Source organism: Flavobacterium sp. (assembly GCF_031409475.1).
Taxonomy (GTDB): domain Bacteria; phylum Bacteroidota; class Bacteroidia; order Flavobacteriales; family Flavobacteriaceae; genus Flavobacterium.
In genome coordinates this window covers 1-57,671 of record NZ_JANNXH010000004.1, presented here as the reverse complement: position 1 = coordinate 57,671, position 57,671 = coordinate 1, and the positions used below count along the sequence as shown (strand labels likewise).

Annotated in this window: 39 protein-coding genes and 1 tRNA gene (1 of these 40 running past the window's edge); 16 read left to right on the top strand and 24 right to left on the bottom strand. The window is 34.2% G+C overall.

Annotated features, from left to right (window positions below):
• The 9 genes from RMO53_RS01000 to RMO53_RS00960 form a co-directional block, all read right to left on the bottom strand.
• Positions 1 to 704, bottom strand: the 5' portion of a protein-coding gene (locus RMO53_RS01000; protein WP_310377485.1) for a gliding motility-associated C-terminal domain-containing protein. Its footprint begins 2,026 nt before the window's first position; 704 of the gene's 2,730 nt are visible here — the first part of the coding sequence; it begins with the start codon at positions 702 to 704; its stop codon lies beyond the left edge, outside the window.
• A gap of 129 nt (positions 705 to 833) precedes the next feature.
• On the bottom strand, positions 834 to 2,054 hold the full coding sequence (locus tag RMO53_RS00995; protein ID WP_310377484.1) for an NAD(P)/FAD-dependent oxidoreductase: 1,221 nt from the start codon (positions 2,052 to 2,054) through the stop codon (positions 834 to 836).
• A 190-nt stretch (positions 2,055 to 2,244) separates the two neighbouring features.
• Positions 2,245 to 3,891, bottom strand: a complete 1,647-nt coding sequence (locus RMO53_RS00990) for an alpha-amylase family glycosyl hydrolase (protein WP_310377483.1) — start codon at positions 3,889 to 3,891, stop codon at positions 2,245 to 2,247.
• A gap of 75 nt (positions 3,892 to 3,966) precedes the next feature.
• The gene (locus RMO53_RS00985; RefSeq protein ID WP_310377482.1) at positions 3,967 to 6,333 is read right to left on the bottom strand and encodes a TIM-barrel domain-containing protein; all 2,367 of its coding nucleotides are present in this window, start codon (positions 6,331 to 6,333) and stop codon (positions 3,967 to 3,969) included.
• Positions 6,334 to 6,397: 64 nt separating this feature from the next.
• Positions 6,398 to 8,233: a glycoside hydrolase family 13 protein gene (locus tag RMO53_RS00980; protein ID WP_310377481.1), complete on the bottom strand. Its 1,836-nt coding sequence runs from the start codon at positions 8,231 to 8,233 to the stop codon at positions 6,398 to 6,400.
• Between the two features lie 112 nt (positions 8,234 to 8,345).
• Complete coding sequence (locus RMO53_RS00975; RefSeq protein WP_310377480.1) at positions 8,346 to 10,652, bottom strand: glycoside hydrolase family 65 protein; 2,307 nt, start codon at positions 10,650 to 10,652, stop codon at positions 8,346 to 8,348.
• 69 nt (positions 10,653 to 10,721) lie between these two features.
• Positions 10,722 to 11,378, bottom strand: coding sequence for a beta-phosphoglucomutase (gene pgmB / locus RMO53_RS00970; RefSeq protein WP_310377479.1), 657 nt, complete (start codon positions 11,376 to 11,378; stop codon positions 10,722 to 10,724).
• 17 nt (positions 11,379 to 11,395) lie between these two features.
• Entirely contained in the window at positions 11,396 to 12,757 is a 1,362-nt protein-coding gene (locus RMO53_RS00965) for an MFS transporter (protein ID WP_310377478.1), read from the bottom strand.
• A 194-nt stretch (positions 12,758 to 12,951) separates the two neighbouring features.
• Positions 12,952 to 13,977 (bottom strand): LacI family DNA-binding transcriptional regulator, encoded by a 1,026-nt coding sequence (locus tag RMO53_RS00960; RefSeq protein WP_310377477.1) that lies wholly within the window; start codon positions 13,975 to 13,977, stop codon positions 12,952 to 12,954.
• Between the two features lie 237 nt (positions 13,978 to 14,214).
• On the opposite strand from RMO53_RS00960, the gene RMO53_RS00955 reads away from it, so the two are divergent.
• The 4 genes from RMO53_RS00955 (at position 14,215) to RMO53_RS00940 (ending at position 22,828) form a co-directional block, all read left to right on the top strand.
• Positions 14,215 to 17,151 carry a SusC/RagA family TonB-linked outer membrane protein gene (locus tag RMO53_RS00955; RefSeq protein WP_310377476.1) on the top strand — a complete coding sequence of 979 codons (2,937 nt, stop codon included), beginning with the start codon at positions 14,215 to 14,217 and terminating at the stop codon, positions 17,149 to 17,151.
• An 11-nt stretch (positions 17,152 to 17,162) separates the two neighbouring features.
• Positions 17,163 to 18,764 carry a RagB/SusD family nutrient uptake outer membrane protein gene (locus RMO53_RS00950; RefSeq protein WP_310377475.1) on the top strand — a complete coding sequence of 534 codons (1,602 nt, stop codon included), beginning with the start codon at positions 17,163 to 17,165 and terminating at the stop codon, positions 18,762 to 18,764.
• A gap of 18 nt (positions 18,765 to 18,782) precedes the next feature.
• Complete coding sequence (locus RMO53_RS00945) at positions 18,783 to 19,904, top strand: SusE domain-containing protein (protein WP_310377474.1); 1,122 nt, start codon at positions 18,783 to 18,785, stop codon at positions 19,902 to 19,904.
• Positions 19,905 to 19,969: 65 nt separating this feature from the next.
• Positions 19,970 to 22,828, top strand: coding sequence for an alpha-amylase family glycosyl hydrolase (locus tag RMO53_RS00940; RefSeq protein ID WP_310377473.1), 2,859 nt, complete (start codon positions 19,970 to 19,972; stop codon positions 22,826 to 22,828).
• A 66-nt stretch (positions 22,829 to 22,894) separates the two neighbouring features.
• Here the strand turns inward: RMO53_RS00940 and acs are convergent, their stop codons facing one another.
• The 8 genes from acs to RMO53_RS00900 all read right to left on the bottom strand — a co-directional run bounded on the left by acs (position 22,895) and on the right by RMO53_RS00900 (position 28,332).
• Complete coding sequence (gene acs / locus RMO53_RS00935) at positions 22,895 to 24,802, bottom strand: acetate--CoA ligase (protein ID WP_310377472.1); 1,908 nt, start codon at positions 24,800 to 24,802, stop codon at positions 22,895 to 22,897.
• A 94-nt stretch (positions 24,803 to 24,896) separates the two neighbouring features.
• Entirely contained in the window at positions 24,897 to 25,124 is a 228-nt protein-coding gene (locus tag RMO53_RS00930; RefSeq protein ID WP_310377471.1) for a DUF6814 family protein, read from the bottom strand.
• Between the two features lie 11 nt (positions 25,125 to 25,135).
• On the bottom strand, positions 25,136 to 26,644 hold the full coding sequence (locus tag RMO53_RS00925; protein ID WP_310377470.1) for an MFS transporter: 1,509 nt from the start codon (positions 26,642 to 26,644) through the stop codon (positions 25,136 to 25,138).
• Positions 26,645 to 26,758: 114 nt separating this feature from the next.
• A complete protein-coding gene (locus RMO53_RS00920) occupies positions 26,759 to 27,031 on the bottom strand; it encodes a GIY-YIG nuclease family protein (RefSeq protein WP_310377469.1) in 273 nt (90 codons plus the stop codon).
• Positions 27,032 to 27,246: 215 nt separating this feature from the next.
• Positions 27,247 to 27,546, bottom strand: coding sequence for a type II toxin-antitoxin system RelE/ParE family toxin (locus RMO53_RS00915; RefSeq protein ID WP_310377468.1), 300 nt, complete (start codon positions 27,544 to 27,546; stop codon positions 27,247 to 27,249).
• On the bottom strand, positions 27,546 to 27,791 hold the full coding sequence (locus RMO53_RS00910; RefSeq protein ID WP_310377467.1) for a type II toxin-antitoxin system ParD family antitoxin: 246 nt from the start codon (positions 27,789 to 27,791) through the stop codon (positions 27,546 to 27,548). Before RMO53_RS00910 ends, RMO53_RS00915 begins: the two co-directional genes overlap by 1 nt.
• A gap of 272 nt (positions 27,792 to 28,063) precedes the next feature.
• Positions 28,064 to 28,213: a GIY-YIG nuclease family protein gene (locus tag RMO53_RS00905; RefSeq protein WP_310377466.1), complete on the bottom strand. Its 150-nt coding sequence runs from the start codon at positions 28,211 to 28,213 to the stop codon at positions 28,064 to 28,066.
• A 46-nt stretch (positions 28,214 to 28,259) separates the two neighbouring features.
• A tRNA-Phe gene (locus tag RMO53_RS00900) sits at positions 28,260 to 28,332 on the bottom strand.
• 98 nt (positions 28,333 to 28,430) lie between these two features.
• Between RMO53_RS00900 and RMO53_RS00895 the strand changes: the two genes are divergently transcribed.
• The 5 genes from RMO53_RS00895 (at position 28,431) to RMO53_RS00870 (ending at position 34,697) form a co-directional block, all read left to right on the top strand.
• Positions 28,431 to 29,165: a type III pantothenate kinase gene (locus RMO53_RS00895; RefSeq protein WP_310377465.1), complete on the top strand. Its 735-nt coding sequence runs from the start codon at positions 28,431 to 28,433 to the stop codon at positions 29,163 to 29,165.
• Positions 29,158 to 30,408: a hypothetical protein gene (locus RMO53_RS00890; RefSeq protein WP_310377464.1), complete on the top strand. Its 1,251-nt coding sequence runs from the start codon at positions 29,158 to 29,160 to the stop codon at positions 30,406 to 30,408. The genes RMO53_RS00895 and RMO53_RS00890 overlap by 8 nt, the downstream gene beginning before the upstream one ends.
• Positions 30,409 to 30,458: 50 nt before the next feature.
• Positions 30,459 to 31,013, top strand: coding sequence for an LPS export ABC transporter periplasmic protein LptC (gene lptC, locus RMO53_RS00885; RefSeq protein WP_310377463.1), 555 nt, complete (start codon positions 30,459 to 30,461; stop codon positions 31,011 to 31,013).
• Positions 31,014 to 31,228: 215 nt separating this feature from the next.
• A complete protein-coding gene (locus RMO53_RS00875) occupies positions 31,229 to 32,488 on the top strand; it encodes a hemolysin family protein (RefSeq protein WP_310377461.1) in 1,260 nt (419 codons plus the stop codon).
• Positions 32,489 to 32,597: 109 nt separating this feature from the next.
• Positions 32,598 to 34,697: a peptidylprolyl isomerase gene (locus tag RMO53_RS00870; RefSeq protein WP_310377460.1), complete on the top strand. Its 2,100-nt coding sequence runs from the start codon at positions 32,598 to 32,600 to the stop codon at positions 34,695 to 34,697.
• 157 nt (positions 34,698 to 34,854) lie between these two features.
• Here the strand turns inward: RMO53_RS00870 and RMO53_RS00865 are convergent, their stop codons facing one another.
• Positions 34,855 to 35,769, bottom strand: a complete 915-nt coding sequence (locus RMO53_RS00865; protein WP_310377459.1) for a GYDIA family GHMP kinase — start codon at positions 35,767 to 35,769, stop codon at positions 34,855 to 34,857.
• A gap of 53 nt (positions 35,770 to 35,822) precedes the next feature.
• Positions 35,823 to 37,145 carry a hydroxymethylglutaryl-CoA reductase, degradative gene (locus RMO53_RS00860; protein ID WP_310377458.1) on the bottom strand — a complete coding sequence of 441 codons (1,323 nt, stop codon included), beginning with the start codon at positions 37,143 to 37,145 and terminating at the stop codon, positions 35,823 to 35,825.
• Positions 37,146 to 37,354: 209 nt separating this feature from the next.
• Here RMO53_RS00860 and RMO53_RS00855 point away from each other — a divergent pair, with 209 nt between their 5' ends.
• From RMO53_RS00855 to RMO53_RS00835, 5 genes are all read left to right on the top strand, one after another.
• On the top strand, positions 37,355 to 39,073 hold the full coding sequence (locus RMO53_RS00855; RefSeq protein WP_310377457.1) for a peptide MFS transporter: 1,719 nt from the start codon (positions 37,355 to 37,357) through the stop codon (positions 39,071 to 39,073).
• A 70-nt stretch (positions 39,074 to 39,143) separates the two neighbouring features.
• Positions 39,144 to 40,655, top strand: coding sequence for a peptide MFS transporter (locus RMO53_RS00850; RefSeq protein WP_310377456.1), 1,512 nt, complete (start codon positions 39,144 to 39,146; stop codon positions 40,653 to 40,655).
• Positions 40,656 to 40,708: 53 nt separating this feature from the next.
• Positions 40,709 to 41,173 (top strand): thioredoxin family protein, encoded by a 465-nt coding sequence (locus RMO53_RS00845; protein ID WP_310377455.1) that lies wholly within the window; start codon positions 40,709 to 40,711, stop codon positions 41,171 to 41,173.
• A 170-nt stretch (positions 41,174 to 41,343) separates the two neighbouring features.
• Positions 41,344 to 41,532 (top strand): hypothetical protein, encoded by a 189-nt coding sequence (locus RMO53_RS00840; protein ID WP_310377454.1) that lies wholly within the window; start codon positions 41,344 to 41,346, stop codon positions 41,530 to 41,532.
• Positions 41,522 to 41,920: a putative toxin-antitoxin system toxin component, PIN family gene (locus RMO53_RS00835; RefSeq protein WP_310377453.1), complete on the top strand. Its 399-nt coding sequence runs from the start codon at positions 41,522 to 41,524 to the stop codon at positions 41,918 to 41,920. Before RMO53_RS00840 ends, RMO53_RS00835 begins: the two co-directional genes overlap by 11 nt.
• 18 nt (positions 41,921 to 41,938) lie before the next feature.
• Here the strand turns inward: RMO53_RS00835 and RMO53_RS00830 are convergent, their stop codons facing one another.
• Positions 41,939 to 43,975 carry a ComEC/Rec2 family competence protein gene (locus RMO53_RS00830; RefSeq protein WP_310377452.1) on the bottom strand — a complete coding sequence of 679 codons (2,037 nt, stop codon included), beginning with the start codon at positions 43,973 to 43,975 and terminating at the stop codon, positions 41,939 to 41,941.
• A gap of 418 nt (positions 43,976 to 44,393) precedes the next feature.
• Between RMO53_RS00830 and RMO53_RS00825 the strand changes: the two genes are divergently transcribed.
• Positions 44,394 to 52,247, top strand: a complete 7,854-nt coding sequence (locus RMO53_RS00825) for a T9SS sorting signal type C domain-containing protein (protein WP_310377451.1) — start codon at positions 44,394 to 44,396, stop codon at positions 52,245 to 52,247.
• A gap of 117 nt (positions 52,248 to 52,364) precedes the next feature.
• Here RMO53_RS00825 and RMO53_RS00820 read toward each other — a convergent pair whose 3' ends face one another.
• The 4 genes from RMO53_RS00820 to surE are packed head-to-tail and all read right to left on the bottom strand — an operon-like array spanning position 52,365 to position 55,220.
• The gene (locus RMO53_RS00820; protein ID WP_310377450.1) at positions 52,365 to 52,991 is read right to left on the bottom strand and encodes a C40 family peptidase; all 627 of its coding nucleotides are present in this window, start codon (positions 52,989 to 52,991) and stop codon (positions 52,365 to 52,367) included.
• Between the two features lie 46 nt (positions 52,992 to 53,037).
• A complete protein-coding gene (gene lpxB / locus RMO53_RS00815; protein ID WP_310377449.1) occupies positions 53,038 to 54,150 on the bottom strand; it encodes a lipid-A-disaccharide synthase in 1,113 nt (370 codons plus the stop codon).
• 22 nt (positions 54,151 to 54,172) lie between these two features.
• Positions 54,173 to 54,448: a hypothetical protein gene (locus RMO53_RS00810; protein WP_310377448.1), complete on the bottom strand. Its 276-nt coding sequence runs from the start codon at positions 54,446 to 54,448 to the stop codon at positions 54,173 to 54,175.
• The gene (gene surE / locus RMO53_RS00805) at positions 54,441 to 55,220 is read right to left on the bottom strand and encodes a 5'/3'-nucleotidase SurE (protein WP_310377500.1); all 780 of its coding nucleotides are present in this window, start codon (positions 55,218 to 55,220) and stop codon (positions 54,441 to 54,443) included. The genes RMO53_RS00810 and surE overlap by 8 nt, the downstream gene beginning before the upstream one ends.
• 208 nt (positions 55,221 to 55,428) lie before the next feature.
• Here surE and RMO53_RS00800 point away from each other — a divergent pair.
• A partial coding sequence (locus tag RMO53_RS00800; RefSeq protein ID WP_310377447.1) for a carboxy terminal-processing peptidase occupies positions 55,429 to 57,671 on the top strand: 2,243 nt, incomplete at its 3' end.

Sequence of the window (57,671 nt, the reverse complement as noted above, 5' to 3'; positions counted from 1 at the left end):
CCATTTGGTCCAGTCCAACTGAAAGTATACGGAAGAACTCCTCCACTAGGATTTGAAGTTAATGTTAGACTATCGCCTTCACAGATTGACGTTGATGATGCTGATGGGCTTGTTGTTGGTTTTGAAATTGTAAACGACGCTTTGAAATTTGCACCCGAATTACTAATATACTTTGTTGTCTCACAAGTCGAAGTACTTACATCAGAACCTGTGAAAGAATAATAAATTTCAAGAATGTAATTTTCAGGTAATAAAGAATTTACAAAATCTATATTTAAACCGTAATCTTTCCATTTTTGATCACCATTTGCGCATGCACCAAGTCCGTCATTAAAAACACTTGTTCCTGTATTACAATTAGTTACAGTATTTAATGAAATTGTATTGAAGATTCCTGACGGAGAACCGCTTGCTAAATAGACACGCCAATTTATAGTTGCGCTACATACGTTAGCCGAAGCATTTTTGAAAGTTTTAATTTCACCAGCGGTAATTTCACCACAACTTGAATTTTGTCCATAAACACCTAAACTTACTCCATCGAAAGTTAACGCACCAGGATCTGAATTTATTAAATTAGGAGAAATTCCAGAAGTGTTATAAATTGTATTATTAATTCTTATACCCGAAGCAAACTCTCCAAAAATTTGACCATAAGAAAAAATTGACAATGTTAAGAAGCAAAATAAGTAGATTTTTTTCATAGTTGTATAAGTTAGTCGAAGAGGAAACTCAAAAAAGCTATTAATTTTTAAAAAGTTTAGTTTACCTTTCTATGATTCAAAAGTATGGAAAATTATTATTAAAAGTACATTAAATTTATTAAAGTAAAGCTATAAAGCATTTGCTAAAATAAATCCGCTTGTCCAGGCATTCTGAAAATTGAAACCACCTGTTACAGCATCAATATTTACAATTTCACCTGCAAAAAATAGGTTTAAATGCAGTTTGCTTTCCATGGTTTTGAAGTTAATTTCTTTTAAATCAATACCTCCAGCAGTTACAAATTCTTCTTTAAAGGTGCTTTTTCCATTTACCTGGAATTGCCCAGCAGTAAGCTGATTTGTTAAATTTTGTAATTGATTTTTATTTAAATCGGCCCATTTTGTTTCAGCATCAATTTCAGAAGCTAATACTAAACTTTCCCACAATCGGTTAGGAAATTCAAAAGGAGATTTCTTGGAAACGGCCTTTTTCGCCTGCTCCTGTTTTAAATTTTTAAGTATTTTTTCGCAATCTTCAGCATCAATATCGTTCAACCAATTAACATAAATAATAAATTGGTAATTTTTATCGTGTAAAATTCTTGCACCCCAAGCCGAAAGTTTTAAAATCGCTGGACCACTCATTCCCCAATGAGTAATTAATAAAGGCCCTGTAGAAACGAGTTTGGTTTCTTTTACTTTAACAGTAACTTGCGCTGCAACGCCAGGAAGTTCTTTTATACGAGCATCTTTAATGTTAAATGTAAACAAAGAAGGAACTGGAGAAACAACTGCATGACCAAAGGTTTGCAGCATTTCCCAAATTTTTGGATTACTTCCCGTTGCTAGAATTAGTTTTTCGCAAATATAATTTTCTGATTGAGTTTCAATTTTCCAAAATTTTTCTCCCGAGACTTCAGTATTGAAAATAGACTGGACACTTTGCCCAGTAAGAACCGCAATTCCAAGTTTTTGCGTTGCATTCAAAAAACAATCAATAATGGTTTGTGATGAATTTGAAACGGGGAACATGCGGCCATCATCTTCGATTTTCAATTCTACATCGTGCTTGTTAAACCATTCAATTGTATCGCCAGAGCAAAATTGATGAAAAGGTCCACGTAATTCTTTTTCGCCACGAGGATAAAATTTCACCAATTCGTTGGGTTCAAAACAAGCATGTGTAACATTACATCTTCCACCACCAGAAATCCGCACTTTTTCTAAAACGTGTTTGCCACGTTCAAGAATTGCAACTTTTAATTTTGGGTTTCTCTCGACAATGTTTATTGCTGTAAAAAACCCTGCTGCACCTCCACCAACAATTATGATGTCAAAATTTTGATTCATATTTTATATTCTGGGTTTTCGCTCCAAATTTACAACAAAGATAATCAAGAAAAATTTTATTTAAAAAACGGTTCTCGATACCTGCCTGTGGCAGACAGGCATTTTTTGTTCCGTTTTACTCCCGATTTTTCGGAACATAAAACACTTGAACAGACGTGATAAATAATTAGACTAACGGATTAAAACCATATCATTTTTCTAATAAAACGATATCAAATTCGGTATCAATATTAATCTTGCCATTTATAACAACCGCAGTTTTTCCGGAATAAGCATCTATCAGTTTTGTTCCATTTTCGAAAATTGTCCCTACTGAAATTTCTTTTTTTCCGATGGACAAATCCAATCCTACCACAACACTATCAGTATAATTATCTTTAATAAATACTCTACTAAAAACATAAGGTTTTGCCGAAATCTGTTTGTGAATTCCAGCACCAATTGAAGTATGATTTCTTCTAAACTGACCTAATTTTTGCCAGTGTAAAAGTGTTTTTTGGATTTCGGGATTTGATTTTAGTTCGTCCCAATTCATATTCGAACGCAAAGTGGCATCGCCTTGTGTCCCATCAATTACAAGTGAACGACCCGTTTCATCACCATAATACACTTGTGAAATTCCTGGAGAAAGCAATAGTTTTGTGCCGCTTTCGATACTTTTAGTTCGTTTAGCATCAAACGGACTTCCGTCATCGTGAGACGATAAATAGTTCAAAACGCTGAATCCTTTTAGATCTGTATTTAGCTTTTCGGAATATTTAGAAAAAATACTTTCATAGTCGTTTTTTGCATCCCATTTGAACTCAAAATTAATCATATTATTGAATCCATTCTGGTAATAATTTACTTTTTTATCAGGAAAATTAAAATTTTGACCGGTACTAATTCCATAATTATAGACTTCGGCAATGGTATAAAACGGGTTGTTGTCCAATACTTTTTCAGGGTTGTTGTTTTTCCAAATTTCAAAAGCATATTCACTCTGTATTTTAAAAGCAGCCCAAACATCCTCTTCGGCATGCTTCACAGTGTCAACTCTATAGCCATCAACTCCAAACTCAGTTATGTAATCGGTGAGCCATTTTATAATGTAATATTTGGGTGCTCTTGGATAACCTGTTCTTTTGAAAAAAGCGTTTAATGAGGCAACCTCTTTATCATAACGACCTTCTGATTTCCATTTTTCGATTAAAAAAGGGGGAAGATCTACAGCTTGATTGCTATCTGTTTTTATATCAGGAAGATTTTTAACCAGTGTACAAGCTGTAGTGTTTTCATAACTTTTATAATCACATTGTGGACTCGTTCTAACCCAGTCATTTGGCCATACAGAATCAATTTCAGTTACTGGACCAGTATGATTTATAACACCATCGAGCATAATTCTGATTCCTTTTGCATGGGCTTTGGTAACTAAATTGGCTAAATCTTCTTTGGTTCCAAAATTAGGATCCAATGCGGTCCAATCTCTAGTCCAATATCCATGAAAACCATAAGACAAACCCGTTCCTTCATCAACACCATCGTGAATTTGTTCAACAATGGGCGTCAGCCAAATGGCATTTATACCTAGATTTTCGAAATAACCGTCATCGATTTTTTGGATAATTCCTTTGATATTTCCCCCTTCGAATCCACGAAGCTTTCCTGCAGTTTTGATTCGATTTAAATAAATTTCTTTCGATGAATTTCCATTTTTAAAACGGTCGGTCAATAAAAAATATAAATTTGCGCCTTCCCAGACGAAGGGAGTTTTTGATGCTGTTTGAGTTGTTTTTGTTGAGGAACAACTGGTAAGAACTAGAGCAAATACAAATAATAATATTAATTTTTTCATTTTCATTTTTTTTGAACCAATACGAAATTAAGATTCAGTTAGTTGTTCTTAATTATCTAATGGTTTTGGGTTTAATTATAATTGAATTTTAATTTCAACTTCTGTTCCTTTTTCCCATTTGACAGAGATTTCTATAGGTTCATTAAAAGTTTTATAAAGTATTTCATTTCCGTCAACGAAAATTCTTTTTGCTTTAATATTATGAATTAATAGCGTTACATTTTTGTTCGAAATTTGATAATTTTTACCCATTTCAGTTGTTAATTTTAGGGTTAAAAATTGGTCTTTATTGATGCTTTTGAAATGTAAAATTTCATAACTGCCATTTTCAAAATTATTGGGCGTTAAGCCATCGTCGTTGTAGATTTTTCCTGTTGATTTTTCTATATTTTGATCAAAATAATAATGTAAATCAAAGTTTTCTAATGAATATTTCGAAGTGTTTTGTATGGTTTTTATCATTGGAATAAAAGCGCCACCACGAACAAAAACAGGAATATGATCTGCTGTTACTTCAATATTAGAACTTGTTCCTGCCAAATATTTAGCATTTGAATAAAAATCAAACCAATTATTATTTTTTGGAAAATAGATAGAAGTTGAAGTCACTCCAGCTTTTGTGATTGGAGTAACCAAAAAATCATTACCCCAAAGATAGGTTTCGCAAACGGTTTGTAATTTGTTATTATAGGGTTCTTCAAAAAATAACGGACGCATTAATGGTGTTCCGTATTGGTTGTTTTCGAATGCCAATGTGTAATTATAGGGTAACATTTGGTAACGCAATTCGACTAATTTTTTGGCTTTGGTTTTGGTTACAATATCTTTATAAACGGGTTCGGCAGCAACATCTTCGTGTGCATGAGGACGAAATATTGGGTTAAAAACGCCGTATTGCAGCCAACGCAAATACAATTCGTTATCGAAATAATCGCCAGCAAAACCGCCCAAATCGGAGTGCATATACCCCATTCCTTGCATTCCCATTTGGAGCGAAATCTCCATTTGCGATTGTAATCCACCCCAAGAACGACTCACATCGCCAGACCAAGGAATCATCCCAAAACGCTGTGAACCGGAATATCCAGCGCGCATCAAGATAAACGGACGTTGATTAGGGAAATCATTTTTGTAACCTTCAGCGATTAATTTTGCCCAGTTGTGTCCGTAAATATTATGCACTTCATCAGCTTTGCCTCCAGCAGTTAGTGCTTGTGAAGGAAAAACTTCGGGTTCGCCCAAATCACCCCAAAGTCCGCCAACGCCTTGATTTATTAAATTTTTATAAATATTCCAAAACCAAGTCTTTCCTTCGGATTTGAAAATATCCACGATTCCGGTGTTTCCAAAATAAAAATCATACGTAAAAGGGTTTCCCGATTTATCTGTCGCTAAGATTTTTTTATCCATAGCTTCTTTCCATTTTGAAGAAGTTGTTAGAACAAAAGGTTCGGTGATGAGAACCGTTTTTATACCTTTTGCACTCAAATCAGTAATCATTTTATCTGGATTTGGGAAGGTATCTTTGTTCCAATCCAAATTGCCCATCGTACCTTTCATTTCTTTGCCAAACCAATACAAATCCAGTATTATTGCATCAACAGGAATTTTATCGGCTTCGAATTTCTTGATGGTTTTTTCGACTTCTTCTTGTGAATGGTAGCCAAAACGGCTGGAGAAATTCCCCAAAGTCCATCGAGCAGGCAAAGGTTGTTTTCCTGTTAAATCGGTGTAATTCGAAATCAAATCGTTCCAAGAGTCACCCACAATTACTTGATACGTTTTGCGACCTGAAATGGTCTCGTATGCCAGAGTATTGTCTTTTTTGCTGTCTAAATCCAAGTAGCCAATTGCGGAATTATCAAAATGAACCGCATAGATTTTCGAAGATAAAACCATTGGAATACAAAAGTTCATCAACTCGGCGTGGGTTTCATAACCATAACTCGCACGATTGTATAATTGCAAACGATTGCCACGACGGTTCATCCCCAAAGCTCTTGCGCCACCGCCATATAAAACTTCGTCTGATGAAATATTGAAATCCAATACTTCGGTAGAATCTTTCTTTGTATACCTGTTTTTTTCTGAAAGAAATTCTTTTCCATTTTTATCCAAATAGACAATCTTGAAAGGCGCGAAATTTATTTTTACTTTTATTCTGGTTGTACTTAAATCTAATGATGTTTTGGATTTAGAAAATTTTACATTAATTTTTTCAGGAATTTTTATAATGGCATGTGAATTTAGATTATAAATTTCACCTTTTGGAATAAATGAAGTTTCAATAATTTTATTAGAAAAAGGTTGTATCAAATAATTTCCATCGGATGTTTTTACTGTTAAAATGTTATTTTTCCAAGCATGCGAAAGGTATTTTCTATTTGCATTTTGCGCATAGGAAAGTGAAGTTATCAATAATATAACAAGTATTTTTTTCATGGTTGTTTTTTTTGAACCATATAAGGCATATAAGTTCATTTAAGTTTTTCTTTTAAGGTTTAACTTAGTGTAATTCCAATATCAAAACCGATTTTGGCTCCAGAGAAATTTCTTTAGAGATGTCAAATTTTTGGTCTGTAACAACTTCTTTTCCAGTTTTATAGTCGCCAATATTTTCTTGAAATCTATTGGTTGGTATTGTTCTAGTTTCGTTGCTGTTGTTTATTAAAACCATCACGATTTGGGAAGCATCGTATCTAAAATAGACATAAATATTATTTTCAGGAATGTAATGTGTCATTTTCCCGTAATGGACAGCAGTAGTTTTTTTTCTCCAATTGAATAATTTAGATGTAAAATCAAAATATTCGTTTTGTATTTGTGTTCTTCCTTCTTTGGTAAACGCATTATTAGTATCTCCTTCCCAACCGCCAGGAAAATCTTGACGAATATCAGCATCACCTTTATCTTTGTTTCCTGCCATTCCTATTTCGGATCCATAATACAACTGTGGTGTTCCACGAACTGTTGCCAGAATTGCCATTGCCATTTTATACTTTCGAATGTCGTTATTATAAACATGATTTATTCTGTGAGTATCATGATTTTCGGCAAAAGTCAGCAAGTTGTTTGCATTTGGATAGAGAAAATCATTGGCAAAATTATCGTAGATTTTCATCATTCCTCGTTCCCAATTGCCTTCGTCTTCGTTAAAAATTGTCAGAAGCGCATCGGATAAAATAAAATCCATAACGCTTGGTAAATGCGAATTAAAGTTTTGGATTTTACCTATTGGACTGTCCTTTTGCCAATACGAAAGTTGGGATTGATCACGCATGGAGATTTCACCTACGATGTTGAAATTAGGATATTCATCAGTGATGGCTTTGGTCCATTTTGCAATAGCGCTTGGCTCTGCATAATTGTACGTGTCCACTCTTAACCCATCTAAATTTGCGTATTCAATCCACCAAATGGCGTTTTGTATAAGGTATTTTAGTACCAAAGGATTTCGTTGATTCAAATCGGGCATCGAGGGAACAAACCACCCATCGAAACAGGCTTTTGTATCAATTTTTGAAGCGTAATTGTCGTGAACGAGCGTCCTTTTATGATTGGTTTGCGTATAATTTTCGAATTGATTAATCCAATCGTGAGTTGGTAAATCTCTGATCATCCAATGTTCTAAACCCCAATGATTCGTGACATAATCCAAAACTAATTTCATTTTTCGTTTATGTAATTCCGAGGCTAAATGCACATAATCCACATTGGTTCCATAACGTGGGTCAATTTTATAAACGTCAGATTGAGCGTAAGTGTGATAGGAATATTTGGCGTCATTGTCCTCACACAATGGTGTGCTCCAAATGGTTGTTACGCCTAATTCTTGAATGTAATCTAAATGGTTTATGATTCCTTGTATATCTCCACCATGTCTTCCGCCTGGCAATTCACGATTGTATTTCTCGGTTGTTGAATTATCAGAGTCGTTGTTTGATTTTCCATTCGAAAATCGATCGGGCATTATTAAATACATCATATCCGATGCGTCATAACTTTTGCGTTGTGCTGAATTTTTATTTCGTAGTTTTAAGGAATAATTTTGCGTAAATGTTGTTTTGTTTTTGTCTTTGAAAGTGAAAACAAAATTGGTGACTGGAATATTTTTGGTGTTAATAGTAACAAAAAGGTAATTGGTATTTTCAGGTTTTTTTACATCAGTAATTTTAATATTATTAGAAACTGTAACTTGTAATTGTGCAATATTTTTGCCGTAAAACATGATTTGCAATTCGGGGTTTTGCATTCCTGCATACCAAAATGGAGGTTCTACTTTTTCGATTTGTGCAAACATATTATAAGTTGTAAAAAGGATGAGTAAAATTATCTTTTTCATTTGATAAATAATTAATTTTAATTCAACTTTATTATTAAACCATATAAGGCATGTAAGTTCATTTAAGTTTTCTTATTTGTCCTTAATGCCTTATATGGTTTTAATTTTTTAGCTAGACTACAACAAGACTATTTGGTTCTACCAAAACCGCTTTTTGATTAACATAAACGGTTATTCCTTTATTTCCTTCTAATGAAAACTGGATGTCGTTATGAGTTACAGAAATTGTTACTATTTGATTTCTAAAATTAATTTTAAACGAATAGCCTTTCCATTCTTTTGGAATTTTAGGGGAGAAATGGAGCGCATCATTTTTTACTCTCATTCCACCAAAACCTTCTACAATACTCATCCAAGTTCCAGCCATAGAGGTGATATGACAACCTTCTTCTACCTCTTTATTGTAGTCGTCAAGATCCAATCGAGATGTTCTTAAATAAAAGGTATAAGCCATGTCCATCTTGTCCAACTTTGCTGCTTGAATTGAATGGACGCATGGTGAAAGCGAACTTTCATGAACGGTGAATGCTTCGTAAAATTCGAAATTGCGTTGTAATTCTTCTTTTGTGAAATGCTCTTCAAAGAAATAAAAGCATTGTAATACATCGGCTTGTTTGATGTATGGGGAACGTAAAACTCTGTCCCAAGACCATTTTTGATTTATGGGTCTTTGGCTTTTATCAAGATCTTTTACCAATACTAAATCTTTGTCTAAGAAGCCGTCTTGTTGTAAATAGATTCCAAGTTCATCAGATTTTGGAAAATACATATTGCCCGAAACTTTTTTCCATTCTTTTAGTTCAACAACGGATAAATTAACTTTTTCTACGATTCGTTTATGATCTAAAGGATATTCGAGAGCAACTTTTTGAATTTGTTCATAGGTATAATCGATACACCATTTCGCTATAAAATTGGTATAAAAATTATTATTTATATTGTTCTCGTATTCATTTGGTCCGGTAACTCCTAGAATCACAAATTGGTTTTTGTCTTTCGAAAAGTTAGCTCTTTGATGCCAAAAACGCGCAATCCCTATCAAAACTTCCAAGCCTTTTTCAGGAATATAGCTGTAATCACCGGTAAAACGATTGTAGTTGAAAATAGCAAAAGCGATTGCGCCATTTCTATGGATTTCTTCGTGCGTGATTTCCCATTCGTTATGGCATTCTTCGCCGTTCATGGTCACCATTGGATACAAAGCGGCTCCATTTGTAAAGCAAAGATTTTTTTGTGCGTTTTCAATGGCTTTGTCCAATTGATTGTAACGATAGGTCAAGAGGTTTCTCGCTACTTGCTGGTCTTTTGTAGCCATGTAAAACGGAATGCAATACGCTTCGGTGTCCCAATACGTGGAGCCACCATATTTTTCGCCGGTGAATCCTTTTGGGCCAATATTTAATCTAGAATCTTTGCCAAGATAGGTTTGATTTAATTGAAAAATATTAAAACGAATGCCTTGTTGTGCTTTAACATCACCGTCAATAGTGATGTCTGACATTTCCCAAATTTTTGCCCAAGCTTCGATTTGGTTTTCCAGCAATTGGCCGAAGCCTATTGTTAAAGCTTGTTTTATTGCATTTTCTGCACCTAATAGTGTGTTTTCATGGTTTAATGAAACAGTATAACCACCTATTTTTTGAATGGATGATTTTTCCCCTTTTGCAACGATTACATCATAACTTACGGTTATTTTTTCGGTAGTTGTTTCTGAATTTATTGGTGATAAGTTGAGGTTTTTACCATTAGAAAAAACACTGTTATGCATAAATGTGGTAACTTTAAAATGCGTTTTATAAGTTTGAGCCGTTACAAATGCTTCATTACCAGTTCTTTTTACTTCTAATGGTTCCCAAAATTTTTCGTCCCAGTTTGCATCTTCATTGGTTACACCAGCATCAATATAGGGTTTGTAAACAATTTTTGCATCTTTGTTTAAAGGTGTAATTTCGTAATTTATAAGCCCAACTTCATCTAAATCTAATGATAGAAAACGGCGCACATTTACGGCAACTTGAGTTCCGTTTTTCATCGAAGCTTCGAACGATCTGTTGTACCAACCTTCTTTCATATTCAACTCCCGACGGTAATTTTTTATTTCGGTGCATTGATTTAAATCCAGGTTTTCACCATTTATTATAATATCAATTCCTATCCAGTTTGGGGCATTGAGTACTTTGGCAAAATATTCAGGATAACCGTTTTTCCACCAACCCACTTTGGTTTTATCCGGATAATAAATACCTGCAATATAACTGCCTTGAAAGGTTTCTCCAGAATAGGTCTCCTCAAAGTTTGCTCTTTGTCCCATAGCACCATTGCCAATACTGAAAAGGCTTTCTGATGATTTTACGCTTTCTTTATCAAATCCTTCTTCAATGATGGACCAATTGTCTGGTTTTATATAATTTTGATTCATTTTTATTCTAGTTTAAAAACTTAAAAATTTTAAGTTTAGAAAGTCTAACCTTAAAACTAATAAGGGTTTTTAATTTTTAATTAAAGCATCAATAAAATGCTCGTCTATAAAGGTAAAGTCTTTGAAAATAAATTGTGATTCACAAAGAATTTCTTCCTCGCCAATTCCTACACTTATCATATTTGCAGTATTTGCAGCTTGAATTCCCGCAACAGAATCTTCAAAAACTATTGAATTTTCTGGGTTCACGCCTAATAATTTAGCGGCATTCAAGAAAACTTCTGGATCTGGCTTTGCATTTGAAACATCATTACCATCAACAATTGCATCAAAATAACTGATGATTCCAGTTTTCTCTAATATTGGCCTAGCATTTTTACTGGCGGATCCTAAAGCAATGGCTTGACCGTTTTCTTTCAAATATTTTAAAACAGGATAAACTCCAGGTAAAATTTCACTTTGATCGATGTCTACTAGATAAGATAAATAGTCTTCATTTTTTTGAAAAAGCCATTTGTTTTTATCTTCTTGCGAAGCTTCGATTTTGCCTAATTCTAATATAATATCTAGAGATCGCACTCGGCTTACGCCTTTTAATTCCTCGTTGTGTTCTGGTGTAAATTCGATTCCGAGTTCTTGAGCTAATTTTTGCCAAGCCAAGTAGTGGTATTTTGCGGTGTCAACAATAACTCCGTCAAGATCGAATATGAAAGCTTTTTTATTCATTTATATAATTCTAAATTTTAATTTTTTTCTTCGTCATTATCATTGACTTTATAAACCAAAAGGGCTGCAATTATAAAACTTACGCCACTTGTTATCAGTGCATAAATTGCATTTCCGTTATAAAAATATTCTACAATTGGACCTCCAATTAAAGCATTGATAATTTGTGGAATCACAATAAAAAAATTAAAAATACCCATATAAACACCCATTTTCTTTGGTGCTATTGCCCCAGCAAGAATGGCGTATGGCATGGCTAGAATACTTGCCCAAGCAAATCCAACGCATATCATAGAAAGGACTATCCAGTTTTCATTTGGCATAAAATAAATGGAGATTAAACCGATGCCACCAACAATTAACGAAAGGGAATGGGTTTTTTTTCTTCCAAATATTTTAGCTAATCTGGGTAATAAAAAGAGCGCTACAAGCGCGGATACTAAATTGTAAACTCCAAATAATATCCCAACCCAGTCACCAGCATCTTGATATTGTTTGCTTGTATGATCTTCAATAGCAAGTCCATAAGTATGATGTGCAATTGCAGGAGTTGTGAAAACCCACATTCCAAAGAGTCCAAACCAAGAGAAAAACTGTACCCAACTTAATTGACGCATTGTAGTTGGCATTTTCTTAAAATCTGTAAAAATATCGGATAATTTAGATTCGGTTTCAATGGCTTCATTTTCTAGGGCTTTTGAATGCGCTTTTTCATCGTCAAATTGTGCCATTTCTTGGGGCGAATACTCTTTGGTTGTGAAAAGGGTAACCATTATAGAAGCAATTAAAATGACAGCGCCAAAAATAAATGATAATGTTAAATTAAAAGGGACTTCGCCTAGTGGCGCTTCATTTGAAATTCCAAACCATTTCGTAAAAACATAAGGCAATGCGGAACCGATAACAGCTCCAAAACCTATTAATGCAGTTTGAATACTAAAACCCGAAGTGCGTTGATCGTTTCTTAAATTATCTCCTACAAGTGCACGGAAAGGTTCCATGGCAATATTAAACGAAGCATCCATAATCATAAGCATTCCTGCTCCAACCCAAAGTGCTGGTAGAATTGCTGTAAAAATATTTGCTTGAGGCATCAAAACTAATCCTATTGATGCTAAAACGGCACCGATTAGGAAAAATGGTTTCCTTCTTCCAAATCTTCCCCAGGTGTTGTCACTGTAATGACCTATGATGGGTTGAACTATTAATCCCATAAGAGGTGCAATCATCCAAAACCACGAAAGTTCGTGAACATCGGCACCAAAGATTTGAAGAATTCTGCTAGCGTTAGCATTTTGTAGGGCAAACCCCATTTGTATTCCTAAGAAACCGAAACTCATATTCCAGATTTCCCAGAAACTTAATCTACGCTTTTCCATTATCGTAATTTTTAAATGATGGTACGATAAGCGCGATGCTTATCAAAACTTGACTTATTGTTCGAAGTAAAAGTAAAAGCTTTGATTGGGGAGTAAATATATAAATTTATTTTACTTGTTTGTTTTTTTTAAGTAAAGTTGGAATAGAATTATTAACTATAACGTAATAGTTTAATAAATATGTTTTTAATAGGCTAATTAGTTGATTCTCTTTCTATCAAATGGGTTTCTATTAATACTGTTTTGTAATCCTCTTCGTCTTCAATTTCTTCTTCAATTTCCAATCGATTGATAAGGATTCTCGCTGCAGTATTTCCCATTTCTATACCATTTTGAGAGACTGTAGTAATTGTTGGTGTAGAGTATTTTGAAATTATTCCATCAGTAAATGCAATTACGGCTAGATCCTGAGGCACTTTTAACCCCAATTTATTTGCGGTTTTAATAATGGTTACTGCAAATAATTCGTTTACTGCAAAAACGGCGTCAACTACTTTTTCTTCGAGTAATTTACCTATAATTATTTCACAAGTATCTACGTTTTCGATTTTAATAATTAAACTTTCGTCAAACGGCAATCCGTTATCTAGCAATGCTTTGATGTAGCCATCTGTTCTTAATTTTCCGACGCTTACATAATCAACGGTTGTTACAAGCGCGATTTTTTTCTTGCCTTTGTTGATTAAACTTTGAACGGCGTTGTATGCCGCTAATTTATCATCAATGATAACTTTATCGCAAAGAATTACATCGGTTACTCGATCGAACATAACTACTGGCATTCCTTGTTGAATAACTTCGGTGATATGATGAAAATCTCCTTTAAACTGGGTCTCTTTGGATAATGACATGATAAAACCATCAATGCTTCCATTGGCTAATAATTCCATATTAAGTACTTCCTTATCGAAGGAATCGTCAGAGAGGCAAATGATAACGCTATAGCCATTTTCATTCGCAATTTGTTCAATTCCATTGATTACAGTGGAGAAAAAATGGTGTACAATTTCTGGAATAATAAGTCCTATCGTTTTGGTCTTTCTGTTTTTTAGGCTCAGCGCAATATTGTTGGGTTTGTAGTGATAAAATTTAGCAAATGCTTGTACTTTTAGGCGAGTATCTTCGCTAATTTCCATACTGTTTCTTAACGATTTAGAAACTGTTGATATGGAAACTCCGAGTTCTTTAGCAATTTGTTTGAGGGTTACTTTTCGTTTCATATTGTAAATTTGATAAAAATCATTTTCGTAATAAAAGTAAAATTAATTTTCATTTATGGCAAATTTATTCCTAAATATTGTGAATAATAAAGAAAGTTTTCAACACTATCACGTTTTCGTAAATTAATAGAAACTGCCAGATGTCGAAGCATGTTAATAATTATTTAGTTTTGACGTTCGAAGTAAAAGTAAAACAAATTTTTTTAACTAAACTCAAAATTAACCTAAACAAAAAGTATGAAAACAATTTACAAAAAGTTGTTATTTTTATTGCTGCTACTTCCTTTTGGTCTTCTGGCTCAGAATACACTAAAAGGAACTGTTCTTGATAAAGCATCAGGACAACCCATTCCGGGAGTAAATATAAATGTACAAGGCGGTACAAATAGTACAGCATCAGATTTTGACGGAAAATTTCAATTATCTAATGTTAAAAGTGGCGATAAAATCGTTTTTTCTTTCATTGGATACTCAGATCAAACCGTTGTGTACAGTAATCAAACAACAATATCAGTATCGCTTGAAGAATCTGCTAATGAACTAAAAGAAGTAGTAGTTCAAGTAGGTTATGGTTCTGTTAGGAAGAAAGACGCAACAGGTGCAGTTACTGTAATTACTACAAAAGATTTTAATAAAGGTGCCAATGTTACTGCTGAGAATCTCTTAAGCGGTCGTGTTGCAGGTTTGACCGTAAATACTAGTGGCGCACCAGGTTCTGGATCTCAAATTAGAATTCGTGGAGGTTCATCCTTATCTGCTTCAAATGATCCTTTGATTGTAATTGACGGTCTACCAATCTCGAGCAAAACAAATACGGGTTCTACATCAGTTTTAGCTTCTTTGAACCCAAATGACATTGAGAGTTTTTCAGTTCTTAAAGATGCCTCTGCAACCGCTATTTATGGTTCTAGAGCATCAAATGGGGTGATTATTATTACCACTAAAAAAGGAGGAAAAAAATTATCTGTTGACTATAATTTTCAATATGGTTCAGGTCAATTAGTAGATAAAGTAAAAGTCTTTAATGCAGATGATTATAGAATTTTAATCGAAAACAGATATCCAGCTCAAGTTTCAAAATTAGGAACTTCAAGAACGGATTGGCAAGATGAAATCTATAGAAAGACTGACTTTATTGACAATAACTTATCCTTGAAAGGAAATTTGTTCAAAGCCATTCCGGCACGTTTGTCTTTTGGTAACACGTATCAACAAGGGTTAAGATTGACCAATGTTTTTAATAGAAATACGATTTCAACAACATTAAGTCCATCTCTTTTTAAAGATCATTTAAAATTTAGAATCAATGCAAATTATGCTAATGAAAAAAACAGATTTGCTGATGGTGTTGAAGGTTCTGCTATAGGGTTTGACCCTACGCAACCTGTAACTACAGGAAACGCAGCTTATGAAGGGTTTTTTGAATATTATACGCCAAGCGCAACAAATCCTCTAGTTCTTGGACCAAGAAATCCAGTGGCACAATTATTACAAACCAATGATACGGGTGTTAATAATAGAATTTTTGGTAATGTAGAAATGGAATATAAATTTCACTTTTTGCCTAGTTTAAAAGCAGTAGCTAACGTAGGTTATGATGAAGCAAATGGAGTAAGAAACACTTTGGTTTCTAGATTTGCTGCTTCAGGACCAAGTAACAATAATATTCCTTATGGTAAAAACGAACATTCGGAAAAAACAGTAAAAAACAAATTGTTTGACGGCTATTTGAATTACAATAAAAAACTAGGAAAAATAAATATTGATGCTACTGCAGGTTACTCGTATCAAAAATTTCAAGCCCAAAATTATTATACGAGAAACATACTTCAACCTGATAATATAGGTGAAGAAACCGACATAGATACCGATGTTGTTTTGATTGGTTTCTTTGGTAGAACTAATTTTAGTTTTAACGACAAATATTTATTAACCTTCTCTTACAGACGAGATGGTTCATCAAGATTTAGTGAAGACAATAGATGGGGTAACTTTCCAGCAGCAGCTTTTGCATGGAAATTAAAAGAAGATTTGTTTAAAAACTCTAAAGTAATCTCAGATTTTAAACTTCGTTTAGGATATGGAATTACTGGGCAACAGGATATTTCTTCAGGAGATGACCCAAATGCAAATGTATATCTACAAAAATATATTAATGGTGATGGAAATTCACAATATACTATAGGAACAATACCATTATCAGTTGGATTTTCTACCGCCTATAATCCATTAATTAAATGGGAAGAAACTACCACTTATAATGTGGGTATTGATTACGGATTGTTTGATAATAGAATAAGCGGAAGTTTAGAGGCCTTTTACAAAGTTACTAATGATTTATTGGTAAAATCAGCAATTCCAGATGGAAGTAATTTTTCTAATCGAGGATATCAAAACATAGGTAGTTTTACAACAAAAGGGTTAGAATTTACATTAAATGCAGAATTGTTTAAAACAGAGGATTTTACTTGGAATGTAAACTTTAATGCGACTAAATTTGAAAGAAGAATAGACAAGTTAGCCTTAAATTCTGATATCCTTTTAGGAGGAACAGGAGCTGGAACTGGTGGAACAGTTCAAATTTTTAGAGAAGGATTCACTCCTTATGCATTTTATGTTCGCAAACAATTGTACGATACATCAAACAATCCTATCGAAGGTGCTTTTGCCGATTTGAATGGAGATGGTGCTATCAATGATAAAGACCGATACATTTATAAAAATCCAGATCCAGACGCAACTTTTGGATTTGCTTCTAACATGAATTACAAGAACCTTGATTTTTCATTTAATATGAGAGCAAGTATTGGAAATAGAATTTATAATGGTGTAAATGCGGCTAACGCTCAATACGACAACGTTTTAAATGGTGTAATCAGAAACATTCCATCGGCTGTAACTCAAACTAATTTCAACACTACTTCAAATGTAGTTTTGTCTGACCTTTATATTGAGAATGCTTCGTTTTTAAAATTGGACAATGTTTCTTTGGGATACACTTTCCCTAAATGGTTAGAAGGTAAAGCATCGTTGCGATTGTTTACAGGAGTTCAAAATGCTTTTGTACTTACAAAATATTCTGGACTTGACCCCGAAATTACAAATGATGGTCGCGACCAAACCATTTATCCAAGACAACGATCCGTCTTATTTGGAGCAAACGTAAAATTTTAATATAAAAAATCATGAAAAAAATTAAATTAAATCTATTGTGCCTTTTAGGACTAACATTAGTACTTAATTCTTGTACGAGTGACCTAGAAGTAGTGCCTAAAGATGATGATATTTTTACATCTGAAGCCTTTTTTGCACAACCTGGAGCTTACAAAAAAGCATTGGCAGGAGTTTATAGCAACTTCTCCTTAACAGGAACTGGTGGAGCAGGTTCTTCTTCATTAGAAGGAATCGATGCAGGAACAAGTCAATATGGTAGATGCTTATGGTATTTACAAGACCTAACTTCGGATGAAATTATCTGGAGTTATGAAAATGATCCTGGAACAAGAGAATTACAAAGAAACATTTGGACTGCAGAGAATCCTGTAATTTTAGGAATGTTTAGTAGAGCAATGGTTGGTGTAGCAATTGTAAATGAGTTTTTAAAACAAACCACACCAGAAAAATTAAGCACAAGAGGTGTAACTGAAACGGCTTTACTTAACGATATTGCATTGTATCGAAAAGAAGCTAGAGTTGCCAGAGCATTAGCATACTATAATATGATGGATTTATTTGGTAAAGCACCTTTTATAACCGAGTCTGACCCAGTGAACTTTGCTGGAATTCAATACGACAGACAACAGTTATTTACTTTTATAGAAAGTGAATTAATAGCTTTAGTACCTGACTTAAAAGCGCCAAGAACGAATGAATATGGTAGAGTAGATCAGGCTGTAGCTCGAATGATTTTGGCCAAAATGTATTTAAATGCACAAGTTTTTATTGGAGCTCCAAAATACAGTGAATGTGTAACACAATGTAATGCAATAATTGCGGGTGGTTATGCATTAAACGAAAACTATATGAACAATTTCAAAGCCGATAATAATTTATCTTCAGAATTGATTTTTTCATTTCAAGCCGATGGTGTAGTTACACAAAATTACGGACCTACAACCGTTATGGTTAATGGATCAGTAGGTTCATTAGAACAAAACGGCACTTCACTAGGTGTTGGTTCTGGAGGTTGGGGTGGAGCAATACGATTGCGTAAACAATTTGTTCAAAAATTTGACGGATTAGATTTTGACTATGATTCAAGAAAAACAATTACAGGTGGTGGACCTCGATCATTGGAAATTTTAGATATAGCAAACAGAAATCAAGGTTATATTTTGACAAAATATTCTAATGTTAGTTCAACAGGAGTTCCTGGTGGGAATTCAACTTTTGTAAACACGGATTTTCCACTTTTTCGTTTGGCAGATGTTTATTTAATGTATGCTGAATGTGCATTAAGAGGAGCAACAGGAGCAACAACATCTCAAGGTCTTACATACGTAAACGCACTTAGAGAAAGAGCAAACGGAGGCAATTTTGCCAATGTAACAACAGGACAAGTTACTCTTGATTTTATACTAGACGAAAGAGCTAGAGAATTATATTTAGAAGGTCATAGAAGACAAGATCTAATTCGATTTGGCAAATATACTGGTGGAGTTTACAATTGGGCTTGGAAAGGAAATGGCACAAATGGAATTGCTATTTCTAATAATTTAAAAGTATTTCCAATACCATCAGCGTCATTAGCAGCAAATCCAAATTTAACTCAAAATACAGGTTACTAATTTTAAAAAACTAATAAAATGAAAAATATAATAAAATCTATTTTAGCAATTGCCCTAATGACAGGGTTTGTATCTTGTGAAGACGAACAAGAATTATTGTTAACTAACCCAGAAGGATCATTTTCAATCACAACTCCCATTACTGGCGAAGCAATTGTACTTAATGAAACTACGCCAACAAATCCAGGGATTTCATTAACATGGTCTCCAATGGATTATACAACACAGTCTGTAGTAACTTATACCGTTGAATTAGCCGCAAATGGTTCTAATTTTGCAAGCATTCAAGAATTAGGAACAACTACAAATCAGTTTATTACAATCCAATCTGCACAATTAAATCTTGCTGCATTAACAGCAGGAGCAACACCTTTTGCACAAAGTCCGGTAGATATTAGAATTAAAGCAACATCAGGAACAACGGGTACACAACCTGTTTATTCAAGTACTCTAACGTATTTAATTACAGCTTATGGATGTTTAGGACAATATGCAGTAGGCGCAGGTATTCCTAGTGCTGGTTGGAACTGGAACACTCCATTGAGTTTAATTTGTGACAATAAAATTTTAACGGTAACAGCAACATTAGCAAATGATACTTTTAGATTTTTTACTACAAAAGGCGACTGGAATACAGGTAGAAATTACCTTTATTATGCCAATGCGGGTTATAAAATAAGTTCGACTTTAGAAAATGCTAATGACGGAGATAAAAACTTTAGATTTACAGGAACTCCTGGAGCGTATCGATTGAAAATCAATGAAAATGACAAAACAGTTACTGTAGCACAAGGTACAACTGCTGCAAATTCTCAATGGTTAGTTGGAGCAGCAACACCTGGTGGTTGGTCTTGGTCAGGAAGCAATGAAACCGAATTTGCATTAGTATCAAACGGAATTTATGAAGTACCACTTAAATTAAACAATGGAGAAACTTTTAGAGTTTTTCTTGGAAACAATGGTGGAGATAGTTGGGGATTAGGAGATAGAAATTACTTGTATTATTCAGGTAATGGTTATACAATTGATTCCGAATTAATTAACGCGAATGATGGCGATAAAAATTTTAGATATACTGGGCCAACGGCTTTAAGATTATTAACTATTAATTCTGTTACAAAAACAATAACAGTAGATTAATAATCAAATAATTATCATAAAAAGGATTGAGTTGAGACTCAATCCTTTTTTTAAATAAATAAACTATGAAAAAAATTGTTTTACTAATTTTAGTACTCTTTAGTTTTGGTTTAAAAGCACAGATTACAACTGCACCTTCACCAGTTCTTGCCGAACAATCGGCAACGATTACTTTTGATAAAACAGGAACGTCTTTGGCTGCATATTCTGGAACAATTTATGCCTATATAGGAGTTACAGTCAATGGTGTGCAATGGCAAAATATAAAAGGAAGTCCAGTTTGGGGAAATAATACGCAACCAGCAATGACACAAGTAGGTACTTCTAATATTTATACTTTAAACATTACACCAGATTTATTTACTTATTTTGGGGTGTTAAATACAAATTCAATAACTCAAATTTGTATCATTTTTAGAAGTGCTGATGCAAGCATTCAGGATACAAATGGAACATTTCTTCCCGTTGGAGCTTTTCAATATAATTTAACCGCACCAGTTCAAAACAGTTATACTTTTTTGGCTTCAGGGAATAATTTTACAATTGCTGCTAATAATACTAATGGCAATGCAACGTATAATTTATTAGCAAATGGGACCAGTATAAATTCACAAACAACTTCTTTATATTCATATATTCATACAGGAATTACCACAAATCAAATTTATAAATTACAAATAACGCAAGGCGTTACAACTTTTACCGCAAATTTTGCTGTAATTATAAATCCAGGTAGCACAACACAAACGATTCCCGTAGGGCTTGAAGATGGAATTAATTATAACACCAGTGATCCAACTAGAGCTACACTTGTATTGAATGCTCCGTTTAAAGATTTTGTATATGTAGCCGGAAGTTTCAATAATTGGCAACCTACTTCTACTTATGCAATGCGAAGAGATTCAAGTACAGGGAAATATTGGTTAGAATTAACAGGACTCACAGCTGGGCAAGTATACACTTATCAGTATTGGGTTTGTGATCAAACAAATAGACCTACAAATTCTCCGGCTTTAGTAAAAACTGCCGACCCATTCTCAACATTAGTATTATCGCCATTTGATGATCCTGAAATTGCAGCCTTGGGAGTTTATCCAAATTTACCAGCGTATCCAGTTGGTCAAGAACGAGAAGTTTCGGTTTTGCAAACAGCAAAAACTGCCTATGCATGGAGTGCAGCAACCACTAATTTTGTAAAACCAAAGAAAAAAGATTTAGTTATTTATGAGCTTTTGGTGCGTGATTTCGATACAAATAAAAGCTATCAAGATTTAATTAATAGAATAGATTATTTCAAAAATCTTAAAATAAATGCCATTCAATTAATGCCAGTAATGGAGTTTGAAGGCAATGAAAGTTGGGGTTACAATACCGTATTTCATTTGGCTCCAGACAAAAGATATGGTCCACCCGAAAAATTAAAGGAGTTTATAGATTTATGTCATCAAAACGGAATCGCAGTTATTTTAGACATTGCTCTTAACCATGTATTTGGTCGTTCTCCACTCGAAAGAATGTGGATGCTTGATACCAATGGAGATGGTTGGGGAAATGGGACAACTACCGAAAATCCATACATTAACCAGACCGCTAAACATTCCTATAGTGTAGGTAGTGATTTAAACCATTTTAGAGAATCTGGTCCAGGATTGAACATGACCAATACTTATGTATTGAGAACTATAAAAAATTGGATTCAAGACTATAAGATTGATGGTTTTCGTTGGGATTTAACCAAAGGATTTACAAATCAATGCACAGCAAGTGATCAATCTTGTACTAATGGTTACCGAACAGACAGAGTAGCAAAACTAAAATACTATGCGGATAAACAATGGGAATTAGACCCTAACTTCTTGATCATATTCGAACATTTAGGCACGCCTGACGGTTCTTCGGCAGAAGAATTAGAATGGGCTGATTATTTGCGCTCTGGAGACACTAAAGGAATAATGCAGTGGAAAATCATGACCAGTAGTTATGCAGATATTCTTAAAGGGAATTCTGCTGATTTATCAGCAGTAGCAAATTCATCAGACCGTTATATAGGTTATGCAGAAAGTCATGATGAGGAGCGCGTGGTTTACAAAGCACTCACTGATGCTGGAGCAAATCAAACATTAAATAATTTGCCAAAAGTTTTAGAAAGATTACCCGCAATGGGAGCAATTCATCTCTTAGTTCCAGGTCCAAAAATGATTTGGCATTTTGGCGAACTTGGTTGGGATAGTTCTTTGTGGACTTGCAACAACGGAAACGTTTCTTTTTCAAATCCGGATTGTAAATTAGATACTAAACCACAACCGCAATGGACAAACAATTGGTTAAGCGATTTAGCAAGAAGTAAAATTTATGATAATTGGGCAAAAATGATTAATTTGAAAAAAACAGAAGATGTTTTTGAGAACGGTCAATATGCATGGAATTTTGGTCAAACTGGCAGTCCACGTATTGATATTTGGACAAATACGAATCCTTCGGCTGCATTGAGTTATACTTTTGTACGAACAAATTTTTCAGACAATACACTTAATACAGCTGCCGGTTTTCCTTACACAGGAACATGGTATAACTTGATGGATAATTCTACGGTCAATGTAACAAGTACGAATATGAATCTTGCAATTGAGCCTGGAGGATTTAGAGTTTACGGCAACAAGCCATCAACTTTAGGAACATCTAATTTTGATTTGACTGAACAAATAGAGTTGTATCCAAATCCATCGTCAACCTATTTCACTTTAAATGTGAATACTTCGAAAGTTCAGGTTTACACTATTACAGGACAATTAGTCAAAAATTTTACTGCAGTTCAGTCTAAAGAGCATCAATTCGCAATCAGTGATTTAGATAAAGGAATTTATATTGTGAAAGCTTATGATGAAAACAATGAAGTAAAAATCATGAAGTTTTTAAAGGAATAATATTTTTTTAAAATGTAAAAAGGTCTCGAGAAATCGAGACCTTTTTTATTGAATAAAATCAAAAATTTACAACTTGCCTTCTTTTATTTCGTCTACAATTTCTGGATTTAATAAAGTGGATGTATCTCCAAAATTAGAAAAATCACCTTCGGCTATCTTACGTAATATTCTTCTCATAATTTTACCAGATCGTGTTTTTGGTAAACCAGAAACAAACTGAATTTTATCCAGTTTAGCAATGGGTCCAATTTGCCCAGAAATAAGCTGATTGATTTCTATGGCAAGATTATCTCTATCTCTACTTTCGCCAGTTTCTTTTAGAATAACATATCCGTACAATGCATTTCCTTTTATATCGTGCGGAAAACCTACAATAGCACTTTCGGCAACTGCAGGATGTTCATTTATCGCATCTTCTATAGGTGCAGTTCCTAGATTATGACCCGATACAATCACCACATCATCTACACGACCTGTGATTCTATAATAACCGACTTCATCACGCAAAGCACCATCGCCAGTGAAATATTTTCCAGGGAAAGTCGAGAAATAAGTGTCTTTGTACCGCTGATGATCACCCCAAATGGTTCGTGCAATTCCCGGCCACGGAAATTTAATGCACAAACTACCAGTAACTTGATTGCCTTCGATTTCGTTGCGTTTTTCATCCATTAAAACGGGTTGAATTCCAGGTAATGGCAACGAAGCATATGTTGGTTTTGTTGGTGTTACAAAAGCAATTGGAGAAATCATAATTCCTCCGGTTTCGGTTTGCCACCAAGTATCTACAAGGGGACAACGTTTTCCGCCAACATGATCGTTGTACCAGTGCCATGCTTCTTCGTTGATAGGTTCACCAACCGAGCCAATTACTTTCAAGGATTTCAAAGGAAATCGTTGAACATAATCTAAACTTTCTTTTGCCAAAGCACGAATCGCTGTTGGCGCAGTATAAAATTGGGTTACTTTATGTTTTTCGATAACTTCCCAGAAACGACTAGAATCTGGAAAAGTTGGAATGCCTTCAAAAATTACTGTCGTTCCACCATTCAATAATGGACCATAAAGAATATACGAATGTCCGGTTATCCAACCAATATCGGCAGTACACCAAAAAATATCATTCTCCTCGTGATTAAAAACATTTTTGAAAGTATACGCCGTATAAACCATGTAACCCGCGGTTGTATGCACCATTCCTTTTGGTTTTCCGGTTGAACCCGACGTATAAAGTATGAATAACGGATCTTCGGCATCCATGATTTCGGCCACGTTATTGTCTGATGCTGCGTCGAGAAGTGGTTGCAACCACTGGTCACGATCAGGATTCATGTTAACTGTTGTGTTGGTTCTTTTGGTAACCAAAACTTTTTCGACACATGGACAATTTACTAATGATTCATCGATAATTCCTTTTAGATCAATGGTTTTATTACCACGAAATCCTCCGTCAGAGGTAATAACCATTTTACATTCGCTATCATTTATTCTTGTAGCAACTGCTGTTGCCGAAAACCCGGCAAAAACCACCGAATGTATTGCGCCAATTCTAGCACAAGCTAAAACCGATACGGCTAATTCAGGAATCATGGGCAAATAAATACAAACTCTATCGCCTTTGCTTATGCCTTGTTCTCTGAGCACATTTGCCATTTTGCAAACCCTTTGGTGCAGTTCATTATAGGTAATATGTTGCGCTTCTTCGTCAGGATTATTAGGTTCAAAAATAATTGCCGTTTTGGTTCCACGACGTGCTAAATGTCGGTCGATACAGTTTTTAATAATATTTACTTTGGCTTCAGTAAACCATTTTACTTCGGCTTCGGCCATGTTAAAGTCTACCACTTTGTCCCACTGCTGGTACCATGTAAAATTTTCCTCAGCAATTTTTCCCCAAAATTTTCTTGGTTCTCGAATGGATTTATTGTAATGCTTAAAATACTGTTCTAGATTGTCAATTTTGTAGTAACTCATGATGATTTAATTTATGATAGTTGCTGTTTTGTAGTTAGTATACAAAAATAGGGATTAACCATTTATTTCAAAGTATTATCTATTCAAAAAACAATTATAATTTGTCTTTGTTATATTCTCCTTTTATTGCAAAATATCCAAAAGTCCCAAGTCCTACTACTATCAAAGGTGTTAGTACAAATAATATTATAATGCCAAAAACCAAATCTTCTTGTTTTCCGGAATTTAATTTGGGTAAACCAAAGACAAAAACGCAAAAATAGGCTGATGCCAAAGCTAAAAACAACCATACAATTCCTAAAATTCGTTTAATAAAATCCATATTAAAATAGTTTAATCGTTAATAGTTTCGTTTTTCCAACTCAAATAAATCATTCCAATCACAAAACAAACCGATGCAATTGCTATTGGATACCATAATCCGGCTAAATAAAACTCAGGATCTGCATTGTTTTTTGCATTGGTTACAAAATAGGTTGATACAGCCGGAAGCAGACCTCCAAAAATTCCATTTCCAACATGGTAAGGCAATGACATTGATGTGTAGCGAATTTTTGTTGGAAACATCTCAACAAGAAAAGCCGCAATTGGACCATAAACCATTGTTACAAAAATAACCTGAATCCAGACCATAAAAATCAATACCCATTTGTCGTTTGTATTAATAGTGAGGGTTGATATTGTCGTATCCGATTTTATTTCTCCACTGCCTAATTGAGTTGTAAAAGTTTTATGCGAGACGGTTCCATCTTTATATTCAGTTGTGGTACTAAAATAAGCCTCTCCTTTTTTAAAATCAGCTTTTTTTGGAATGTTTTCTTCCATTTTCAAAACTATTTTATTTTTGACATCGACCGTTTCATACATCGTTTTGTATATCGGGCGATACAATAAAATTGCCAGCAACATTCCAGTCATCATGATGCTTTTGCGACCTATTTTATCACTCAACCATCCAAAAACAATAAAGAAAGGAGTTCCGAGCAGTAAAGCAATTCCAAGTAAAGTATCTACTTGCGAACTGTCAATATTCAGCACCGTTTTCATGAAACTCATTGCGTAGAATTGTCCTGTGTACCAGACCACTCCTTGTCCCATCGTAGCTCCAAACAAAGCCAGTAAGACAAATTTGAGATTGTAACGATTTCCGAAACTTTCTTTCAACGGATTTGTACTTGTTTTTCCTTCGGCTTTAGCTTTGGCAAAAACTGGGGATTCGTCCATGTTTTTTCTAATCATATACGAAACAACTACCATAATAATCGATACCCAAAAAGGAACTCTCCAACCCCAAGCATCAAATTGTTCTGGAGTTAGTATGTTTTTTGTTGCAAGAATAACCATCAATGAAATAAACAACCCTACAGTTGCCGTAGTTTGTATCCACGAAGTCCAATAACCGCGCTGTCCTTTTGGGGCATGTTCAGCTACATAAGTTGCTGCGCCACCGTATTCACCACCAAGTGCTAAACCTTGAAGAAGTCTTAATATTAAAACTAAAAAAGGAGCTAAATAACCAATAGTTTCGTAACTCGGAATACATCCTATCAAAAAAGTAGCACCACCCATCAACATTAAGGTTACCATAAAAGTATATTTTCTACCAATTAAATCACCTAGTCTTCCAAAAAAAAGTGCTCCAAAAGGTCTTACTACAAATCCAGCTGCAAAAGTGGCCAATGTTGATAAAAAGGCTGCCGTAGGATTATCCGAAGGAAAGAATTTTGTTGAGATTACAACGGCTAAACTACCAAAAATATAAAAATCATACCATTCAATCATTGTGCCCATCGAGGACGCAGAAATTACTTTCCAGATTCCTTTTGTTGATTTATTACTCATAAGATAGTATTTTAATTTTTTTTGAGATATATAACGATATAGTTAAGTTTTGCGAATATAGAATGTTAAAAGTTATTTATATCATTATTTTTTTAACAAAAATAAAAAACTTTGTTAGTCCTTTAATATTTTAGGATTTGAAATTATCTTTTGAATGAAAATTTTGCTTTTCATTTTCTTAATAAATTTTTCAAGAAAAAGGGCTTTTGTTCTATCCTCACTATGATGTAATAAGACTAATTCCCAATCATTAGCAATTTTTGTAAAGGAATTAGAATACAAATGCTGATTGTGTTTTAATATTCTTTCTTCAATATTATGAGTTTCGCCCACATAATATTTTATATTAGATCTAGAATATAAAATGTAAAGTGAATGGGATGCCATAAAAAATGTTTGAAAAAAAAATCCACTCATAATAAGTGGGTTTTGTGGTACCTCCAGTCTCGTCCCGAAACGTTCCGCCGCTTCTGGTCAGTTGCGAACTTCGGAACTTTTTATTTTCTGTTAAAGATAAAAATTCTTGCTAAACGTGAACGTGGATTTAAAACAAAATTCGCAATTGCGCCAAGTGGCTCTTGTGCAATCACTTTTTTTTTATTTTAATCGTTAATTCTATTTTTAATATCCATTTTTTCATGCAAAATTCTCACTACTTCCATTTCAGTATTTTCAACTCGTTTGCAAAATATTAAATGCGATTTCACTTTTGAAAATCGATAATCTTTTCGAATACTTCCAAAATCTTTGCTTGTTTCAAAATTTTCTGCAACAAATTCTATTTCGTCCATTATCAAATTATAATATCGGTTTGCTTGTTCAAGCGACCAATTTTCCGCTGTGTAAATCCAAATAGTATTCAAATCGTCAAGTGCTTTTTCACTTATGATATATTCCGCCATTACTTTTGGAAATTTTCGTTTAACCGTTTTAAATTTTCAGTTCGGTTAAAATTTCGGATTTTTTCACTTTTTTCTCCAAGTTCTAATTCTGCAATTAGAGATTTAGTTTTCATTTCTTCCTGTTCAAAATATCTCAAAGCAGTTCTAACAACTTCGCTTACAGAATTATATTTTCCTGTAGCAATTTGTCTGTTTATAAAATTTTCGTAATATTCTCCAATTAAAATTGATGTATTTCGTGCCATAATTTTATATTTTTTATAAATATACCAATTTATGGTATTCTGCAACAAATTTTCTATTGTTTTTTCGATTTTCTTTCGCTCGAAAGTTTCCCGAAACTTCGCAATCGGGAGAACTAGGGTCAAATGGATTAAATATTATTTTTTAAAATAATTTCATTTAATATTTTAGGATTTGAAATTATCTTTTGAATGAAAACTTTGCTTTTCATTTTCTTAATAAATTTTTCAAGAAAAAGGGCTTTTGTTCTATTCTCACAATGATGTAATAAGACTTATTCCCAATCATTAGCAATTTTTGTAAAGGAATTAGAATACAAATGTTGATTGTGTTTTAATATTCTTTCTTCAATATTATGAGTTTCGCCCACATAATATTTTATATTAGATCTAGAATATAAAATGTAAAGAGAATGGGATGCCATAAAAAATGTTTGAAAAAAAAAACCCACTCATTAAAAGTGGGTTTTGTGGTACCTCCAGGGATCGAACCAGGGACACATGGATTTTCAGTCCATTGCTCTACCATCTGAGCTAAGGTACCGTGCTTAACGCGGGTGCAAATATAGCAGGATTTTTAATTTATACAAAACAATTATTAAAAAAAATCTATTCGTACATTTGCTTCATCAAATATAAATTATGATTCTAGTTGTAGATGTTGGGAATACCAGGATTAAAGGTGCTGTTTTTGAGGAAGATATCCTACTCGAGCAGTTTGTTTTCTTAAAAACAGATCTCCACAAAAGCATTCAAAATATTTTAGAAAAATATAAAAAAACATCCTATTTAATTGTTGCATCGGTTGGAGATGTTGATAAACTGGTCTTTTTTAATTTTAGTACTATTATAAATGTACATTTTATTTCTCATAATGACCCATTTCCATTTAAAAACACCTACGAAACACCGCATACTTTAGGCATTGATAGATTAGTAAACTCGGCTGGAGCGACATTATTGTTTCCTAACCAGAACCGACTAGTTATTGATGCAGGAACTTGCGTAACCTATGATTTTATTGATGAAAATAATAATTATCTTGGTGGCGCTATTTCGCCTGGATTGCGATTGAGGTATGAAGCATTGCATAATTACACCGCAAAATTACCCTTATTGACTTTAGAAAACCCCAAAAATTTTATTGGAAAATCGACTGTTGAATCCATTCATTCTGGAGTGGTAAATGGTTTGACAAACGAAATAGATGGATTTATCAATCATTATAAGACACATTATTCAAACTTTATAATAATTTTAACGGGTGGAGACGCAGAATTTTTGGCTAAACGATTAAAAAATACCATATTTGCCAATTCAAATTTTCTTTTAGAAAGTATGAACCAAACATTTCAATATAAAATCAAAAATGATTAAAAAAATTATAGTAAGCACTTGTTTGCTTTTAACTTTAGTGTCTTTTGCACAAGATGGAACAGCATCACCTTATTCTTTTTATGGAATTGGCGATGTGCGATTCAAAGGTACTGTTGAAAGCCGTTCGATGGCAGGTATAGCAATTGAACCGGATAGTATCCATATTAATTTGCAAAATCCTGCAGGGTTTTCTAACTTAAAATTGACCACTTTTACCATTGGAGGAACATACAAAACCACTAAACTTAAAACCAATAGTCAAAATGCAAGCGCACGTAGAACTACCTTGGATTATTTAGCGATAGGATTACCCTTAGGGAAATTAGGCTTTGGTTTTGGATTAATACCGTTTACTTCTGTTGGGTATAAAATACAAGTTGTTGCTACTGATGTTACCCAAAACAGCAAACGATTTAATGGCACCGGCGGTTTAAACAAAGCTTTTTTAGGGTTTGGGTATCAATTGGCAAAAAACCTTAGTGTTGGAATAGATGCGCAATATAATTTTGGAAAAATAGAAACTAATAATCTTGAGTTTAGACCCTTTGTTCCAATAGGTTCAAGAGAACTGAATACTGCGGAATTGTCTGGAATAAATTTTGATTTAGGGTTGATGTACCAATCAAAAATAAATAAAAAAACAACATTTTATAGCAGTTTAACCTATTCTCCAGAGAGTACTTTAGTATCTCAAAACACAAGAAACATCTCTACAGTGAGTTACAATTCGTCTTTTGACATACAGGTTGTCGATGAGTTAGAAAATCAACAAAACAGTACAAATTTAAAATTGCCGAGCAAACTTTCTATTGGTGCTGGATTTGGCGAAAATAAGAAATGGCTTTTGGGTGCCGAAATCACTTTGCAAGACAAAGGTGGATTAGCAAATAACTATAACGCCATTGCAAACGCAACCTACGAAAAAGCCACAAAATTTAGTCTTGGCGGTTATTACTTGCCTAACTACAATTCATTTACAAGTTATGCTAAACGAATTGTTTATAGAGGTGGTCTAAGATATGAAAAAACAGGATTAATCATCAATTCAGAATCGATTAATGATATTGGCCTAACTCTAGGAGTTGGTTTGCCTTTAACAGGTTCTTTTTCTAACGTAAATATTGGATTTGAACTTGGCAAAAAAGGGACGACAGCCGCTAATTTAGTACAAGAGAATTATGCTAATTTAAGTTTTAGTTTTTCACTTAACGATAAATGGTTTGTAAAAAGAAAATTCTATTAATTGTTGAAAATAGTTAAGTACAATAACTATAATTTTGTCAAATAGAGCAAATGACTTTACTAAAAAAATATCAAACTCTAACCGTTGTCACAGTTTTTGCTGTGACACTGTTTTTTGGATGTGAAAGTAATTTTAAAGAAGTTCAAAAAATAAATTTTTCAGAGTTTATTCCCAGTGGTGATGCAGACAAAGTAAATCTTAAATACACAGATTCAGGTCGGATAAGTGCGATTTTAGTCAGTCCAAAAATGTTAGATTTTTCGAGTATAAATTTTCCTTTCACGGAATTTCCAAAAGGCATTGATGTCACACTTTATGATATTAAAGGTAAAAAAACTTTTATAAAATCAAACTACGCCGTTTCCTATAAAGTAACAAGCATTATTGATTTGCAAGGAAATGTAAAAATCACCTCTCAAGACGGACAAATACTAGAAACCGAGCAATTATTTTACGACCAAAAAAACGAATGGTTTTTTACCGAAAAAAGCTTTAAATTTACAGATCCAAAAGGAGTTTCGAACGGACAAGGAATAGATTTTAGCAAAGATTTTAAAATCATAAATTCACAAAAAATTGCTGGCGAAGTGATTTCGGCAGATTAATTTAATTAATAAAAATCATGAATTATTTAAAATACACTCAATACGTATATCTTGTTTTCGCCCTCTTTTTTATTTACGATGCAATTAGTAAAATGAATGCTGGAGAATCAACTCCGTGGTTAACATTCATAATCGCAGCTGTGGCACTATTCATGTTTTTCTTTAGACGAAAATTTGCAAAAAAATTTGACGACCATAATAGTAAATCCTAAACTATGGAAATCAGCATTATATTACTTTGTTTAATACTATGCGCCTTTTTTTCGGGAATGGAAATTGCCTACCTATCTTCGAATAAAATTTACCTTGAAATAGAAAAAAAACAAGATAATTTTATTTCAAACATTCTTACAAAACTTACTGAGAAGCCTTCAAAATTTATAGCCGCAATGCTCATAGGCAATACTATTGCACTTGTGGTTTACGGGTTTTTTATGGGAAAATTGATACTGCAGTGGATCGAAACATTAGGATATGATTTTTCGGAATCAACAAATTTATTTCTGCAAACACTACTATCTACACTAATAATTTTGATTACAGCGGAGTTTTTGCCAAAAGTATTTTTCAAAATATACGCAAACACGCTCATTAAATTTTTTGCTATTCCAGCTTATATTTTTTACAAGTTGTTTTATTTTACCGCAACATTTTTTATTTGGGTTTCTGATTTTGTTTTAAAAAAATTCTTTAAAACTCAAGGCGATCAAGTGCAACTTTATTTTAGTAAAACAGAACTCGGAAATTATATTACCGAGCAAATGAGCACCGTTGAGGATAACGAAGATGTAGATTCTGAAATACAAATGTTTCAAAATGCATTAGAATTTTCAGGGGTAAAAGCCAGAGATGTTATGACTCCAAGAACCGAAATTGTGGCAATTGAATTGTTTGATTCGGTTATAGAATTAAAGGAATTGTTTATCGAAACGGGTTATTCTAAAATTGTTGTTTATCAAAATTCTCTAGACGACATTATAGGTTACATTCACTCGTTCGATCTATTCAAAAAACCCAAAAACCTCAAATCGATTCTTATTCCAATTGAATTCATTCCAGAAACCATTTATATTAAAGATGCAATGAATTTGCTAACCAAAAAACGTAAAAGTCTTGCAGTCGTTCTAGATGAATACGGTGGAACTTCGGGAATTATTACAATTGAAGATATAGTGGAAGAGTTGTTTGGAGAAATCGAAGACGAACACGATTCAGACGAAGAACTAATAGAAAAAGTAGTAGCAGTAGATAGTTTTTTATTCTCCACACGATTTGATGTTGAGTATTTAAACCAAACTTATAAACTTGCAATTCCAGAAAGTGATTCTTACGGAACTCTAGGAGGTTTTATTGTTGATTTTACCAAAGAAATTCCTGAAAAAGGCGACGAAATAACCATTGGAAATTATCATTTTGTAATTGAAGCAGCCACCAATAAGAAAATAGAATTGGTTAAAATGACCGTAAAAGATTAATTTTTTTTACTATTTCAATATTTCTTGTAAAATAAAATGCTACAAGTATAATTATTAACGAGATAATTGTATTTTCGCAAACTGAATATAAAAATTAACAACAATAAAAATGGCAGTTTTAGCAAAAATTAGACAACGTTCCACTATAATGATGCTCGTTATAGCATTCGCATTATTCGCATTTATAGCAGGAGATTTTTTCAGTAACGGAAGTTTTGGTAAAAGTTCAAAGGACGTAGGAAGTGTAGATGGAAAAGATATTTCATTCGAAGAGTTTAGAGTAAAAGTAAGCAATGTTGAAAAAAGTCAACAAGGTATGACTTCTACAGCAGCTTCTAATAGAGTATGGGAACAAGAAGTTTCTATCGCTTTACTAACTACTGAATTTGAGAAATTGGGATTAAGAGTTGGTGAAAAACACATCATGGAAGTTTTGAAAGCAGATCAAAACATTGGAAAAAACCCTATGTTTTTAAATGAGGCAGGAGTTTTTGACTCAGCAAAATTCAAAGAATATTTCAAATCAAATCCAGAACAAGCACAGTATTTAAAGGATAGAGAAAAAGATGCAGAGCTTAATGCAAAATATCAAATCTACAATACCTTAGTAAAAGCAGGTATTTACACTACAGAAAGTGAAGGAAAATTAAAATACGAAATGGAAGCTAACAAAGTGAATTTTGCTTATGTTGCTGGATTGTATTCTACAATTAAAGACAGTCAAGTAAAAGTGACTGATGAAGAGATTGTAGCTTTCATGAAAAAGAATGAAAAAAAATATAAAGCAGACGAATCTCGGGAGTTAGAATACGTACTTATCGAAGATAAAGCTTCAAAAGAAGACGAAGCGGAAGTTAAATCAAAAATCAGTGGATTGTTATCAGGAAGCGTTGTTTACAACCAAGCGACAGGAAAAAACGATACAGTATCAGGATTTAGATCAACTTCAAACAACATCGAATTTGTAAACTCAAATTCAGATGTGCCATACGATTCAACTTATGTTGCTAAAAAAGATTTACCGGCTACTGATGCGGAACAATTGTATAATTTAGCTCCAGGTTCAGTTTACGGACCCTATATGTTTGGCAAATACTATTGTATTTCTAAATCATTGGGTAGAAAAGTAGGTGTAAATGCAAAAGCAAGTCACATACTTATTGGTTACGAAGGTTCGCAAGCACAAAACCAAAAAGAACGAAGAACTAAAGAAGAAGCCAAAGCAAAAGCAGAAGCATTGCTTGCACAAATTTCTGCAAGTCCAGACAGTTTCATGATGTTAGCTTTTACAGCCTCAGAAGATTCATCAGCTCAACAAGGTGGAGATTTAGGATTTTTTGGTCCAAACCAAATGGTAAAACCATTTAACGATTTTGTTTTCAATAATGCTATTGGCAAACTAGGAATTGTAGAAACACAATTTGGTTTTCATATTATCAAAGTTACTGATAAACAAGACGGAGTTCGACTTGCAACTGTAGCTCAAAAAGTAGAAGCCTCAGAAGCAACATCGGACAAAGTGTTTGCAGAAGCTACAAAATTTGAAATCGATGCAACCGAAAAAGATTTTACAAAAACAGCCGCAGCCATGAAACTTACAATTGCTCCAACTGTTACTGTAAAAGTTATGGACGAAGCATTTGGATCTTTGGGAAACCAAAGAAATATTATACAATGGGCTTATGAAACCGGAACTGATTTAGGCGCTGTAAAAAGATTTGAAGTAGCCAATCTTGGACATATAATCGCTAGAGTTAAAAAAGTAAATGAAGCGGGACTAATGGCAGTTGATTTAGTAAAAGGATATATAGAACCTATTCTAAAAAACCAGAAAAAAGCGGAACTTATCAAAGCAAAAATGACAGGAACTTCATTAGAAGCAATTGCAAAAGCTACTGCTTCAACGGTACAACAAGCTGCAGATGTTACTATGGAAAATCCGGTATTGCCAGGAGGAGTTGGTCAAGAACCTAAAGTCGTTGGAAATGCATTTGCATTGGCAGCAAACAAATTATCTGCGCCTATTGAAGGAAATACAGGAGTTTATGTGGTGCTAAATAAAAGTGTAATTAAAGCACCGGTATTAAAAAGTCACGCTGCTTATGTAACTAAATTAAAAGCGCAAAGCGCCTCGGATTCTAACCGAATTGTTCCAGCTCTAAAAGCTATTGCTAAAATAGAGGATAATAGAACACAATTTAATTACTAGATTAAATTTCAAATTATAAATCAATCCCGTTTTTAAGTAGACGGGATTTTTTTAGGTTTAATTTTCCCAAAAAATTCATGTCAATTTTATTAGAATAGTTTTGGACGAAAGGTCAAACAGCCAGCGTTTTTCTGTTAAATTCAAAGACTTATTGAAATTATAAAATCATTTCTTTATACGGAATTAGTGTAGAAAACCCTTTTTCCTTGAAATAATTGCTCGGATTTTCTTTCGAAATCACCATAACAAAATCGCCTCCCCAAGCTCCAAGACTTTTTACGACACCTTTAAAATCAGGAAATAAATTTTCTTTTACGGTTTGTATTTCTAGAACAACACTCAGTTGAGCTTCATGTTTATGAATCCATCCAGAAAATTCTTGCACTGTTTTTGAATTTAAAACTGCCAAAGTGATTTTATTATTTTCGATAATGATTTTCTCTAGTTTTTTATTTTTGTACTTGTGATAAGCAGCGATAGCGGTTTTGCTACTTTGCTTTTTATTGAGATAAACAAAATATAAATTTTCAGAAAATTTAGGTTCAAAACTTACTTTTTCAACAACAGGTTTTTCGTTTTCTAAATGATATACTATAGGAACATCATTTTGAGCACAAGCAATATCATAACCGCTGCCTCCAAAACTATTTTTAAGCAATTCAAAAGCATCGATTTGTGTCCATTGAGCAATATTATTCAATAAAGTAGACGAAGTTCCTAAACCCCAATTTCTAGGGAATGTAAGTTGTGTCGTAACATTATATCCATTAGAATGATTTAAATAGTCTGGATTTAAAACATAAGCTTCGTGAAGAATTTTTATCAAAGTGTTTTTTACGGACTCTTTTTCTGGTATTAGTTGATGCTTTATTTCTTCAAACGTTATAGAATCTTCAAACCAAACGCTTCCGTCTGAGTCAAAACTGCGCCAACTTATTTCTTGATTATTGGCTACTTCAACGGTTAGTTTTTGACCATATTTTGTAGGCAAAGCCAATGCTATTCCGCCATCAAGAACCAGATATTCTCCCGTGATTAAAAGTTTTCCGTTGCTATAAAATTCTTTTTTCATTCGATAGTTAACCCTTTCAGGGTTTTAAACCCTGTAAGGGTTAGGTTGATGGATTAAATAGGTTTTCTTAAATTCTCAATAAAATCAACAACTGCACTGTGAGAAACTACATTTTCTTTAAAATGTTTTTTTATCAAAACCCGTTCTTCCTCGTTGGCTTCAAACTGATTTAGAATATTATTCAAATGCATTTTCATGTGTCCGTCTTGAATTCCTGTTGTAGTCAACGAACGCAAAGCAGCAAAATTTTGTGCTAATCCTGCAACTGCCACAAATTGCATCAACTCTTTTGCCGATGGGTTTTCTAACATTTCTAGCGACAGTTTCACTAATGGATGCAAAGAAGTCAATCCGCCAACTGTTCCTAAAGCCAAAGGAACTTCTAGCCAAAAAGTAAAAATCCCATTTTCGATTTTAGCATGAGACAAACTCGAATAGGTTCCGTTTCTCGAAGCATACGCATGAATTCCTGCTTCGACTGCACGAAAATCATTTCCTGTAGCAAGCACAACGGCATCAATACCATTCATGATTCCTTTGTTGTGGGTTACGGCACGAAAGGGTTCTACTTCGGCAATTTGAACCGCTCGAACAAACCGTTCGGCAAACGCTTTTGGATCTATAATATGTTTCTCGGACAAAGCTTCAATTGGACAGGAAACTTCGGCACGAACGATGCAATTTGGAACATAATTTGAGAGAATACTCATTACAACCTCAATGCCTTTTTCTTCATCCGAAAATAAATCATAAGTCAATGCTTCTTCTTTTAAAGTTTTGGCAAATTGTTCTAAACAGGAATTGATGAAATTAGCTCCCATCGAATCTTTAGTTTCAAACGTAGCGTGTAATTGAAAATAATGGGGTAATAAAAAGGTTTTGTCATGTAAGACAATATCTAGAATTCCACCACCACGCTTTTGCATATTTTTAGTAATGCTTTCGGTTTGGGTAAAAAATTTTGTTTTAGTCTGGGCAAAGAAAAGGGCTAGTTTTGATTCGTCGCCTTTGAAAATAAAATGGACTTGTCCTATTTTTTCGGTATTGATAACGGTAGTTTTAAATCCGCCACGTGTGGACCAGAATTTGGCAGACTTTGCTGCTGCAGCAACTACAGAGCTTTCTTCAATTGCCATGGGAATAGTGCTGAATTTCCCGTTGATTAAAAAATTTGGAGCAACGCCAAGCGGAATATAAAAATTGGATATCGTATTTTCGATGAATTCGTCGTGGAGTTTTTGGATTTTATCATTGGTATTCCAATAATTTTTGATAATTGCAATCGCGCCTTCTGTATTTGAAAAATATTCCTTGGCAATCCAATTGATTTTTTCATCTTTAGATAATTTCGAAAATCCGGCAACAGCGTTGTTCATGTTCAATTGATTATAAAATGATTTGAGGCAAAGATACAATTTTGGACTTATTTACAGCCAGATTACATTTTTTGATAGGTTTGAATTTGTGATTATTTTTAACATTTAACACATAAAACGTGAAATATGTGTAATTTTTTCACTAAAATTGACAGTTCTTAGTCAAGAACTTTTTCTTTTAATAATAATTTAAATTCATAACGATTAACATGAGTGAAACGGCAGTAAAAACAGGACATCCAAAAGGGCTTTGGTTTCTATTCGGAACAGAAATGTGGGAAAGATTTGGCTATTATTTAATGTTAGGGATTTTTTCTCTATATATGATTGACGGTTGGAACAATGGAGGAATGGGATTTGATGCCGCCAAAAAATCCGATATATATGGAACCTATTTGGGATTGGTTTATTTAACTCCTTTTATTGGAGGATTATTAGCCGATAGAATTTTAGGCTACCGAAGATCTATTATTATTGGAGGATTGATGATGTCTGCCGGATATTTTTTAATGTCCATTCATAGTGTAACTACTTTTTATATTGCGTTGTTGCTTATTATTGTGGGTAACGGTTTCTTCAAGCCAAACATTTCAACACTTGTTGGGAATTTGTACAGCAGCGACGACATGAAGGACAAGAAAGATGCGGGCTATAATATTTTCTATATGGGGATAAATGTTGGCGCTTTCATCTGTAATTTTGTGGCTGCATACATGAGAATTAATTATGGTTGGGGACATGCATTTGCTGCAGCTGGAGTAGGAATGTTAATAGGTATTGTCGTATTTCTTATAGGAACTAAACATATTAAACATATTGATATCGTAAAACCGGTTCAAGAAGGCGATATGTCAACCTCAAAAATTTTAGGATTAACCGTATTGCCTATGTTTATTTTTGGGGTTATTGGATATTTAATTCCTGGAAATTTTTTAGGATCAGATACTAATGATGCCTTTATTATAGGTTGTTTACCCGTAATTGCGTTCTTTATTTATCTTGCTTTTAAAGCCGAAGCTAAAGAGAGTAGAGCTATTAAAGCATTGCTTGCAGTGTTTACCTGTGTGATTTTATTTTTTGCCATTTTTCATCAGAACGGTGATGCTTTAACCGTTTGGGCCGAAGATCATACGGATAGAAACATGCCAGTTGCTGTTTCGAATGTGGCTGATAAAGTAGGCATGGCACAAGTGGTTGTTAATAATGATATTGTGTCTGCGGATCAAGTTACTTTTGATAAAACCATAGCGGATATGCGTGCAAAAGAAGAAGCAATGCCTGCAGTTTCTGCCGAAGAATTAAAGGCAAAAGGCGATTATGGCAGCGAAATAGGACAACTAGAAAAATCAAGAAAATATTTTGCCACATTACCAGGCGATCAAATTCCTGCTAAAGGAGAAAATTTAAAATTGTACTCCACAGAATTGTACCAATCTATGAACCCGTTTTGGGTTGTTGTTTTAACCCCATTAATTATTGGAATTTTTGGATTCATGAAACGTAAAAAGAAAGAACCAAGCACGCCAACAAAAATATTCATTGGATTGGTGATTACAGCTTTATCGGCTTTAGTAATGGTAGGAGCTGTTTTTGCAACCAATGACTTGTCAATCAAAGCGAGTTCTTTATGGTTATTAGCATCGTATGGTGTGATTACTATTGGGGAATTGTGTCTTTCTCCAATGGGATTATCATTAGTGTCAAAACTATCGCCACCACGAATAACAGCATTAATGATGGGTGGTTTTTTCTTGGCGATATCTGTAGGAAATAAATTATCGGGCATCTTATCCTCACTTTGGGAAGAAACTCCAGAGAAACAAAATTTCTTTTACTTAAACTTTGGATTAGTATTAGCAGCAGCAGTGCTATTATTTGTGATGCTAAAATGGCTCAATGGAGTAATGAAAGAAAATAATGTACATTAATAATTTCGAATAATTCTTAAAACCTCTGTTTTTCAGAGGTTTTTATATTTGTTGACCAATCAAACTCTAAATGGAAAAAGAAATCACACGAGAGCAAATACAAAATTTTCAAGGAAAATACCCAAAACAATTATGGAGTCTTTTTTTCTCCGAAATGTGGGAGCGATTTAGTTTCTACGGCATGCGTGGCATGTTGGCTGTTTTTATGGTTAGTCAACTCAATATGGATGAAACCACAGCAAACTTGCAATATGGAGCAACACAAGCATGGGTTTATGCCTTTACCTTCATAGGAGGTTTGTTTGCGGATAAAATTCTTGGATTACGGAAATCCCTTTTTTGGGGAGGCATTTTAATGATAATTGGGAGTATAATATTAGCCATTAGTCCAAAAGAGTTGTTCTTTACTGGAATTGGGTTTTCAATTGTAGGAACAGGTTTTTTTAAGCCCAATATTTCGTCTATGGTTGGACAATTGTATAAAGAAGGCGATGTGCGTCGTGATGCCGGATTCTCGTTGTTTTATGCAGGAATAAATCTCGGGGCGTTGATTGGAGGCTATATTTGTATTGCCGTAGCAAATGGTACACTCTGGGCGGGTTTTGTTCCAGAAAATCTTCGCTGGAATTATGCTTTTGGTTTTGCCGCTGTGGTGATGGTGATTAGTTTATTGACATTTATACAAACCCAAAAAAGTTTAGGTGAAATAGGATTATCCCCTTTGTTAAGGTTAGAAAAATCGAAGCGAAAAATCTATGAAATCAGTACCTATATTGGTTCATTAGTTTTAATACCTGTCATTATTTTAATGGTTGCTAATACGGTTTATACCGATTATTTTATGATGGTAATAGGTCCAGCTTCGATACTTTATTTGTTTTATGAAATGCGTAATTTCTCTAAAGTTGAGAATAAGAAATTATTGGCAGCATTAGTATTTATCATTTTTTCTATTTTCTTTTGGGCATTTTATGAGCAAAGTGGTGGTTCGTTGAGTTTATTTGCAGCCAATAATTTAGACAACAAATTGCTTGGAATGGAGTTGGATCCAAACGGAGTAAACAATTCATCAGGAGCATTATTCGTTATTATTTTTGCGGCTTTGTTGGGGATTATTTGGATTTGGATGGCGAAAAAGAAAATAGAACCTAATACGGTGGTTAAGTTTGGGTTAGGGTTTTTATTCCTTGCAGGTGGTTTTTGGATTTTTTATTACACTAAATTTTTTGCCAATCCTGACGGAAAAACATCATTGAATTTATTCACTTTTGGTTGGTTTGTTATTACTTTTGGAGAATTGTGTTTATCGCCCATTGGGATGTCCGCCATGACCAAATTATCTCCCCAAAAAATGCAAGCTGTAATCATGGGAATGTGGTTTTTGGCCAGTGCATACGGTCAGTATTTTGCAGGTTTGCTTGGCGCCAATATTGCTGAAGCTTCGGCAAATTCCTCAAACATTGATAAGCTAAATGTATATGCAAACGGTTATCAACAACTTGCAATTTATGCATTAATAGCCGGAGTTGTTTTAATTGCGATTTCACCATTTATCAAAAAATTAATGCAAGATGTAAAATAGCCGACTTTTTTTGGTATTGTTTTTGTTTACATTTGTAAAAAATTAATAAAATCATGAATAAAAAAATAGTTTTAATCGTATTATTTGTCTTGGGCTCATTTGCTGTTCAAGCACAAGAATTAAATTGGCAAACCGATGTCAATAAAGCAATTGCAATGTCTAATAAAACCAAAAAACCAATGTTGTTGTTTTTTACAGGTAGCGATTGGTGTGGTTGGTGTATTCGTTTGCAAAACGAGGTGTTTAAAAAACCAGAATTTGCAAAATGGGCTAAAGAAAATGTAATTCTAGTTGAATTAGATTACCCGAGACGAGTACCACAAACGGATCAAATCAAAAAACAAAATGCAGACTTGCAACAAGCTTTCGCAATACAAGGCTATCCTACAATTTGGTTTGCAAATGCAACCGTAAAAGATGGGAAACCTAATTTTAAAGGACTAGGAAGTACGGGTTATGTTGCTGGTGGACCAGCAGCTTGGTTGGCTGCTGCCAATGGAATTATTAAAACAAAATAATTTTCTTAATCTAATCTATAAAATCCCTTTTCACTTGTTGCGTGAAAAGGGATTTTTGTTTTAAACAGGTTGCGCTCTTAAATCAATCAATTATAAAGCCATAAATATTTAGATTTTGAATATAATACACATTTCATTTTTTTGTATGTTTGTATGTAAATTAAACTAAAATGGTAACAATCAAAATTAATGAGCGAACTAAAAACGGTAAGACATTGTTAGCACTAGCAAAAAAACTTTCACTCGAAAATAAATCAATTATTATTCAGGAAAATCAAGAATTGTTGTCAATTGATGAAATAGTTTTAGAGTGTAGAAAGGCAAGAAAAACAATCGCTAAAACGTACAATGCAGAATAATAGTTTTGTACTTGACACCAATATTTGGGTAAGTGCCATTATTACTAATTCCGAAAAGACGCTTTTGAATTATATAGAAGAAAAAAAACTGCAAATTTACATTTGCCCCGAAATGGTAAATGAGATTGAAGATGTTTTGGGGAGAAAAAAAATTAAAAAACATTTAATTCTTCCAGGAATTGAATATGTTGATTTAATAAAAAATAATTGCGAAAACATTCAAATAATGCAGCGATATAAAGAAGCTCCAGACGAAGACGACAATTATTTGTACGACCTTTGTATTGAAACAAAAAGTATATTGGTAACTGGAGACAAACTATTATTAAGTCATATTTCAATTCCTCCAATAATTACAATTTCAAGATTTGAATTTTTAAGTTTGTAACAATAGACCATAATTTTCTTAATCTAATCTATAAAATCCCTTTTCACTTGTGGAGTGAAAAGGGATTTTTTGTTTCAAGCAAGTGGCTTTCCAAAGCTTTTGAATCGTTTTATAATTTGAGGCATCCGCAACAATCATTTTTGGTTTTGCAGTTTGTAAAAAGCGTTCTAAATTTATTTTTGGAGACTGAGTAAGTACGACAATATCGGGATGAATTCCGTTTAGATAAACCCCAGAACTGTCTATAATCAGAATTTTATTTTCTTTAAAATAAATCACATTTTCAAGTTTTTTTCGAGCCGTCAAACGACTAAAATTTCCCATTAAATATGCCGATACAAATTGATTATTGCAGGCTGTTTTCATAAGACTGTCATTAGCATATAACAGCACATTTTCGCCAATGCGTTCAGCAATCAGCGTATTTTTCTTTGAATTGAATACTACTAATTCTCTTTGGTTTTGTATCCTCCAATGCGTTTCAAAACAGGAAATTTGGAAAATAATTACGGCAACCAAAGCAAAAATAAGCCTATTGAAACCAGGTTTTTTAAACCAAAGAATGGTCGCAATAATAACCAAATTAACACTCAACAACAACTGCCAATTGAACGGAATATCCCGAATGATAAATTGCTCTAACGAGGCGATCGCATTGATGATTTTGTTCAAAATAAAAATACTCCATTCTAATGCTTTGGAGAGAAAAAGCGGAACATAATCAAACGCTGCCAAAACCATGACCACAACTCCCAACGCCATGATCAAACTCAAAAACGGAATAATAACTAAATTTGTCACAAAAAATAATCCCGGAAACTGATGAAAATAATAAATACTCAAAGGAAAAGCACCCATTTGTGCCGCAAACGAAACCGTGAGAATGTCCCAAAAATAAATCGCAATTTTATTTTTTGGCGTCCAAAGTTGGGCTAATAATGGTTGCAACCAAAGAATAAAAAACAAAGCAACATAACTCAACTGGAAACCCACATCAAACAAAAACGACGGTTCAAAAAGTAAAATGAGCAACATCGAAACTAGTAAAGTATGATAAATATTCGTGCTTCGGCGCAAATACATTCCAACAGCGACAAACGAAAACATCGTAACCGAGCGCAATACAGATGGTGCCAAACCCGCTATTAACCCAAACGAAAACAACGACAGGAGAATAACAATCAATTTGATAAACGAACCACGCTTTGTGTTAGGAAAAGGTTGGAGCAAGAACGTTACAAACAGCAAGATAAATCCAATATGCAATCCCGAAACCGACAATATATGAACCGCACCAGCATATTGATAATCCTTGATAATTTCGGGCGAAATTTCCTGTTGTTGCCCTAGAATTAAGGCAATGGCAACGTTGAGTTCTGCTTTATTGAAATTGCTTTTTTCTAAATTCTCAATGATTCTTGTTCGCAATCTCGAGGTGTAATACCAAACGTTTTTTTCAACACCCGAACCTATTTTGAGTTCACTAGCATCGGCATAAAGCTGTGCATAAATTTGTTTGCTTCGGAGGTATTTGCTGTAATCAAATTGGTTGGGGTTTTTTGCTGGTGTATTTTTAACAAAATCACCATAAAATTGAACATGAGAACCTATTGTTAATGGACGATTCAGGCTGTCTTTTTTGATGTTCAAAAGAACTCTACCCGAACGATTTTCGCTATCAATGCTTTTTATTAAAACAATATAACGGTCGCTATACGATGAACTTCGGAGTTTTTCTCTAATGGTTGCAGAGATCAAATGAGGTTGTTCATAAATTTTTTTATGATGCGTATAATTTTTTTTTTGAAAAGAATGAGTATGAATAATTTGCGTGCTTGCGCCAATGCCAAAAGCAAGAAAATAGGTGGTTAAACCAAAGTAAATCGGGTTTGTAAAAGTCTTTTTGGAAGTGAAATAAGAAGTTACAAAAACACAAACAGCAACAAAAAGCAACACAAATACATGATTCGGTTTGGGCTGAAAATAATGCGTAAGAAGAATGCCTAATATGAACCCAATAGTAATCCGCGCCAAAGGGAATTGTAGTACTTTCATGTAACTAAAGTACAGTTTATTAATGAAATAAAACAATTATTTTTTAATAGCAATTGGTCTTAAAAGGAACCAGTTTAATATAACAAAAAGAATAGGATAACAACTAAAAAATAACAAAGTAAGAAATGCCTTATTATAAATATAATTTTTTTTGCGGCATCACATTTTTGACTTTATCCTACAAGGCTTACAAAAAAGAAGAAATAACAGTTTTGTGTCGTTTTTATCGAACTTATTTGCACTTTACCGATATAATTTTACTTGCCTTAAAAACAATAAGTTATAAGTATGTTTTGTTAATAATTTCATAATCCAAAAATTTTGAAATGTACGTATCTTGATTGTATTTTAGCCTTCCCAATACTACCAAATATATACTTGACCTAATTACGCATGGAAAAAAATTAGAACACACTTTATGAAAATAAAATTACTATTTATTGCGATTGCTTTGTTTGTGGGTTTTGGAAGTTCGTATGGGCAGGGTTCAGAAAACTTTTTAAATATTCCAACAGCTTCTCCGACGAACTATCTTACAAGAAGTTGGACAGGTACAAATGGAGTTACTTGGAGTGCAACATTAGCAAGAACTGATGAAACTTTAACTGGGAAAGCAATTTGTACAAGTGGTCTTGGCACTGTAACATCTCCTACTTACGCTGGTGGTATCGGAACACTTACTTTTAATTATGTGAGAGCATTTACAGGAACAAGTACGAGAAGTATTGAAGTTTGGGTTAATGGAGTTCAAATTGGTTCAACAATAACGGTCTCAACTACATCGGATGTAGTTGTAAGTTATTCTCAAGCAATAAATATTTCAGGCAATATAGTTTTAGAATTAAGAACTTCTGGAGCTCAAATAAAAATCGATGATATTTCTTGGACAGGGTTTGTCAATACACCCACCCAATTAGCTTTAGTAAGCGTGCCAACTACAGGCACAACTGGAACACCAGTATCAAGTTTCACGGTCGAGGGTAGAAATGCTGGGAATGTGCTTGTTCCTTCATTTACAGGAACAGTTACACTGACCAAAGCAAGTGGAACTGGCACAATGAGCGGAACACTTTCCGCCAATGCAGTTGCGGGTGTTGCCACTTTTAACAATGTCGCTTTTAATCAGGCAGATACGTATACAATAACTGCTGCATCAGCACCTTTAACTTCCGCGACAACGGGTAATGTGGTTGTCACTAATCCTAGTACAAATATTTTTGGCGGTGATGGAGTAAACTTTGTAGGTCAAATAAATAGTTATTCTCAGCCTATCAATTGTACCTATGGAGATTATCGGGTACTCAAATACAGAAAAGTAAACACAACAGCATCAACTCCAACAGATGGACGTGGGCAATGGGTAAATACGGTAAACGTTCAAGCTTCAGGTGGTGATCTAACACCGCTTAATATGAGCGGCGGTGGCAGTTCAGGATTTTTGTTCACTTCAGGCGGAGGTTGTGGCTCAACGGGAACTTATGCAAACAAATGGGCATTTGGCGGAGTTGGTCAGGGTACAGTTGATGCAATAAATGGCACGGCTTATAATGGCTCAACAGATATGGGATTCAATATGGGAACAGCTGGTCATTACACATTTATATTGAAAGACAATGGTTACAGTGGCACGGGTTATTATACTGGCTTTACAACCAATGCACCTGTTACAATGACTCATAATACAGGTACACAAAGAACTTTAAATAACGATGGCACTACTACTATAACAGCAACTATTAGTACTACCAATTCATCCCAGGAAAATTTTTATGTTAGGTATAAAACAGCTTCCAATGATTTTTCAACGGGAGGTTCAACCATATCAGCAGTTGGTAGTGTTGCAGGAACTACAGTTACTTTTACAATTCCTGTCCAAGCAGATGGAGCTGTTGTTTATTATTATATTTTTAGTTCAACTATGAGCCAAGCTGCATTGACTGCACTTAGTGAAGGAGATAAATCGTATGCTTTATTAAATTATGCAGATAACAGTGGTTCAAACTATACCTACACGGCACTTTCTTTAACACCAACGGTTACTTCTATAGTTCCAACTGCTGTTACTGGCGTTACAGTGCAAGCTAACAATACAGGATTTAAAGGACAAACCATTACTATTAATGGTACTAATTTTCAGTCTAATTCAACGGTAACAATTAATGGTGTTGCGTCAACAGTTACTTTTATTAGTGCTTCTCAATTAACTGCTGTTGTTGCAAACACAGGAATTAATTTTACAGGAAATGTTGTGGTGGCTAACCCAACTCCTGTTACGTCTGTAACGGTTCCATCCTTTAACTTTTTGGGGTATATAACTTCAAGTGCGGGTGATATAAATAACGTTTTAAGATGGTTAGGAGGTTCTGTGCCGCTGGCAAACAGTACGGTTACGCTCGCACACAATCAAACACTTGCAGCAGTAACAACTAATACACCTTTTGCCACTATGACCATATTGACGGGAATCACTATGAATATTAATGGAGCATCAGGAGCATTGACAGTTACTGGAGCTATCACAACGGTTGGTACTGGTATATTAACATTCTCTGCAGGAGGTTCAGCAACATCTGGAAGTATTGTAAATGCAGGGACTATTTCATTTGTCACAGGAGCTTCTAATGCAAACCTTATAACAGGCAGCATTAACAATAGCGGCACGATGTCTTGGACTACAGCAGGCACACTAACCATCAACGCAGGTGGTTCGTTAACTAATACAGGAACAGTAACTTCAAGTACTGTTGGTAACGTAGTTTTTGCAGGAGCAGGAACGATAAATGGCGCTACCGCAATTACTTTTAATAATCTAACTATCAATGGCACGACTACTTTGACAACCATACCCACTATTAATGGAACCTTGCAGCTCAATAGTGGTAGTAGTGTAAGCGCTACGCCAACTTATGGTGGTTCATCAACATTAATTTACAATACAACGGGTACTTACGGAGTTTCTAATGAATGGACAGGCAATAGCACAGCTGCTGGTTCTGGAGTTCCTAATAACGTAACAATTCAAAATAGCACTACGCTTTCAATGCCAAATAGCAACCGTGGTATGGCAGGAAGTTTAAATATTAGTAGCGGAAATCTAACATTGAATGCAACGAGTGGAGATTTGTATCTCGCAGGAAACTGGACGAGAGTATCAACAGCTTCATTTACTCAAAATAATAGAGCGGTGATTTTTAATAGAAGCACGAGTACTTCACAAATCGTTACAGTAACTGGAGGAACTTTGGAAACCTTTAATTATTTAACAGTTGCAGGAAGCGGAACTTTAAGTCCCGCAACTGGAACAGCTATTAATGTAACGTCAAGTTCTGGATTGTCGTTGTCATCAACTCATGCATCAAGTACAATAGATTTAAACGGACAAACACTTACTCTTTCTGGTGGAGGGAATCTGAATTTGAACGGAGGAAATCGCTTTATTACAAGTTCAGCCACAAACGGTAAATTTGCAATAACTTCAAACACAATTACCGTTACCAACGGCGGAACTTTGACTACATCGGCAACCAACACTACTACTGTCGATTTGCAAAATGGTTTAAATTGTGGTACGGGTTCATTGGTTACTATAAACGGAAAGCTACAAATTAATGCAAATGGATTTTGTATTGGCAACTCTCCAAAATACGGAGCAAGTTCTACGCTACAATATAATTCGAATACAATATACAACCGTCAGTTAGAGTGGACTGCTGATATTGCAGCTGTTGGAACAATAGGATTGCCAACAAATGTTCAAATAAGTAATACTACTACTTTAAATTATATAAATGCTGGAAATTCTGGACCAAAAGGGATTGCTGGGAATTTAACTATAGATACTGGCTCTATATTTTATATGGATTATGGTAGTGTTTCATCTGCTGGAGCATTGACAGTTTCTGGCAACCTAATTTCCGCTGGGAATATGACTTTAGGTTTTGCAAATGGCGATGATTTAAAAATTGGAGGAAATATAACTTTTACTTCAGGTTATTCTTTTGATACAAAAAATAGGGCTATATTTTTTACAAAAACCGGAACTCAAATAATAACAGCATCGAGCACACCAACATTTAATAAAATATTATTTACCCCAGCAAGCGGAACAACTACAGTACAATTAGCATCATCTCCAGCAACTAGTTTAAATATTACAACCCCAACAGCTGGAGGAGATTCTATTGATTTTGGAACAGCAGCTAATGTTTTTGATATTAATGGAAGTGCAGGAAATACATTAACATTAGGAACTGCTGGGCGAACAAATACAGTTACAGGAACAAATGGAACTTTTAAAGGAAGCACAACTTCAAATCTAACTTTATATGGAACAGGAAGTTTAGGAACTTTAAAATTTGCGACTGATTTTAATTTAGGAACATTTACTATGAATCGTGAGGCTATATTAGTAGGCTGTACGATGGGTTCTGCAGTTACAATAAATACGGCTTTAACATTAACGAATGGATTGATTGATTTAGCTGCAAATACAATGACTCTAGCATCAACGTGTAGCAATACTTTTGGAGATTCAGCAAATAGTTTTGTAATTTCTGATGTAACAGCAACCGGAAATTTAAGAAAAAATATTACTGCAACTGGTATAACGTATCGTTTCCCAGTTGGAGATAAAACAGGTACAATAGAATATTCTCCTGCAACAGTGAATTTTACCGCAGGAACTTTTTCATCAGCTTATTTAGGTATAGCAGTTGAGGATTATGCACTATCTACTGGTCAACATTCTAGTTTATTTGCTACCACCGATTATATTTCTAGATCTTGGAAATTAACTACATCTGGAACTTTAACCTCTCCAACTTATACTGTAACGGCTGACTATTTTAATACGGATGTGAACGGTACAGAAACAAATTGTGTTGCAACCCAATGGAATGGAACTACTTGGACTGATGGCGGTGCAACTGGAGTTAATACGTTAACTTTTACAGGAATTACCACAACGCCATCTACAAATTACATTACTAAAGGCAGAAGAGATAGAGAAATTAATGTCAGAGGTATTGTAGGTTCAAACCCATCTATTTCTGATGGAGATACTACGCCTCAAGGAACAGATAATACTTTATTTGCTGCAACAACTATTGGGTCTTCACAAGCCAAAGATTTTAGAATTGAAAATTTAGGAACTGATTCTTTAACAATTACTTCAATTTCAATGATTGGAGGAACAGCTTCAAGTGATTTTGTGGTTTCTGGGATTACTTTTCCGGTTACAGTAAATGGTGGAAGTAGTATCGATTTTACAGTTACTTTTAGTCCAAGTGCTTCGGGAACAAGAAATACAACTTTAACGATTGCTAATAATGATTCTGACGAATCAACGTATGATTTTGTAATTCAAGGAACAGGAATTTGCCCTACAACAACAAACACCATTACTCCAACTTCTGGACCTGTAGGAACAGAAATAACAATTAATGCAACAGCAAACAACTTAACAGGCGCAACTGTTACTTTTAATGGAGTTGCCGCAACTCCTGTAACGTATGTGTCAGCTACACAAATTAAAGTTTTTGTTCCATCCGGAGCATCGTCTGGAAATTTAGTTACCACTATTGCAACAGGTTGTCAAGCAACAAATGCTTTCACAGTTATAGATAATAAGGCAAATACCTGCGAAGGTGGCAATGTAGCATCTGATTTATTTATCAGCGAAGTTACAGATTCAAATTATGGTGGTTTGACTTATGTGGAAATTTATAACGGAACCGGCGTTTCTAAATCTTTAAGTAACTATTCTATAAACACAGCCTCGAATGGTGGTGCCTATTCTGGATCTCCACTAAATTTAAGTAATGTAACTCTAGCTGCTGGTTCAACATATACTGTGGCTTTAGGGGATGATGATTTGTGTACAACTCCCTATGGTAACGGTTCATTGGCAGCTCAAATTATATCTGGTTTAGGAATTAATTTTGATGCTTATCAACTTTCTCCTTCGAAAGGGAATGACCATATCGCTTTGTTTAATGGTGCTACAAAAATAGACAGCTGGGGAACTTTTGGAGATCCTAGTTGGGCTACATCTTCTTTACCAATGTTTGCTACACAAACAGATGGAGCTACTTTTAGAAGAAAAAATACAGCCCCGTCGCTTCCATCGACAACTTATTCTAATGCTGATTGGAATATTATTGATTATATTGGAACAACTAGTGCAGATTGTGCTAATAACGATTATTCCGATATTGGTGTTTACAATTTCATTTCAGGAACACCACCAACAGTTACAACGCATCCATCTTACACACCAACTTGTAAAGCAACAAGCTTAACTGTAGCCGGAACAGAAGGTTACGACTTGCCGGGTGATATAATAAATTTAACGTACCAATGGTATGTTTCGGCTCCAAACGCTGTAGGTTGGACACAGATAATAACAACCACAGATGGGTCAATTTACACTAATTTCACCTCTGCTATATTATCAATATCTAATATTTCTGGAGTGCTCAATTACCAGTATTATTGCCAAATTAGAGAAAATACAAACACTTGTTACACAGCAACAAATGCCGTAAAAATTACAGACGGCGGAACAGCAACTTGGAACGGTGCATGGACAAATGGTCCACCAACACTAGATAAATTAGTAATAATCAACGCAAATTACGATACCTCATTAAATGGTGGCGATATAAATGCGTGTAGTATTGTTGTTAATAGTCCAGCAACTTTAACTGTTACTTCACGAAAATTTGCCACAATTAAAAATGACTTAACCGTAAGTCTTGGCGGAAATTTAGCAGTATTAGACAACGGTTCTCTGGTAATGATAAATGATGCTGGCGTTGTTACAAATTCCGGTGCAACAGATATTTACAGAAAAACATCTTCTTATGAACTGTATGATTATGTATATTGGTCAACACCTGTAACTTCTACTGCAATAAATAATACCGTAGGGTCAACTTTTGAAGATTGGCGTACAGACTTTGCGTATGAATTTTTACCTGCAAACTTTCTGGACGCAAATGATGATGGTTTTGATGATGACCGCAACGATTGGGGAACAGCCACGACTATGGTTCCGGGAAAAGGGTATATTATTAGAGCACCAGAACCAGTACCTTTTGTGCCTGGAAGCAGACCCGAAGTTGATTTTTCTGGACAGGTTAACAACGGTGTTGTAACGACACCTATTGCTTTGACTCCAGGATTACCAGCCGATGATGATTGGAATTTAGTGGGTAATCCGTATCCATCGGCGATATCGGCAAATGAATTTATAAATACTAATTTCCCAAACATTTCTGGAACATTGTATTTTTGGACCCATAAAGACGACTTAGGCGGAGGAGCAAATTTAGGACCAGACGCACAGAATTACGCTCAAGACGATTATGCCATTTATAATTTATCTGGAGGTGTTGCTACGGTGGCTACATCAGGTATTGCTAGTGTATCGAACAGCACAGTGCCGTTGGGCTATATAGCATCAGGTCAAGGATTTTTCATCGAAGCCGATACAAATGGATCATTAATTTTTAACAACGCCATGAGAGTTGGTTTACCAGATACTGCAAATTCACAATTTTATAAGACAACTTCAAAAATCGAAAAATTGGAAGTAAAAGATAGAATATGGTTGAATATGGAGAATTCTCTTGGGATGTTCAGTCAGCAACTGTTAGGATACTTTAATAATACCACTCTGGGATATGATAAAGGGTATGATGGTTTGTTGAGTGATGGCGGTAATTACATTAATTTTTATTCGTTTATTGATGAAGCTACCTATAAAATTCAAGGAAGACCAGCCTTTAAAAAGAACGATGCAGTTAGGATGGGTTACTCCAGTGCAATTGCAGGCACTTTTAATATCAACATAGATCATATGGATGGTGTTTTTTTGAAGAAAAGCACTCAAATTTTACTCGAAGATAGATTACTCAATGTTATTTATGACCTCAGGAAAGCACCGTATAGTTTTACTACCGAGAAAGGAACTTTTAACGATCGGTTTGTGTTGCGTTATGTAAATAATTTTATAAAAAAAGAAACCAACTTTACTACAGCAAACCATGTACTCGTTTCCAATAAAAATAAGCAAATAAAAGTAAATTCTACCCTAGAAAATATCAATAAAATAATAGTTTACGATTTACTAGGAAGGCAAATTTACACTAAAGAGAAAATCAACAATAAAGAGTTTGTACTCAGTAATTTTGCATCAAGTGAACAAACATTATTAGTAAAAGTAGTTCTTGAAAACGGAGAAATCACCACCCAAAAAGTGGTTAATTAAGGTTTAATAGTCAAAAATAGTTGGTAAAAAGACTGTGAACTATAATAAAACATGATGTTAACAAAAGTTTATTGAAATTTGTTTCAATAAACTTTTTTACTTTAAACATAAAACGGCTTACTCCAAAACACGATTAACCTGTACAAAAGTTCTTTTGTAATATCCTTCATTAGTAGAGGAAATAATCACGCCACTCGAAGTAGAGGAGTGAATAAATTTGATGTCGTCATTCGTAATTTCAACAACCATTCCCACATGGCTTATTTGCCTACCGTTGGTTTTAAAGAAAATTAAATCTCCTTTTTTGGCATTTTCAAGCGCGACAACTTGACCTAGTTTGGCTTGATCACTCGAGCTGTGTGGCAGTTTTATATGGTACAAATCAAAAATGTTATACATCAATCCCGAGCAATCAAAGCCTTCGGGAGTTATGCCGCCACTTCTATAGCGTACGCCAATATTTTCTTTTGCGGCAAGAATCAATTGTTCTACCAGATAGCTTGTACTGTCGGTGTTTAATTCATAATCTGTTGCTTCAGTATCTGAAATTTTAGTTTTTTTAGTAGGTGTTTTTTTGCTGTCAGTTTGAACTAATTTTTCTTTTTTGACACTGCTTTTTTTAGTAACTGGCGCAACATAAACGCCTTTGTTCTGAGCTGTTTTTTTAGATGTAATTATAACCGATGTGGGTTTACAGGCTGTAAAAAGTAGAAAAATCAGAAAAAGTGTGAGTATAGGTTTCAAAAGTGGAGGTTTTTGGCAAATTTAGGAATTTTAACTGGATAGTTAATTACAAAATTACAGCCACAATCAATTTTGCTGTTTTTTCGCTTGCGCCAATTCCGCCTAGCTTTTCTTCGAGTATTTCATATTTTTTAAGAAGAATTGCGCGATGTTTGGGCTCTAAAATTTTATGCAGCTCAATTTTTAGGTGTTTTTTGGAGCATTTTTCTTGAATCAATTCGGTTACCACTTCTTCATCCATAATCAAGTTGACAAGCGAGATGTATTTTAGGGTTACAATGCGTTTTGCAATTTGGTACGAAGCCCAACTGCCTTTGTAGCACACCACTTCGGGGACTTTAAAAAGTGCCGTTTCTAGCGTTGCAGTTCCCGATGTAACGAGTGCTGCACTGGAGTTTTGGAGTAAATCATACGTTTTATTGGAGACGAACTTGATGTTTTCTTGTGTAATGAACTTTTTATAAAACGAAAATTCTTGACTTGGCGCGCCAGCAATCACGAACTGATACTCCGGAAAATCATTCACTACGCTTAACATTACGGATAACATTTTAGTAATTTCTTGTTTTCGACTTCCAGGAAGAATAGCAATGATGGGTTTTTCGTTGAGGTGGTTTGTTTTTCTAAAGGTTGCACCATCCAGATTGGGATGATTGTGTATGGCGTCAATCAAAGGATGTCCTACAAATTCAACAGGATAGTGATGTTTTTTTTCGTAGAAATCTTTTTCGAATGGCAGAATCACATACATTTTATCGACATCACGTTTGATATCAGTAATTCGGTTCTCTTTCCAAGCCCAAATTTGGGGCGAAATATAATAATGAGTTTTAAATCCTTGTGTTTTTGCCCATTTAGCAATACGTAAATTAAATCCAGGATAGTCTATAAACACAATCACATCTGGTTGAAATTCTGTAATATCCTCTTTGCATATTTTAATGTTATTCAAAATAGTTTTTAAATGAAATAATACTTCTGCAAAGCCCATAAAAGCCAATTGACGATAATGTTTTACGAGAGTTCCGCCTACTTTTTGCATCAAATCGCCACCCCAAAACCGAATATCAGCTTTGGCATCTTGATTATATAAGGCTTTCATCAGGTTAGCACCGTGTAAATCTCCAGAAGCTTCTCCGGCTATGATGTAATATTTCATTTTAAAAGTTTGTAAAATAAAATTAGGAAAATAAAGTGAAAATCGCAATTATTATCACTGCCAAAACAACACCTCGTGCCATTAACTCTTTATTCCATTTTAATAAAACTGCAAATAAAATCAAGTCTAAAATGGAACCTAAAGTTATTAATTTTCCTAATTTCCCTTCTGATTTCATAGATTGAATTCCAGTTATAAAATCAAAGTGGGTAAAAAAAGTAATAAAAATAAAACAACCTAAACCAGAAGCTACAATTCCTAAAATAAAACCGAGTAGTAAATCTTTTCTTTTATTCATTCCAATTCCAAGTATTAAGTTGTTGAATTGTATGATGTGCAGTCAAATCAAATTGAACCGGAACAACCGAAACATAACCGTTTGCAAGTGCCCATTCATCCGTATCTTCGCCTTGATCTTGATTTACAAACTCACCCGTGAGCCAGAAATAATCTTTGCCAAAAGGAGTTTGTCGTTTGTCAAATTTTTCCATCCAAATGGCTTTCGCTTGACGACAAATTTTTATTCCTTTGATTTCATCTTTTTTTAATTTTGGAAAATTGACATTCAAAACTACACCTTCGGGTAAGCCATTTTCTAAAACTTCTAATGTAATTTTTCGGATATGAGATTTTATTTGTTCAAAATCAGCATTCCAATCATAATCCAATAATGAAAATCCGATGGCCGGAATTCCTTCGATTCCTGCTTCAACTGCAGCACTCATTGTGCCAGAATAAATCACATTAATCGAAGAATTTGAACCGTGATTCACGCCAGAAACACATAAATCAGGTTTTTGTTTTAGGATTTCGTTTACCGCGAGTTTCACACAATCTACAGGAGTTCCAGAGCAACTGTACTCTGAAATAGCATCATTTTCTTTAGAAATTTTATTCAAATACAAAGTGCTATTTATAGTAATAGCATGACCCATAGCGCTTTGTGGTTTGTCTGGAGCGACAACTACAACTGTGCCTATTTCTGCCATAACAGCAATTAAGGCTCTGATTCCTGGAGCAGAAACACCATCATCGTTAGTAATTAAAATTAAAGGAAGCTTTGGCTTTATGTCTGGTGTTTTCAAAAAATTGTAATTTTAAATGTAAATAAGCAAATGTAGTCACACCAATTGACATTTCGCAAACAAGAAGATAAAATTTTGTTATAATAAAGGGCAATCACAAATTAAAATAAACATTTTTATATCTTTAACAAAATTTTAAAAAACGCCAATACGTGTTGGCATAGTTTTTACTGTAATTTAGATTAAAAATTTGATGAATATTATTATTAGCTATATGAAACGAAATTATAAAATCCTTCTTGTCGTAGTTTTACTTTCGGCATCACTATTTGCATTTACTAACTACAAATCTACCAGTACAGATCCTGAAAAGGATAAGTTGCTATTAGAACTTTTGGCTTTTGTAATCGAAAAAGGACATTACAATCCTGCAGAAATGGACGATACTTTTTCTAAAGGAATTTACAAAGACTATATTCAAGCTTTGGATCCGTCGAAACGATTTTTCTTGCAATCGGATATCGATGAGTTTTCACAATATGAAACGCAACTCGACGACGATTTTATCAACAAAGATTTATCGTTTTTTAATTTAACATACGATCGTTTGATGTTAAGAATGGCAGAAAGCAAAAAAATCTATAAAGATGTTTTGAGTACACCATTTGATTACACTGTTGAGGAATCATTCAATTCTGATTACGAAAAGGCTCCTTATTCTAAAAATGCTCAAGAACTAAACGAAAAATGGCGCAAACAAATTAAATTATCAACTTTGTCCTCGTTAACGGATCGTCTAAAAGTACAAGAAAATAAAAGCAAAGGAATTACTGATAAGGATGCTGTTAAAACGGATGCTGTTTTAATTCCCGGAGAGTTTAACGATAATATTGTCAAAGATAATAGTGATAAATCATTAGCCGATGCAAAGCCAAAAACTTTTGTAGAATTAGAAAAAATCACTCGAGAAAGTACAATGAAGTCTTTTGATGAATATTTTAATTTTATTGAAGAGCTAGAAAAAAAGGATTGGTTCTCCGTATATATCAATTCTATTACTTCCCGCTTTGATCCACACACCAATTATTTTGCGCCAGAAGAAAAAGAGAAATTTGATGTAGATATAAGTGGAAAATTTGAAGGAATTGGAGCGCGACTCCAAAAGAAAAATGATTTTACAGAGATTTCGGAGCTTATTTCTGGTGGCCCAGCATGGAGAGGAAAACAACTCGAAGCTGGTGATATTGTCATGAAAGTTGCTCAAGGAAATGCTGAGCCTGTTGATATTGTGGGAATGCGCTTGGATGAAGTAGTCAAAAAAATTAAAGGAACAAAAGGTTCTGAAGTTCGACTTACAGTCAAAAAAGTTGACGGTACAATCAAAATAATTTCAATCATTAGAGATATTGTCGAAATTGAGGAAACCTATGCAAAATCGAGTGTCGTTATTAAAAACGGTATAAAATATGGTGTAATCTATTTACCAAAATTCTATATCGATATGGAAAATAGAGACGGTCGTGACTCCGCAAAAGATATTGCCAAAGAAGTTGAAAGGCTTAAATCAGCTGGTGTAAGCGGGATTGCATTAGACGTAAGGAATGACGGAGGCGGATCACTTACTGCTGTTGTTGATATTGCAGGATTGTTTATTGAGCAAGGACCAATTGTACAAATCAAATCGTCTACTCGAAAAAAAGAAGTATTGTATGACAGAGATAAAAAAATAGAGTGGAGTGGACCACTTGTTATAATGGTTAATAGTTTTTCAGCATCGGCTTCTGAGATTTTGGCGGCTGCAATTCAAGATTACAAGCGTGGAATTATCATTGGTAGTAAGCAAACTTATGGCAAAGGAACGGTTCAAAATGTGATTGATTTAAATCAGTTTGTTCGCAATAGCGATGTAGGCGATTTAGGCGCTTTAAAAACAACCATCCAAAAATTTTATAGAATAAATGGGGGTTCAACTCAGTTAGAAGGTGTAAGTAGCGATGTTGTTATGCCGGATCGTTATGCCTATCTAAAAATGGGAGAACGTGATGTTGAAAACGCAATGCCATGGGATAAGATTGATCCAGCAGAATATAGTCTTTGGAATAACAATGCTAATTTTGATGCTGCTCTAAAAAACAGTAGAAGCCGAATTGCACAAAACTCCCAATTTAAGTTGATTGAAGATAATGCAAAATGGATTGATAACAGAAGTGAAGACAACACTTACAGTTTGAATATAGATAAATTCAAAATTTCACAAAACGCTATCGAAGAACAGGCCAAAAAATACAAGCCAATTCAAGATTATAAAAACACTTTAAAATTTAACTCATTGCCTTATGAAGAGTTAGAAATGAGCAAAGACCTTTCGTTAAAAGAAAAAAGAGAAAGATGGCACGAGAGTTTATCAAAAGATATTTATGTTGAAGAAGCTCTCAATATACTCGATGATTTACAGCCAAAAGTTATTGTAAAAAAAGGGCTGTCCAGTAAGTTAAA

Coding starts and splice junctions, on each gene's coding strand:
- RMO53_RS00995 (WP_310377484.1), bottom strand. CDS start 2,054: ATGAATCAAAATTTTGACATCATAATTGTTGGTGGAGGTGCAGCAGGG.
- RMO53_RS00990 (WP_310377483.1), bottom strand. CDS start 3,891: ATGAAAAAATTAATATTATTATTTGTATTTGCTCTAGTTCTTACCAGT.
- RMO53_RS00985 (WP_310377482.1), bottom strand. CDS start 6,333: ATGAAAAAAATACTTGTTATATTATTGATAACTTCACTTTCCTATGCG.
- RMO53_RS00980 (WP_310377481.1), bottom strand. CDS start 8,233: ATGAAAAAGATAATTTTACTCATCCTTTTTACAACTTATAATATGTTT.
- RMO53_RS00975 (WP_310377480.1), bottom strand. CDS start 10,652: ATGAATCAAAATTATATAAAACCAGACAATTGGTCCATCATTGAAGAA.
- pgmB (WP_310377479.1), bottom strand. CDS start 11,378: ATGAATAAAAAAGCTTTCATATTCGATCTTGACGGAGTTATTGTTGAC.
- RMO53_RS00965 (WP_310377478.1), bottom strand. CDS start 12,757: ATGGAAAAGCGTAGATTAAGTTTCTGGGAAATCTGGAATATGAGTTTC.
- RMO53_RS00960 (WP_310377477.1), bottom strand. CDS start 13,977: ATGAAACGAAAAGTAACCCTCAAACAAATTGCTAAAGAACTCGGAGTT.
- RMO53_RS00955 (WP_310377476.1), top strand. CDS start 14,215: ATGAAAACAATTTACAAAAAGTTGTTATTTTTATTGCTGCTACTTCCT.
- RMO53_RS00950 (WP_310377475.1), top strand. CDS start 17,163: ATGAAAAAAATTAAATTAAATCTATTGTGCCTTTTAGGACTAACATTA.
- RMO53_RS00945 (WP_310377474.1), top strand. CDS start 18,783: ATGAAAAATATAATAAAATCTATTTTAGCAATTGCCCTAATGACAGGG.
- RMO53_RS00940 (WP_310377473.1), top strand. CDS start 19,970: ATGAAAAAAATTGTTTTACTAATTTTAGTACTCTTTAGTTTTGGTTTA.
- acs (WP_310377472.1), bottom strand. CDS start 24,802: ATGAGTTACTACAAAATTGACAATCTAGAACAGTATTTTAAGCATTAC.
- RMO53_RS00930 (WP_310377471.1), bottom strand. CDS start 25,124: ATGGATTTTATTAAACGAATTTTAGGAATTGTATGGTTGTTTTTAGCT.
- RMO53_RS00925 (WP_310377470.1), bottom strand. CDS start 26,644: ATGAGTAATAAATCAACAAAAGGAATCTGGAAAGTAATTTCTGCGTCC.
- RMO53_RS00920 (WP_310377469.1), bottom strand. CDS start 27,031: ATGGCATCCCATTCACTTTACATTTTATATTCTAGATCTAATATAAAA.
- RMO53_RS00915 (WP_310377468.1), bottom strand. CDS start 27,546: ATGGCGGAATATATCATAAGTGAAAAAGCACTTGACGATTTGAATACT.
- RMO53_RS00910 (WP_310377467.1), bottom strand. CDS start 27,791: ATGGCACGAAATACATCAATTTTAATTGGAGAATATTACGAAAATTTT.
- RMO53_RS00905 (WP_310377466.1), bottom strand. CDS start 28,213: ATGGCATCCCATTCTCTTTACATTTTATATTCTAGATCTAATATAAAA.
- RMO53_RS00895 (WP_310377465.1), top strand. CDS start 28,431: ATGATTCTAGTTGTAGATGTTGGGAATACCAGGATTAAAGGTGCTGTT.
- RMO53_RS00890 (WP_310377464.1), top strand. CDS start 29,158: ATGATTAAAAAAATTATAGTAAGCACTTGTTTGCTTTTAACTTTAGTG.
- lptC (WP_310377463.1), top strand. CDS start 30,459: ATGACTTTACTAAAAAAATATCAAACTCTAACCGTTGTCACAGTTTTT.
- RMO53_RS00875 (WP_310377461.1), top strand. CDS start 31,229: ATGGAAATCAGCATTATATTACTTTGTTTAATACTATGCGCCTTTTTT.
- RMO53_RS00870 (WP_310377460.1), top strand. CDS start 32,598: ATGGCAGTTTTAGCAAAAATTAGACAACGTTCCACTATAATGATGCTC.
- RMO53_RS00865 (WP_310377459.1), bottom strand. CDS start 35,769: ATGAAAAAAGAATTTTATAGCAACGGAAAACTTTTAATCACGGGAGAA.
- RMO53_RS00860 (WP_310377458.1), bottom strand. CDS start 37,145: ATGAACAACGCTGTTGCCGGATTTTCGAAATTATCTAAAGATGAAAAA.
- RMO53_RS00855 (WP_310377457.1), top strand. CDS start 37,355: ATGAGTGAAACGGCAGTAAAAACAGGACATCCAAAAGGGCTTTGGTTT.
- RMO53_RS00850 (WP_310377456.1), top strand. CDS start 39,144: ATGGAAAAAGAAATCACACGAGAGCAAATACAAAATTTTCAAGGAAAA.
- RMO53_RS00845 (WP_310377455.1), top strand. CDS start 40,709: ATGAATAAAAAAATAGTTTTAATCGTATTATTTGTCTTGGGCTCATTT.
- RMO53_RS00840 (WP_310377454.1), top strand. CDS start 41,344: ATGGTAACAATCAAAATTAATGAGCGAACTAAAAACGGTAAGACATTG.
- RMO53_RS00835 (WP_310377453.1), top strand. CDS start 41,522: ATGCAGAATAATAGTTTTGTACTTGACACCAATATTTGGGTAAGTGCC.
- RMO53_RS00830 (WP_310377452.1), bottom strand. CDS start 43,975: ATGAAAGTACTACAATTCCCTTTGGCGCGGATTACTATTGGGTTCATA.
- RMO53_RS00825 (WP_310377451.1), top strand. CDS start 44,394: ATGAAAATAAAATTACTATTTATTGCGATTGCTTTGTTTGTGGGTTTT.
- lpxB (WP_310377449.1), bottom strand. CDS start 54,150: ATGAAATATTACATCATAGCCGGAGAAGCTTCTGGAGATTTACACGGT.
- RMO53_RS00810 (WP_310377448.1), bottom strand. CDS start 54,448: ATGAATAAAAGAAAAGATTTACTACTCGGTTTTATTTTAGGAATTGTA.